We start from the raw sequence: 56,597 nt of genomic DNA on the forward strand, positions 1-56,597 counted from the left end.
TTATGTGAAAGTAGGACATTACCAGGCTCCAAATACAAGAAAGCCCGATTCGAAAGAGTCGGGCTTTTTTACGTCTGGAATAAAGTAAAAAGAAGGTTCGAGCTGAAAGGTATTAGGTTAAAGGAAGAGAATTGAACAGACCCAATCCCACGACATACTACTGCGCTGTCGCTGCAAAGTAGTATACTTACTCCAAATCCAAGTCAGTGTTAAGCCTAAAGCCTAAAGCCTAAAGCCTAAAGCCTAAAGCCTTCAGTTTTGAAGTATTACCATCAGCACTCTCTCTTTACTGATCTTAGTTATTCTCATTGCATCTTTAAACTAGTCCCTAAATTATCATCTTGTTGCAATTTCATTGTTGGTTTAATAACTGTCCTGTGTAAAACTATCTAGGATAATTTAGTAAATCAGGTGACATGAATGTCGAATATAAAAGCTTGGAAACTTCTCAGCCTGTTTTGTTTGTTTACAGCACTGATTGGTTGTCAATCTAAAGAAGAACAGCTACAACAAACAATTCAAGAGTCCATTAAAAAGGCCGATGTCGAGCTTACTCAGCTTGGTAAAGCACTTGATAATGGTAGTATACGTAATGCGATTATTCTTAAAGAATACAGTCGTATCCTTAAACAACAGCAGCCTGAACTCAGTAAGGTTGTTGATGTAGTTAGCCTTGATGCCACACGCCAAGGAGCCCTTTATAGTGGTTTAACCCAACGTCTTGATGATATTAAGGGTAATTACTTAATTCCTCCTTACGAAGACACTTTATACAATATTGATTTATTGCGTGAGGCGGCCAAGCCAACTTTATTTTCTGATGCCTTAACCGATCCTATTAATATGCTTGCGGATATGTCGAATGGCTCTTTGGCACGAGTTGGTGCTATAAGCCAAAAAGCTGAAGGCCAAGGGGTTGGTAACCAAATGGTAGGTAATCCTAACTATGGTAATTGGCAAACGAATAGTAGCGGTATTAGTTTTTGGCAATGGTACGGCATGTACCGTATTTTGGGTGATGTATTTGACCGAGTTGAATACGGAAGTTGGAGTAAACGCCGCAAGTATAGTTACTACAATGACTATGGTCGTACTCGTTACTCAAGCCCTAAACAAATAAAAACCCAAAGTGCATTAGAAACACGTACACGACAATCTTACCAACGCCAAGGCAAGCAGTTTACTAGTCCTTATGCGAGTAAAAAAACAGGTGCATCAGGTTTGAGTCGCAGCAGTTATACGCCGCCTAAAAGTCGCAGCAGTTACTCAAGAGCGAGTAGTTATAGCAATAATTCAGGATCGGTTCGTAATAGCAGTAGCAGAACCTCGCGCGGCGTAAGTCGTGGTAAGTAAAGAATAACGTTGGAGTTAGAATAATATGTATGAATTTAATGGAATAACTATGTGGTCTTTGCAAGCACTGTCTGTAGACTTTGCAATTATCATCTTACTGTTTGTTAGCCTAAAGTATATTAAAGGTTGGGTGTCTAATTTACATGCTAATGATGAAATTACCGAGCGAGATAACTTTGCATTCGGAATAAGCTTTGCCGCTGGCTTAGTTGCCCTTGCGATTGTATTAACGGGTGTAAGTAGTGGTGCTTTTGCTGCTACGTTACAAAAAGAAGCTCTGTTAATGCTTGGCTATGGTGCATTAGCAATTTTGCTTATAAAGCTGGGTCACTTTTTTCAAGATAAAGTGGCATTGCGTAAAGTAAGCTTACATAACGAAATAGTCAAAGGTAACGTTACTGCGTCAATTATTGATTTTGGCCATGTAGTTAGTGTTGCAGTGGTTATTCGCTCTGCACTATTGTGGGTTGCTACCGAAGGCTGGCATGGCATTCCTATTGTGATTGCCGCTTTTGTGATTGGTAGTGTGGTACTGCTTTTAGTAAGCCAATACCGAGTGCAGTTATTTAAACGCACCAATAAAATCGGTGATTGCCTACAACAAGCCATTGTTGATGGTAATTTAGCAGTAGGTGTTCGCTATGCCGGCTTTTTAATTGGTAGTGCATTAGCCATTACTGCTGCAACAGGTATTGCTCCCTATGCTGCCGATAATATTAACGCGAGTTTACTTTACTGGGCGCTAAGTGCCGTTGTTAGTTTGGTTGCTTTCATTTTACTGCACTTACTGACGATTAAAATCATTCTTGCTGGATGTGATATTTCAGATGAAGTGAATCGCCAAAAGAATGTGGGTGTTGCCGCTATTTCCGCAGCTGTGTCATTTGCTGTCGGGATCACTATGGCCACACTACTGGGTGCATAATCACGTGTCATCAACTCAAGCTTCCCCAAGTAAATTTAATTTACTTGGGCATGATATTTTACTGATCACTGTTATGGCCGTACTCGCAGGATGCGGCCTTATTTATGAATACTTACTTTCTCATTACGCTGGCCGAGTACTAGGCTCAGTTGAGAGTGCAATTTACGCCATGATAGGCACTATGATTGTAGCTATGGGGATGGGTGCATTTTTAGCGCGTTGGTTTAAAGATGCCTTTACCGCATTTGCCTGGCTAGAAAGCATTATTGCGCTCATAGGTATGGGCTGTATATTAGCCATTGCTAGTATTATTGCTGTAAGCTATTCACTCCCTCATTTATTCTCAAGTATTTTTAATATTCCCCCTGACGTTATTCTTAATGGTTACGTGTTTCAAAAGCTACAAGAATGGTCTCGCTTTTTACCTTATGTATTTGGCCTAATATTAGGGCTATTTATTGGTATGGAGATACCTTTGATTGCGCGTATTCGCCAGCATGTTTATGGGCGCTTCTTAGAAAATAACGCCGGCACTATATATGGGGCTGACTATATTGGCGCCGGTATTGGCGCGGCAATTTGGGTGAGTATTATGCTCGCGATGCCAATAATGCAAGCCGCTGCTTGGACAGCGCTATTTAACATTATTGCCGGCCTTGCCTTTTTATGGCGTTACCATAGCTATGTACGCTTTGCTAAGTTGCTATTGGTTTGCCATATATTACTGCTGGTGCTATTCGCTTTTATTTTGCAGTTTGGTAGTAGCTGGATGGATAACCTAAGTAACGTACTATACAAAGATAAAGTTATTTATTCCCAAGCAACGAAATACCAGCATGTGGTGTTAACCGAACGCTTAAGTAAAAATCAGCCACAGCCTATCACCGACCTATACTTAAATGGTCGTTTGCAGTTCTCAAGTATTGATGAGCAAATATATCACTCAATGCTTGTTTATCCTGCAATGCTCGCATCTAATCGTCATGACCGTATTTTGATTATTGGTGGCGGTGACGGATTGGCCATGCGTGATGTATTAAAGTGGCCGGTTGAGGAAGTGACTTTAATTGATTTAGATGGACAGCTACTCAATTTATTTGGTCATAAAGATAATCAATACACACCGCCTGATGATATTAAACAGCGATTAATGGCACTCAATAATGAATCGATGCATGACCCCCGAGCAAATATTATTGTGGGTGATGCATTTTTAGAAGTAGAAAGGCTACTGGATCAGTCAAAGCAGTTCGATACTATCCTAATTGACCTGCCAGACCCTAATCATCCCGATCTGAATAAGATGTATAGCGACTATTTTTATAACCATGTGCGTCAATTATTGGCACCTGATGGTGCTATGGCGGTACAGTCAACCTCGCCTTATCATGCGAAAAAGGCATTTTTAAGTATTGCTAAAACGGTGAAAGCCGCAGGTTTTGATTATGTAGAGCAATATCAGCAAAACATCCCTTCGTTTGGTCAGTGGGGGTGGACTATTGCTACTAAAATGGGTCAATCACCAAGTGCACGTATTAGCAATATAACTGATATGCCAGTGCCATCTCGGTGGATTAGTAAAAAATATTTATTAGCCAGTTTTGCATTTCCTAATAACTATTTTGAACAAGTTAACGATATTGAAGTCAATAGGTTAGGCTCTGGTCGCTTATATGATTATTACCGAGCTGCTTGGCAAATAGAAAGTGAATTGTATAAAAATTAATAAAATATGGTTGACATAATATGTCGGCCATGCGAATCTTAACTCAGACATAATATGTCAAACGACAAAAAGGCAGAGACATGGAATTAAATGAACTTTCAATAAAATTAGCGTCTTTTGAAACTGAGGGTGCTAACTTTGAGTCTTTCTTGATTGCCAATCCAGGTGAGCAAGATGTTTTACAAGTCATTGTTGATGGAAACGATGAGCTTCCAATTTTTGTTACCCAAACACAAGAGCAATTATTATGTATTAGCTACTTGTTTGGTGAAGACGAAGTAAAAAGCGAGTTACGCGACGAGTTAAACGAAACACTACTGCGTTTAAACGTGCCAATTCCGCTAAGTGCATTTGCCAAAATCGATAATAAATATGCGATTTTTGGTGCACTTTCGGTAAATTCATCATTAGATGACGTTACCCACGAACTAGTGACGTTAGCGGATAACGCAATTGATGCACTAGAAGCCGTGACCTTGTATTTAAACGATTAGGATACCCGCATAGGTAAGTGCTGATTGCTAATAGTATATGGCTCTCGCTTTACCTAATAGGATATAAACAAGTTTTTGGAGTTAAGATTATGAGTATTTTAAAAAAATTATTTACAGCGGTACGTGGTGGCGCGCGTGAAGCGGGCGAAGCAATTGTTGATGCGAATGGTATTCGTATTTTTGAACAAGAAATTGCCGATGCACAAAATGCACTGAATCGTGCTAAAAAAAGCCTGACAGAAGTAATGGCTAAAGAGATGCAAACCAAACGTAAAATTAGCGCAGTAGATGCATCAATTGCTGAGCACGAAGCGTATGCAGGTCAAGCCCTTGAAAAAGGGAATGAAGCATTAGCATTAGAAATTGCAGAAAAAATTGGTGACTTTGAAGCTGAGAAAGCCGAACACGAGCAAGTGTTAGCGGGCTTTACTAATCACATAGTGACGTTGAAGCAGCAAGTTAAAGATGCTGAAAAATCAATTAAAGAAAACCAGCGTCAGCTTACTATGGTTAAAACCACAGAAAGCGTTCAACAAGCGACAATGGCTGTAAATAGCACGCTTAATACTAATAATTCGTCAATGACGTCGGCGCGTCAATCGCTTGAGCGTATTAAGCAACGCCAACAAGACCGTACTGATCAATTAGGTGCTGCAAAGTCTTTAGAAGCAGATGTTAATGGCGATGATTTAAAAGCTAAAATGGCTGAAGCGGGTATTGGTGATACCAATCCAAAAAGTGCTGATATTCTAGCGCGCATTAAAGCGAAGCAAAATAGCTAACATTTAGAACCATATTAAAAAGGTAACCGAGTTTTGCTCCGTTACCTTTTTTGCTTACAGAGGCACCTTATATGTTTAATTTTTTCAAATCTAAAAAAAAGCCAGAACGTCAGCTTAATCACGCGAGTGACCTTAAAAAAGGTGACATGTTTACAGTGATTGACTCGTTTGCTTATCCTGCATGGCTCAAAGGCCAAACACTTCGCGTTATTGATGTGCAAACGTATCAGTACCAACATAGTAGTGATACTGAATTCGTACTTGAAACTAACACAGGCCAAGTGGTGTTTTTACAAATAGAACAAAACGATGGTGAGCAGTGGGCTAATTTCTCAATAAAGATTCAGCGTGATGATGTTGATGAAGTATTTGGTTTGGATGAGTTTTCACGTATTTTTGATGAAGAATCGTTAACGCATATTACAGTTAAAAATACGCCTGAGCGCTTTATGCAGTTTTTAGCTGGAAGTTATCAACAAAGCGAATCACCTTATGTATGTTATTTTCATAATAAAGATTTTCGTGGCCAAGCGCTACCTCGCTATGAGCAAGACGGTGGTGAACCCTGTGAAATGATTTGTTTAGCGTCACCCGATGAAGGGCATAGCGTTAATATCGAAATTTGGGAGGGAGGTGAAACAGAAGTATCACTGACATTAACTCGCCCAATTAGCGATATTGTTGACTTGTTTCCTGGAGATGCCCAGTGAGTGATGCTAAAGACAAGTGGTTGCGCCAAGAGCAAGCTGTGCGCGCCACGCAAATGGCCTTTGATTTGAGTAGTGAGGTACAAAAGTCGATAAAAAAACAAGCTATCGACCAAGAACTTACTCCCTCAGATATGATCCGCAAAATTTTAGGCCTTGATGTAAAGTCTAAAAAAACACGGCAGCGTTTATCGTTTAATTTAAATGATGATGAAATAGCGCAATTGGCTAGTCGGTTTGAAGTTGCAGTAGATGATAAAAGAGCGGTAAAGCAACAGGTAGCAGATCTACTCATTGAGCATACAAAAAAGACTAAGTAACCCTTTTGCCTTCTTTATATAAAATACTTACACTGAGGTTATTATTTCTAAAGAAGTGCAGCTGTGAATATTATATTGATTGCCTACTTACTTATGTTTGCGTTATTTGGCACAGCGGCAAGCTACTTTGTGCGTTTTATATATGCTTATTGGGTACAAAAGAACATGCCTTTGGAATACATTTTTAAGGCTGGTGTATGTATTTTCATGGTAGTGGTTATTTCGGTGTTAATACCACTATTAAATTAACACCGAAACGAACTGCTACTGGTAATTAACGGTTTTACATTGGTTATCAATACATAAAGAGTGAACTTCTAGCACTGGTGAACAGTCATCGAACTCAAGCGCAGTGTTATTTTTTTGTTCTTGCTGAGTGATTTTTTGTGCTAATTGCTCGGCATGCTTTTGAGAATTATTTAATGTTGAATACACAACATACTTACTCGGCCCCCCACAGACACGCGAGCCAACACCTAACACCTTACATTGATAACTGGCTGTGCAGCTTTTATTACTTGTAAGCTCATTAAGCTGAGTATTTAAAACAGATTCACTCGCGTTTTGAGCTGTGCTTGGTGTTAGTGCGCTACTGCAACCGCTAAGCAGCATAGTCATGACAACACTGGCAGCTGATAGTTTAATTACGGATGACAAACAACTCATAATCTAATCCTTAAAATACACTTACCGCAGAGCCTTCAAGTTTAACACATTTATTTTCAACGCACTGGGTACTAGGCGCAGTTAAATGTTGGCAAATACTCATCATGCCTTTTTGCGCATTATAAGTACTTTCCAATTGAGTAATTGTATCGCTTAGGGCTGAAACCTGTTTTTGGGGGGCGCTTTGTGTCGAGTACACAATATAATCGCTCGGTCCACCACAGGCACGGCTACCAACAGCATTCACTTTACACTGTGAACTCGTTGAACATTGCTTATCTGCTATGAGGCTGTTTAGCTTATCTTTTGCTGTTTTAATATCATCAAGCGACACTTCTTTTGCTGCATCAGCTGGTAATGGCTGTGCTATTTTATTTTGCTTATTCGCTTGTGGTAATTTTTGTTGCGGTATCGGCGTAGACGTATTTTCTACCGCATTGGTTTTAGTTTGCTCAGTTTTATTTGAGGTTGTTTCTAAGCACGCCGTTAAGCAAAGCGGTAGCAGTAGAGCGAGTAATGGAGTACGCATAATCGTTCCTGATAGTGATGAATTATTCATCACTATCATACACTGTGCATTCATTACAGCAATAAAAACTCTACTATCAACATATTAAAGAGGTGATAAGGAGAGTTTTTAAGTTAACCCGCCTTGCGTTAATTTAGCTGGATTGAGTAATGCCTCTAATTCTGATCGCGATAGGTCGGTTTCTTGCTCAGCGATATCAATAATTGGCTGTGCTTGCTGATAAGCTTGCTTAGCAATTTTTGCTGCTTTTTCGTAGCCAATAACAGGGTTTAGCGCAGTCACTAAAATCGGGTTTTTAGTTAATGCTTTATCAATCTGATTTTGATTAACTTTAAAGCTAGCAATGGCTTTATCTGCCAACGCTTGCGCGCTATTAGCGAGTATCTCGGCACTTTGCAAAATATTGTAAGCGATTACCGGCAGCATTACGTTAAGCTCAAAGTTGCCAGCTTGGCCTGCAACCGTAATGGTTGCGTCGTTACCAATGACTTGGGCGCTAACCATTGCAGCGGCTTCTGGGATCACCGGATTCACTTTACCAGGCATAATTGATGAGCCAGGCTGTAATGCTTCAAGTTCAATTTCTGAAAGTCCCGCAAGTGGGCCTGAGTTCATCCAACGTAAATCGTTGGCTATTTTCATTTGTGCAACTGCATAGACTTTTAGCTGTCCTGATAAAGCGACAATCGCATCTTGCGATCCAATATTATAAAAAAAGTTATCGCTAGGGGTAAATTGAATCCCTACCTTTTCAGTTAGCTGTGTGGCAAATAGAGCGGCAAATTGTGGGTCGGCATTAATACCTGTACCTACTGCTGTGCCACCTTGCGCTAGCTCACAGACACGTATTAGTGCATGCTCAATACTGCTAGCTGCATGCTTAACCTGCGATTGCCATGCGCTGAGTGTTTGCTCAAAAGTTATTGGCATTGCATCCATTAAATGAGTGCGCCCAGTTTTAACTATGTGACCGATGTCTGCTTTTTTTTGCTCTAAGGCGTCTGCTAAATTTGCTAGTGCTGGCAGTAATTTTTTATCAACGCTGATCGCACTACTCAAAGCAATCGCAGTGGGAATAACGTCATTAGAGCTTTGCCCCATATTCACATCGTCATTTGGGTGAATAGCTTGGTTAGCATGTTTTGAGGCTAAGCTCGCAATGACCTCATTAGCATTCATATTTGAGCTAGTACCTGAGCCAGTTTGAAAAATATCAACGGGGAAATGCTCATAATGCTTACCATCAATAATTTCTTGGCAGGCATGGTCGATTGCATTTGCTTTCGTTTTATCTAAATGACCTAGTTTGAAATTGGCTATTGCAGCGGCTTGCTTGATATACGCTAAGGCAATAATAAATTGCTGCGGCATTGTGAGGCTACTGATCGTAAAGTTATTAATGGCGCGTTGGGTCTGTGCTTTATAAAGTGCGTCAGCGGGCACGTTGAGTGTGCCCATGCTATCTGATTCTGTTCTAAAGTTACTCATTAGTACTCCTATAAAAGAGAATATATGACATTTAACTACGCTATATAAAAAGATATGGTGCTGTTATTACTATTTACAACGGTATAGCTAAAAAGTAGAGGGCGTCAAGGCAAGTTAACAAGTGGGATTAAAACTAAAAAGTCGACTTAAACTGATTTTAAGTCGACTTAAATAATGTATTTATATAAACAGCCGGTTACAAGGCTAAACAGAATTTTAATTGTAGCCAAGAATAAATATTTGGTCTGTTTCATGTTTGTTTTGTGCCTTTTGAGTATTTTTTACATGAGAAAGTAAGTCGATAACCGTTGCTCTACAATCTGTTTCATAACTCGTTTTATCTAGGCTTTTGTCTGTAACTGCCATTGCAGCATCTACTGCGGTATAAGGTGAAATATACATAATGTTATCCTTTTGTAGTTTAGTACTCATTAAGTGAGTAATTTAATAAAAGCATATAGCGTACCAGCTCGGTAAAGATAATTTAACGTATTGAAATTGATGTTATTTTATTATTTTGGCCAATTTACTCACGACAGAATAGCTGAAATTTGTTTTACTATTGTGCATTCATTTGCAATTTAGGTGCATCAGTATGACCAAACCGTTTTCACAAGCCTGCGAAAATAATAAAAATCATATACTTAAGGCTTTGCAGCCTGCATTGCAAAATGCAGCATCAGTACTTGAGATAGGCTCGGGGACGGGTCAGCATAGTGTTTTCTTTGCCAAAAAATTGCCACATTTACAATGGTATACCAGTGATCGAGAGGTTAATCATCAAGGAATAAAGTTATGGCATGATGAGGTGCAACTGGCAAACTTGCATCCGCCTTTATTACTTGATCTAAACTATTCTTGGCCAGTAAATAAAGTGGATGCGGTATATACTGCTAATACTTTTCACATAGTGAGCTGGGAGTTAATTACGCGTTTTTTTGCTGGAGTAAATCAGCACTTAAACCAGCAAGGGGTGGTGTGTGTATATGGCCCTTTCAAATATAAAGGGGAGTTTACCAGCCCCAGTAATGATGAATTTAATAGTTTATTGCAAAGTCGCGATCCGCTTAGTGGTATTCGTGATTTCGAAGCGGTTGAACAGCTTGCAGTGCAATATGGGCTTAAGTTACTCAGCGATACTGCGATGCCTGCAAATAATCAGTTACTCATTTTTAAACGGCAATAAAGTGCTACATTGTTGTTTGTAAATTTCGATATGTTGGCATTCGCGTTCTAAGTAATCTGCAATGGCATTATTAAAATCGGGGTGAACAATGTGATGGGCAGAGTAAGTGATTACCGGTTGAAAACCACGAGCGATTTTATGCTCTCCTTGTGCCCCAGCATTAAAGCACTGAATGTTATGCTTAATAGCATAATCAATCCCTTGGTAATAACACAGCTCAAAGTGAAGCGAATCTATCTCTTCACTAGCACCCCAATAGCGGCCGTAAAGGGTATTATCATCAATTAAGCTTAAGGTGGCGGCAATTACTTGCTGGTCTCTTTTGGCTAGCATAATGAGCAATTTGTCAGCCATTAAAGCGTGTAACAAGCTAAAAAAATCACTGTTTAAGTAGCCTAAATGACCCGATCGTTTTAAATAAGTGCGTTGATAAAACTCACAAAAAAGCTGCATTGTAGCGGTAGTGATTTTCTTGCCTTTGAGCCATTCAATACTGATATTTTGCTCTGTGATTTTAGCGCGCTCTTTTTTAACGGCTTTACGCTTTCGGGCATTAAAGGTTTTTAAAAAATCGTCAAAATCTTTAAAGTTATTATTAAACCATTGAAACTGCACGCCGATTCTTCGCATAGCACCGGTATCATAAAGATGGGTGGCTTGTGCTTTGTCGCAAAAGTTTACATGCCAGCCTGACCATGCCTGTTCTACGCAGTGGCTTTTAAGTTGCTCTGTTATGTACTTATACACTAGCTTTGGATTGCTATGCATAATACGTATTCTTTGTCCCTCAATCGGGCTAAAGGGAATACCACATAGCCATTTAGGGTAATAATCTAAGCCATTTTTTTCATAAGCTTCAGCCCATGCCCAGTCAAATACATATTCACCGTAGGAGTGCGCTTTTAAGTAGCCAGGGGCAAGCGCAATGAGTTTATCGCCTTCATAAACGGCTAAGTGATGAGGCTGCCAACCTGTTTTAGCACTTACACATTGGCTTTGCTCAAGTGCGTATAAAAAAGCATGTTGGGTGAATGGGTCGTTACCAAAAAATTGATGCCACTGTGTTGCATCAATTTGATTAATACTATTAAACCAACTGTGAGAAAAGTGGCTCATAATGCTTTGCCTACTACTGTTGTCTGTGTGTTACTTGTTAATTTTGATAATAATTCGACAGCCATATTCGGTTTTCTATTTTGGATAAAACCTTATGGTTCATCCTGCTCGATATATTGAGATAAGCATTGTGTGAGCTTATCGAGTTCGAGAGGTTTTGCAAGATGTTCGTTAAAACCAATTGCTAAGGCATTGGCTTTATCTTCAGGCATTACATCAGCGGTTAAGGCGATCACAGGTAATTGTTCAGCACTTTTAGTTTTCCGTATCAATGCGGTGGCCTGGTAACCGTCCATAACTGGCATTTGGCAATCCATTAACACTAAATCGAAGTCATTTATTTTAACTTGTTCTACTGCCAACTCTCCATTTTCAACCAATGTTGGGGTGATCCCCAAAGAGCTAAGCATTGCTTTTATCACTAATTGATTGACGCTGTTATCTTCTGCAACCAGTATTTTTAGTTTGCTTAAATCAACATGCTGTTGCGAGTGCTTCGCCGTTACTTGTTGTACAGCACAGGTATTTAACTCGACAGACAGAGTAAAAGTGGAGCCTTTACCTGGCTCACTTTGTACTTTGATATCTCCAGACATTAATAAGCTAAGTTCTTTTGCGATTGCCAAACCAAGCCCTGTACCACCAAACTTACGTGATGTTGAGCTATCAGCTTGGGTGAATGCATCAAATAATTTACTTTGCTCTGAAGCGGCAATACCGATACCCGAGTCCCTAATAGCCAAGGTAATTTGATGACGTTTATCGGCGATCTCCTTGCTGTATGCGCTAATACTTACTTCACCTTCGTAAGTAAACTTAATAGCGTTACTACACAGGTTTAATAAAATTTGCTCAATTCGCATAACATCACCTTCAAACCAAATGTCGGTTGGTAATTGGTTATCAACTTTCCAGTTAATACCTTTTTGTTCAGCGCTTTGCTCGAACATGCTACTGATCCGAGCAAGAAGAGCATTCAAATCAAAAGGAGCAACTTCTAAGGTTAGTTTTTGTGATTCAATTTTAGAGATATCGAGTACATCATTGATTAAACTTAATAATGAGTTAGATGCTAAATTAATTTTATTTAAATAATCAGAAAGAGTTTCAGGACGCTCTTCATTTTTAGCTAAGGTTGAAAAGCCGATCACAGCGTTAAGCGGGGTGCGAATTTCATGGCTCATATTTGCTAAAAACCGGCTTTTAGCTTGATTTGCCAAATCAGAATGCTGTTTAGCCTTAACGAGAGAGCGAGTACGCTCTGCTACCAAACGTGAAAGTGCAAGGTGTTGGTGATTAAACAACAGTAATATAAGTAAAATGAGTGAGCTTACAATGACCTGTAAAATAAGTAAAAAGAGTGTCATATTATTAGTTTGATGCGGTAAGAATTCATCTTTAATCGCTAAATCTACTAGCCATGTTTGTCCTGCAAAATTAATTTCGATAGTTGTAAGTTTATTGCTTTTGGTTGGTTTGTTTTCGACGTTTGAATAAAACGGATTAATAGCATTGGCTTCATAAATAGCGATATTAAACATTTTATTTTGTGCTTGGGTAAGCGATTGAGCAAGTATGTTTTTTACTAAAAATACGCCTGTTGCGTAGCCTTTAATTGATGCAATCTCATTATTTTGTTGATACACAGGAGAAAATAATAAATACGCGGGTTCAGGTCGCTGTGTTTGAACTAATTGAATTATTTTAGTACCGACAGGGCGATTTTTGATACGTGGATCGAGTAAAGTCTCACGACGATCTTTACGAGAGTTGAGATTAAAACCTATGGCGGATTGGTTTTCTGACAAAGGAGCAATATAAGTGATAATCACCAATGGATCGTTGTTTGATAATGGGGCGCCTTTAATGCTCGGAACAAAGTTGTGTGTATTATAAATTTCATCAAGCTGTTTGTTAAAGTCACTGACCTGAGCCTGGTTAATTTTGCGGTTCCATGAAAATGCTTTAATAAATGAATGCTCAGCCAATAGTTGAGCACTGTAAATATCAAACTCTTGCTTGCTTAAAGTCGGTGTTGATTGTATTTGGCTTGCAAGGCTTTGTACGGTTATTTGACTGAGGTTTAAATTGCTCAGTAAACTGTTTTCAATGATAGATGTTTCGCGTTTGGCAATTTGTATCGCATTTGAATAACTCTCTTGATTATATAGCTTTGTGGTAAAAGCTACAGAGATGAATAATACCGAGCAAACTGCGATGGTAGGTAGTGGGGTGAAGTAATGTCGTTTAAATTTAGGTTGTAATAACGCCAATATAAAAGGAGTTGCGATCAGCACACCAAGAGAATCACCAAGCCACCAAAAAGTAACATTTCTCCAATGATTATCAATACTGTAAGCAGGGTTAAACTGACTTAAAGCATAGACGCCAATATTGGCCGATATTAGGCTAACGACAATACCAACGATAAAAATAAAATAAATTATTGATTGGCGCTTCTTTAAAAACAGCGGATGACCTAGCCAGTATTTTAAAAAAGCTGCGCCAATCATCCCTTGTAGTACAGCACCAAAGCCGATTAGTAACACCTGCTCTAATGTATTGCCAATTAAAACTTGATCAGTAATAACGTTATCACCGGTACTTAAATTAAAGGCGACAGAGGCAATAAATAATGCCGGAATAAAACGCCACCACCAGATAAAACAGCCAACTAGGGCAATACCTGCAGGGAGCCAGATAGGGATTACTTGTGATTGGAAGGCAAAATTAGTTAATAACTTACCAGTTGCAAAATAAGCCACCGCAAACAATATGTAAAAAGCAGAAGAACTGGATGTTGAACGAAAAATCTTCACATGCATCCTTGTTTAATATTATTTTTATAGTTGAATCTCAGTATAGCGAATCAGTACTAAATAGTATTATTTTTTAAAGTGGTAACTGTTTTTTACTAAATGACTGCTTTAATACAACGGTTGATTCTATGTTGGCGATACAGCTTAAGCTTCCCAGTTGGTGCTTTACGAACTGCTCATAACTTTCTAAATCGTGAGAGATAATTTTTAATAAATAATCGTGGCTGCCTGAGATCACTGAACACTCAAGTACATGCGGTAGCTTTTCTACATGTTGTTCAAACTGTTGTGCGGCACTCACTGAATTTTGGCACAGTCGCACAAAAGCATAAACCAGTACATTCAGGTTGAGTGACTTAGGGTTAATAGCTGCGTGATAACCAATAATAACCTGTTCTTGCTCAAGTTTTTTAATGCGCCTTAGAGTAGGAGTATCCGAGAGATTAATGGTATTGGCTAATTCTGATACCGACATTCGGGCTTGCGACTGCAAGGCAACGAGTAGCTGCTGATCTTTATTATCTAACATGGCTATAGAATCTTATTAATTATTTGTCTAGTAATAGTGATTATTGCTAACAATAACTGCTTTTACTATTTTTTTTAGCGTTTTAACCTCTGGGATCTTTGCTAGCATTAAAAAATAATAATAACAGGATGTAGTCATGAGTTCTTACACTGCTAAATTTGATAATTGGATTAGGTCTGAGTTTGTTGCTCTAAACTCTCAGTTAGAAGAGTTGTATTGGCAACAAGATGATAAAGCAAATGTTGAAGGGGTTGGGGATAACTTAAAGCAAACCTTGAAAGAGCAAGGTAATGCGTTGATCAGCGATTTATTAGCTGAAGGTAATACCGACGAAGGATTTGATAGCGCATTTGATTTACTTGGTAATGTCGGTTTGTTTATGGCGGCTTGCCGTAGACATGAAATTACAGAGCCAAGCAGAGAGAATAGTTCACCGCTGATAGAAGCATCGGCGCTTGCCATGCATATTGGTGCTTCAATTGGAGTAACCCCTCGTTTTGCCACCGCGCATTTAACCACCCATAATAAAGCCATTAATGGCACCTATAAACGGTTTACAAATCTTGATGATGAAACTCTATTTTTAGATTACAACACCCAAGGTATTTTAGCGTATAAACGTGCGAGTGATGCTTTACTAAAAATACTGCCATTAGGTATTTCACACCCAGTCACGGCTGAACTACTTGAGGTGGTTAAAACGGCACTTATTGATGTAATAGCGTCGAATAATGCCTTGTATACTCAACTTGATACCGAGCGTTTTTTTAATTGTGTACGCCCATACTACAAGCCTTACCGGGTAGGTAAAGAGGTTTACCGTGGTGCAAATGCGGGAGATTTTGCCGGCATTAATGTTATTGATATGCTGTTAGGGCTTTGCAATGCCAATGAGCCGAGTTACTCACAAATGCTGGTGGATAAATTTTTATATATGATGCCAGAGGACCAACAAATATTGCGAGAAGCCATGCGTATGCAAAGCTTTATGGATGACTTCTTAAAAGCCGAGCAATATAAACACACAGAGTGGTTTCAAAAGCACGGCAAATTATTTATACAAGTGTGTAAGTTACATGGTGACACCGCTATCGGTCATCATAATCAGTTGGTTGAGAAGTTTATTGCCCAACCGTCACAGCAAATGCAACAACAGCATATAAGCAAAGTAACTGCCAGTGGACCACCTTTACCGGTACTGCTAGATTCCTTAGCTAAATTAAGGGATAGACGTGCAGCAGCTAAGCGAGACGATATTAATACGCGTTTTGATGACTTAAATACGCTAAAACAGTGGATTAACTAATATGGCTAAAAATGATTTTTGTATGCCAAGGGGCTGCTATTTATTAAGCCACTCTGTTGGTCGTCCTCTAAAAAGCACTTTAGAAAATGCTACTGAGCAGTTTTTTACTCCTTGGCAGGAAAGTGCCAAAGAGCCATGGCAGCAATGGCTACCAGCTATAGAAAATTTTACGGGTGCATTAGGGCGGCTATTTAATGCGCCAAGTGAGCAGTTTTGTCCTCAGGTTAACTTATCTAGTGGTTTAACTAAATTGCTTATGTCGCACCCCGTATTTAATAAACCACAGTGCACGGTATTAATGGCGCAGGCCGACTTTCCAAGTATGGGGTTTGTAATGCAAAAAGCACTCCCTGCATGTGCAACAATACGTTTCATCCCCGAGCATGAAGATCTAAGTGATAGGCAGGTATGGCAGCGATATTTAACCCCAGAGATTGATGGTGTGTTTGTTAGTCATGTTTATTCTAATACGGGTGTACAAGCTCCTTTAAACGATATTGTGGCGCTTAGTAAAGTCACGAATACACTCTCAATAATTGATGTGGCGCAATCGGCAGGGGTTATCCCTGTCGATCTAACGGCGTTAAATGCCGATTTTATGATTGGCTCAAGTGTGAAGTGGTTATGCGGGGGGCCAGGTGCGGCCTATTTATGGGTAAATCCAAAGCAAATAACGCAATGTGAACCAAAAGATGTTGGTTGGTTTTCACATCAAAATCCATTCGAGTTTGATATTACGCATTTTCAATATAACGCTAAAACGCTTAGGTTTTGGGGTGGTACGCCTTCTATACTCCCTTATGTTATTGCCGCTGATAGCATTGAATATATTGCCCAGTTTGGTGTGGATAAAGTAAGAGCGCATAATTTGGCGTTGTTAACGTTACTTCAGCAGCAGCTGGCTGCTTTTTTAGTATCGCCAAAGGATAAAGATCAGTGTAGTGGTACCGCTATTTTAGATTTTGCAAAGCACCAACAAAATGTATTAGCGGAATTGGAGGCAGCAAATATAAGTGTGGATGTGCGCAAACTCGGTATTCGTATTTCACCGCACATATACAATACAGCGTCAGAGATACAAGCGTTTATTGCTACGGTGAAAAAGGTAATTAAGGCTGCTGATTAAGCTGTTGTTTTTTTTGAGTGAGTGCCGCTATTTGTTGTTGTGCTTGTTTTATTTGCGGTTCAAATCTTTGTTTAAGTACCGCAGTTTCTGTAGCAATTGCATCTGCAATCGAATCAGCGCCTAAACGATTTGCTTTATCTTGGGTCATGTAACCGACTTGCTGTTTTTTTTGTGCGTATTCTTGTTGGTATTGCTTTATTTTAAGCTCAAGCTTCACAATATCGCGCTCTATTTGTTGCACCTCAAGGTAGTCATCAACTGAGGTATCGATAACTAGGGCGTTTTCAGATTGCAATGCATTGGTTTGCATAATGTTGACGTTTTTAAGCGTGATCACTTTAGCGTCTTTAGCGCAAGGAGTTTGACTGAAAGTCGGCACTCCTTTAATGGTGCATTTAAAAACCGTCACTTCATTTGCCATGCTGACAGTGCAGGCACCTAAAAAACACAGTAGTAATATTAGCTTTGCCATGGTTAAACCTAAGCTGGTTTAAAGTACCATTTATAATGCACTAAGTTGTAACACCATACAATTTGTTTAATTTAATAGCCTAAGTCAAGTATGCCTTCCAAAACGAACAATTCCATAGGTTGTTAAAATTTAGGCACAAAAAAACCACAATTAAGTGGCTTATATTCAGTAATGGTGGAGAGGGAGGGATAGACTTACTTACATCCATGTAACCAATCGCTACGCGACGCTTGCAGCGGCCGAAACTGTTCCCGGCACTTTATCGAACCCTGTCGAGAGTTCTCACCCTCCCAATTAGCAGCAAAGCTTATTTTTGGGCACAAAAAAACCACAATTAAGTGGCTTATATTCAGTAATGGTGGAGAGGGAGGGATTCGAACCCTCGATAGAGCTACAAACTCTATACTCCCTTAGCAGGGGAGCTCCTTCGGCCACTCGGACACCTCTCCGACGCATTATTCTGCGTATTATTAATCGGGATAAAACCAATTAATAAAAATAAGTGGTGGAGAGATAGGGATTTGAACCCTAGAGGGGCTATAAACCCCTGCCGGTTTTCAAGACCGGTGCATTCGACCACTCTGCCATCTCTCCACGTCGTGATGCAGGATAATACTTAGGAGAGTAGTCTGTGTAAATAGCAAAAAGATCGTTTGCTTAAAAAGTGAGCGTAAATGCGGTTTTTTTTATAAATAATGAAGATTTAAGGTGATTTTTAGCTATGAGGTGGCTGGCAGCAAACAGGAGGAGCTAAAGAAGAGTCTTCATTAGAGGTTGGGTGTTTGCTGCAACAATACAAAATCATGGTTGGGTGATTATTTGTATTGAATTGCACCGCCAAGTGCTAATTTTTTTCCGTAACGGTTAAGTTTAGCTAGCATTTTTGCTTTGCGATTAGTTGGCTTAACGGCAACGTGAGTTGTGGCTGTTTGGTTAAGTGTATTAATTGGGTTCATTTTATTCGCTCCATGGTTGTGTCTGTTGAAAACATGTGCATTTTGCACGCAGGGTGGTTAAAAATAAAGCGATAAAAATTACTGGTGAAGTATTAGTTTTTTTAATCCGAAATCGTTTTATTAATTTGTCGTTCAACTACTGGTTTATTATTTTTTGTATAATTATTCATCTTGGCTCATTGCTATGTCGCTTTTATATGGGGTCTTTTCGGTTTTTTTGAGTTTAAACTGTTTATAAAAAGAGTTTTTTGAATATTTATTCAGATTAAATTATTTTGTATTGGTTGGGCTTAACTTTACTTTGTTCAAAGATTTAACATGTTATTTATAGGTGGTTAATTATTTATCAGATAAGAGCAGTAAATAAACGATCAAAATAGTGTTGCGAGGTTTTTAAATTATAAAAAAAGTGCCTAGGTTACTAGGCACTTTGGAGTTAGTTGCGTTTTAAAACGCTTCTAACTGGGGAACGTACCATCTCATGAATATAAATCTAAAAAGATGGGTTTAATTATGTTTGCAATTTGGGCTTACAATCATCAGCTTGGGTGGCATTTTAACTATTCTAGAGCGAAGCGAAGATTATACTTTGGTTTGTATTTTACTATGAAGCCACAAAACAATGCTGCACAGCAAGAGTAGATCCGCTCAACAGTCTATTATTTGAGTTAAATGGTTTTAAATAGGGTATAAAAGGCAAAATGCGGCATAGCTTAAAAGCAAATGCCGCAAAGGGAGATTAATGCGGGGTATTATTCTATTAGTGCTGTTTAATAGTAAATAGCTCATAGCCTTTTAATGCAGGAACTTGAGCGGTTAGTTGCGTTTCTTGTTGTGCTATTTCAACAAAATCATCACATAATGAATTTGCACGCTTTTCAAGTGTTTTGGCATGCAGCTCTACTTTTTCTTCTATTTGTGCGCCCATATTTTCCATGCGCTCTTCAAATGCTTGCATGTCACCGCCTGAACTCATTAACTCAGAGCCCAATGCCACTAAAATGCTGCCCATTGATTCCATTACTGCTGATTCTACTGCTGTTTCTATTTGCTTTTCAAACTGCTGTTCAAAGTTTTCACCAAATTGAGTAAAGCTTTGTTGACCCATTACAAAAGTACCTTGCTGATAAAAGGTGCTTTCAACCTCTTGATGAATATCGTCCATTAAGGCTGAAATATTATCGAGGCCGTTAATATTAAACGCATTTGCAACTTCTTCTAATGTTACACCTGCAATTTTAACCCCTTCAAGGGCAATATTGGCCACTTCAGGTAATTGCACGCGTAAATTGTCTGTGTAGTCGGTCATTGCTTGGCGCTGTGCACTATTTAATGCTACTTGCTCGCCATTGATAGACAGCTCACCTTCAGCGGTAAATAGCATGTGCTGATTATTGGCTTTAAAAATTTCTAATTCATTAGGTTTGATGCGCACATCGTTCTTAAATTCAACGTTACATTCATCGTTACTAAATGAAATTGAAGAGTCGCTAGTATTGTGAGCCATTGCTACTGGAGCGCACATTATCGCGCTAACTAATAATAATTTTTTCATGTTTATTCTCTGCTTTTTGCTGATGATAATTAACTTATAACAAGTTTGATGCCAATTATTTTTAATGTTTTAAAACAATGGCTTGAGATTTTTTGAATGCTTTAAAGCCGAAAGTGTACTCATTGAAAATACTAAAATATGGTCAAAATAACCAACAATTAAATGCTAATAAATAAAATTTATCGATACGATAAAAAACTCTCACTTTCCACAATTCAAATTTAACGCTATTTATTCACAATACTGACACAGAGACTATTTAGGATAGCTATGTGGCTTTATTTTGACGTAAATTTGTACAGATAATTTATGTTGAACATTTTAATTTCACCAATTATCGCGATATAGAAATCCGTAATTGGTCTCAAACACTTTATGGAGTGGGTTGTGGGTAAGACATTTAGTTACGATGCGCTAGATGATGATTTTGTTGAAGACGAATACGAAATGGTCGGGCGTAATCAACACGACAAGAAAAAGCAAAAGGTGAAAAGAAAGTTAGAGGATTACCTTGAGCAAAAACGCTTGCGTAAAAATCTAGGTGAAGATGACTTAAACGATTATATTGATTAAGCTCTCGCTAGTACAAATAAGCGTTACAGTTTGTAATAAAGAGGCTTTGTGCCTCTTTATAGTTTTTTGGGGTTAAGCCTTAGCTGCAAGCAGAGCTTTTTCAATTACTTTTTCTAGTTTTTCAGGTTTAGTAATAGGTGCAAAGCGCTTAATAGGTGTACCATCTGCCGCTACTAAAAACTTAGTGAAGTTCCACTTAATTTTTCGGGTTAAAAACCCCGGTAGTACAGACTTTAAATAGCGGAAAACAGAATCTGTATGCTGGCCATTTACATTCACTTTTTCTGCGATTAAAAAACTAACCCCGTAATTTATTAAACAACCTTGCGCTATTTGCTCAGCGTCGCCGGGCTCTTGTTGACCAAATTGGTTACATGGAAAGCCTATAATGATCAAACCTTGGCTTGCATACTTTTCATGTAATGCTTGCAATGACTGATATTGATAAGTTAATCCACATTCACTTGCGGTATTTACGATTAATACAACTTTACCTTCAAACTCTTTAAAGTCGATTGGCTGGCCTTGTAGGCTGGTAGTCTTTAGTTGATGGAATGGGTGCATATAAATACGCTTATTATTTGTTTATTTTGCATAGTCTAACCCTTGTGTGATGATCTACAAAGTCTAAGTCACTTTTACAGCGCTTACTGCTAATTTAAAATTAAAAATAGCCCCATACCGGCCAAGGTAGTTAAGTAAATATTATGCGTTTTGTAAGCAACAACAATAGCGACTATGGCAGCACTGAGATAAGGGTTTTGCCAGTTTAGATTAATACCTTCGTCATTTATAAATACAATTGGCACCCAAATCGCCGTTAGTACCGCAGGTGCACTAAAGCTCAAAAACTGTTGCATTTTAGGCCCTACTTTAAATGGCAAGGCGCGGTGTAAGAATAAATAGCGAGTAAAAAAAGTAATACATGCCATTAGTAAAATAGTGGTCATCATTTTTTGGCACCCTTATTTTGCACTAATCTGGTAACAGCGTAACCTGCGCTCATTGCTAGAAGCGCAGAGCATACTAACCATAATTCAAAGCCTGTGCTTTTTAATAAAGTGGCACTGCTCCCTGCAACAATGACTGTAACTAGAGTAGCTAAGTTTTTAATCCCTGGAATTACTAAGGCAATAAAAGTTGCTGCAATAGCAAAATCGAGTCCTAAATTAGTGAGATCTGGAAGCATAGTACCGGCTACAATGCCAATTAGAGTCCAAATATTCCAAGCAATGTAAAAGCTAAAACCTGCGCTCAATGCATAAATTAAACGGGTTTTAGTACGATAGGCGCGAGGGTGGTGCGAAAAGGCAAACAGTTCATCAGTTAACACAAAGCTGACAGGAAGGCGCCAACGCATGGGTTGCTCAATCACTTTGTGACGAACCGCCAAGCCATATAAAAAATGGCGAGAGCTAATAATAAACGTGGTAAAAAGAATGGTTAGTAGAGGGGTATTACCAGCAATGAGCTCAATTGCAACCAGCTGCGCCGAGCCTGCAAATACCAGTAGCGACATGGCTTGAGTTTCAAAAGGGGTAAAGCCATTTTGTATTGCTAACGAGCCACATAAAATGCCCCAAGGAATAACCGCTAAACACAGTGGTAGCATATCTAAAAAGCCTTTTAATACTGGTTTTTTAATTGATTGCATGTGTTTTACTCTGCGCACTGGTAGAAAGACTCATCGGGATACCTTAATATTGAGAAGCTAAAATAGTTAGCGTTTTAGATGATACTTTTTTTTAGGGAAGGTGCAATGTTTAAGGTAAAAGTGTGGGATGGTTTTGTAAGAAGCTTTCATTGGTTATTAGTATTGAGTATTGCTGCGCTTTATTTTAGTGCAGAAGAAGGCATGATCGAACTTCATTTTGTAGTTGGCTTTTTTACTTTAGCGCTTATTTCAACACGGATTATATGGGGTCTTATAGGCAGTAAAACGGCAAGAATATCGGCATTACTGCATTCTCCTAAATCGGCGCTTGCTTCTTTTAGCGGCAAAAAAATAAATGATGTGGGCCATTCTGCACCAGGTAGTTATATGGTGTTATTATTTTTTATCCTGATTATTACGCAACTGGTTAGTGGTTTAACGAGCAGTGATGGCATTTTAACTGATGGCCCGTTAGCGCAGTATGTATCGAGTGATACGATTGATTTTGCCAATTGGTTGCACCATATTAATTTTGATATTTTATTTTATGCGATTATTTTGCATGTTGTGGCTATTATTGCTTACAAAGTCAAAGGCAAGCCTTTGGTCAAAGCAATGATCACCGGTAATAAAGCACTAGCAACAAAAAGCTCAGAGCCAGAGACAAAGGCACCATGGGTTGCATGGGTTATATTTTTGCTACTACTGGTTTTATTAATGAGTACCTGGGGAAGTGAGCATTTAAGTTATTTGCTTAGTTAAAAAAAGTGGCGCTAATACAGCGCCATTTTTGTTCTTAATACACCGTATATATTAGTCTTTGAATTGCTTATGACAATCTTTACAGCCTTTAGCCCATGCACCAAACGCTTTACCAATAACAGCTTTGTCACCGGTTTGAGCTGCTACAGCAAGTTCATCAGCATATTGTTGAAATGCTGTCGCTTTTTTCATAAAAGTATCGTTTTCAGACCATACTGCAGGAAGTGCTGATGTATCACCCTTATCAGTACCTGCGTAAAAAGCTTCCCAAGGCATTTTAGACAATGCCGCTGCGTTATTTGCACGCTGCTTAAATTGCTCTGCATCAAAAGGAATTTTACCCTTGAGCATGGCACCCATATCGCCTATTTGAACTGAAATCATAGAAAATGCAGCTTGGCGATATTCAATCGCATCGCTTGGCTCTTTGAATGCAGAATTTGCAGATACGCTAAATGCGCATGTAGATAGTAACGCCCCGATAAATACTAGCTTCAATTTCACTTTACTCTACTCCTTTAAGGGTTCTTTAATTATCTTTGTATCTTAGCTCAGGCTTTAGTTCAAGATAAAGAGCTGGTTTTAGTCATTTATATCAATATCAGCAAATATCATTCCTCGTCGCATGCTACGTGTCGCTAAGAATACCTCGCCAAGTAATGACATAAATGCACATATTAGCAATGCCATGGCACCAACAAAACAACTACCGATAGTAACACCTAAATTAATCGATTGTATGTGCGATAAAAACAACAGCATAACTACGGCACATACTAATAATGCGCTTAAGACACTTAAACTAAATGCAATATGAATGCAGCGGGAGCGCTTAAGAAGAGCTCTTAATTCTGTAGTTAGAGACAAGTTAAACTCTTCATCAGTACTAACTTTTAATTTTCGCTCTAACTGCCTGGCTCTGTCAGTAATACGCGCTAAGCGATTAGATAATACCCCGAGTGTTGCCGCAATACCTGTAATTAAAAAAACAGGGGCAACGGCTGTTTGAATGACTTTAGCCATAGTTAAAATATTAATTACATCGTTGTTCATATATCTCTCAATTTAAATTATTCATTTACAATGCTTTACAAAGTAAATGTTGTTCTTTTTCTTTTAAATCAGTGTCTTGCGATGGGCTTTAAGGCGGTTGTTATTTTAATGTAGCAATACTGTTGCGCGCACGAAGGGTGGCGTTTTATATTCGCCTATATAGTAAAAAAATTAAATATAGTAAATACAATAATACATAACCTATCCTAGGGGAAACAATGTCTAAAAATATAATTAAAAGAACAGCAATAGCTACAGCTGTATCAGGTGCATTTGTGGCAACATTTGCCAACGCAGTAGCTTTGCCTAACGCGACAATTAATTACACCCAAGCAGAAAAAGTAAAAGAGATAGTTGCTGATAAAAAAGCGCCATCTGCACATATGATTGTTTTAAAAGCAAAAACCTCAGTTGATGCTGTTGCTGCTGGGACTTATCATGTGTCTTCAAATCGAGAAATAACGGCGCAAATTGAGCAGCTTCAAGATATGATGACTGTTGAGTTAAATAGTCTAGATTTTAATGCAAAAATAATTGGTAAAACTAAGATTTTAGCGCCAACGTTAATTGTTCAAGCAACGCCTGAGGCGTTAGCTGAAATTGAAAAAGATGATCGCGTTGCTAAAGTTTTACCAATGTTCGATCGCGAATTGCATGTTGCAGCAAGCTCTGAATATATCAACGCTAAACCACTTATTACTGACGGTATAGCAAGTGGTAAAGGCCAACGTGTTGCAGTGCTTGATACGGGAATCGACTACACGCATGCGGCATTTGGTGGTGCAGGCACAGTTGAGGCTTATGAAGCAGCTCAAGCTGATCCAACATCAGTTGCATGGCCACAAGGTATTGTTCAAGGTGGTTATGATTTTATACGTGATGATGCTGACCCTATTGAAAATGATGCCGCTAATTCACCTTCTACAGGTGATCCCACCAATCATGGTACATCTTCTGCAAACTCAGTAAATGGTATTGCACCTGATGTTGAACTTTACGCTTACTCAGTATGTGGTGGTGGTTGTCCTGGCGATGCACAAGCTGCTGCTCTAGAAGCTGCAATGGATCCTAACGGTGATGGCGATATTTCAGATCGTGTTGATGTAATGAATATGTCTCTTGGTGGTGAGTTTGGTGACACTTACACCGGTGGTGGTACACAATACTTAGTTCAACGTGCAGTTGAGTTAGGTGTGAATATGGTTATTTCTGCTGGTAATGATGGCGATAATCCTTTCCGTGTTGGTGGTCCAAGTACTACACCTAACGCACTATCTGTTGGCGCTATGACTCACCCAACAACTGAAGTAGGTGTTGCATCAGGTACTGTTGCTGGCGTTGAAGGTAATATCCAGGCATCAGGTTTTGGTCCTCAAGAAGATTTTGCTATTTCAGGTGCCGATATTGAGTTAGTTTATCCTGAAACAAACGCAGATGGTTGTGCTGAATTTGCTGCAGATGTTGACTTTACAGGTAAAGCAGTATTAATTGACCGAGGTTCATGTAACTTTACGGATAAAGTTTTACATGCTCAGGCTAAAGGTGCTGAGTTTGTAATGATTGCAAATAATGAAGATGATGGTACCCCTGCATCTATGGGGGGCTTTGATGCCGCGGTTACAATTAAAAATATAGGTATTAACTTTGCTGCAGGCTCTGCTTTAAAGACGCAATTAGCTGCAGGCGGTCCTGCTACATTTGATATTAGTGTTGAAATAAAAACAACTGCAGGTGCTGTTGCAACATTCTCATCTCGTGGTCCTTCTATGGATGGTTTATTAAAACCAGAAATTACAGCGCCAGGAACAAGTATAATGGTTGCAGCTGCAGGAACTCAGGATAAGCTAGCTCCTGTAAATGGTACATCTTTCTCAGGCCCAATTACAGCCGGTGCTGTTGCAATGATTCGTGAAGCACACCCTGAGCGTAATGCGTTTGAGATTAAAGCAACAATTATGAATGCAGCAAACTTAAACGTAACTAATGAACCTCTAGCGATCAATCCTGATTCAGAGCTTGCGCCAATTAGTATGATAGGTGCAGGTTTAGTCGATGTAACTAAAGCGGCTAATTTGCCAGTTGCAGCTTGGGTAAATAATAGCGAGTTTGATACTAAACAAGCCGCACTATCTTATGGCTTAGTAAGCCTAGCGGAAACAGGTTCAATTACTAAAACGGTAACAGTTAAAAACTTCTCTGCAGATGCAAAAACGTATAACCTGCGTACTGAAGCTCGTTACCAAAGTGATATTGATACGGACGCAGTTAGCTGGGATTTCCCTGCATCTATAACAGTTCCGGCCGGTCAAGTGACTACTTTTGACATTACGATGACGGTTGATCCAAGTAAATTACCTGCATGGGAACTAGAAAACCCATTCAGTGCAGATGATATTGCAGCAAGAAGCGCGGCATTAACATCAGTAGAGTTTGATGGTGCGTTAGTATTTGACGATGCATCTACAGATGGCGATCACGATTTACATGTTGTTTATCATGCAATGCCAAAAGCCGTGACTCAGTTGAGCTTCTCACCTGAAACTATTAAAAATGAAATGGCGTTAGTTGTTGAAAATACAGGTCAAGTTGAAGTTTTCCCGCAAGCTGAAAGCATTGTGGCAATGGGTGAAGAAAAATCAGTTGAAGACGCTGAATTTAATATCCTAGCTACTACATTCTCAGCAATTAATGATGATTCTTGTGGTTCAGGTATCTTTATTACTTCATCGATCCAGTTACGAGATCCGTTAACTCATACTTTCCAAGCGGGCTATAGGATTGAAATTGATACAGATAATGATGGCTTTGCAGATCAGTTTTTACAAAACCTAAATGATCGCGGTCGTAGAACTGCATTCCCTGGCCGTAGCCGTACATTAATTGGTACAACTGATGGTGCTGGCAATGATGCATGGCAATGGGGTACACCGTTAATACATGAGGCAGGTGGAAATACTATTACCTTTACCGGCTGTTCAGAGTTCATGAATATCGATGCGTCGCTTCTTGGTGAACCAATGAACTTCAAAGTATCTGTAGGTCACCCTAGTTATCAGTCAGGCATTTTCACTGAAACTGATAGCGTAACTGGAACCGCGGTATTTGGTATTCAACCTCAGGTTACAATTTCGCCTTATGGGGCAACTGAAACGGATGAAAAAAATAGCGTAACAGGTTCTGCAGTATTTGATGTTCAGCTTGGTACTGAAATGGCAACTGATGAAGTGGTTACTTCAATCAAGCCAGGAGAAAAAGCGGTAGTATCAGCAAATGGTCCTTTTGTACTATCATCAGGTACTAACATTATTAAAGTGATGGCAGCTGAAGACCTAGAATTACCGGACGTTGAAGCACCAATGTTGATTGGTGGTGAGTTTAGTGTTTCTGAAGATGCAGCTGATGGAACCGTGGTAGGTGCGTTTACTATTGAAGAATCAGATTTAGACTTGGCAGTTTCAGAGTACTACGTTCAATCTAATACAAACCTTGGTTTTGCAGTTGATGCAGAAGGCCAAATTGTGGTTGCAGATACAACTTTATTAGCGGGTGATACATCTGCAGAAATGGAAGTTGTTGCGATTGATGTTCGTGGTAATGTATCTGCACCTGCAATGGTAACAATATCCGTTACTAAAGTAGCACCTCCTGTTGTTACTCCTGAGCCTGCTAAGAAAAGCTCTTCAGGTTCATTAGCTTGGCTAACATTGCTAGTAGCGCCATTTGCATTTATGCGTCGTCGTAAGCAAAAGTAATGTACTAACTTAAATGTTTATAAAAGGGAGCTTCGGCTCCCTTTTTACATAGCTTCACAAACTAAATCTCCGTGCTATTAAATATTAGGTATATTTAATAAAAATAAAAACTACAGAGATTCCAATCAATGAAACACACCCCATTTGTTCTTACTTTTATATCCTTAGCTATTTTAGGGGGATGTAATAAAGCCCCTGATGTTGAGCAATCAGCAAAGGTTGAAAATGTAGCTGCTCAAACCGAAGTCATGCCGCCGATTGCGAAGAAAGTGCCATATGAAATGACAATCCATGGCGACACTCGCATCGATGATTATTATTGGATGCGTGATGATGAGCGTAAAGCTCCTGAGGTAATTAGTTACCTAGAGGCTGAAAATGCTTACACAGATGAAATGCTTGCGCATACTAAAACACTGCAAAGTAGTTTATTTGAAGAGCTTAAAGGGCGAATTCAAAAAGATGATGACTCTGTTCCAGTAAAAGACGGAGAGTACTATTACTCGTCGCAAACTCGCGGCGATAACGAGTATGCTACTTATTTACGCAGTAGTGATTTTGCAGGCACCGATCAGGAAGTTATTTTAGACGTCAATGAACTAGCTAAAGGCCATGACTATTTTGCAGTTAGTGGTCTGAGTGTCAGCCCAAATGATAACTTAATGGCGTATGGTGAAGATACGGTGAGCCGCCGTGTTTACAATATAAAAATTAAAGATTTAAGCACTGGTAAATTATTAGAAGACACGCTTGAAGGCACCAGTGGTTATGTTGTGTGGGCGAACGATAATAAAACTGTTTATTACATTAAAAAAGATGCGCAAACCTTACTCGGTTACCAAGTTTATCGTCATACGCTTGGTACACCACAAAGCGATGATGAGCTTGTATACGAAGAAAAAGATACGAGCTATTACACTGGTATGAGCAAGAGCAAAGACGGCTCAGAAATTTATATTTGGCATAGCAGTACTGATGCATCGGGTTTGTCAGTACTTAGTGCAAACGATATAAATGCTAAGCCAAAGCGCTTAATTGAGCGTGAAGCCAACCTTGAGTACAGCATTTCCAAATTAGGTAATACTTATTACATTGTGACTAATTTAAATGCGGTTAACTTTCAGCTAATGAAGGCCGATATTGATAAAGCCGGTGATAAATCGAATTGGCAAAGTGTGATCCCTGCGCGCGAGGATATTAAACTTGAAGGCGTAGAGTTATTTAATGACTACTTAGTATACCAACAACGCGAAATGGGCCAATCAACACTGATTGCACGTAATTTAACATCGGGCAAAGAGTTACCACTAAGCTTTAACGACAGTGCATATACAATTAATGCGTACGGTAACAACGAATTAGAAAGCGATACGCTGCGCGTTTACTACACCAGTATGACCACTCCGGGTTCATCTTATGATGTTAATTTGGCGACTGGCGAAAAAACATTATTGAAGCAACAAACGGTATTAGGTGACTTTAACGCGGATAACTATGCGTCTGAGCGTATTTTTGTCACAGCACGCGATGGCGTAAAAGTACCGGTGAGTTTGGTGTATCGAAAAGAGCTATTTAAAAAAGATGGCACTAACCCATTATTGCAATACGGCTATGGTTCGTATGGTGCAACAATGGATCCTAGTTTTTCTTCTGCACGATTAACGTTGCTTGACCGTGGTTTTGTATTTGCAATTGCCCACGTACGTGGTTCGCAAATGTTAGGGCGCCCGTGGTACGAAGCGGGTAAATTACTCACTAAAAAGAATACGTTTAACGACTTTGTAGATGTTACTAAGTCATTGGTAGCCCAAGGTTATGGCGATAAAGAGCAAATTTTTGCCCAAGGTGGCAGTGCTGGTGGTTTATTAATGGGCGCAGTGGCAAACCAAGCGCCTGAGCTATATAAAGGTATGGTGGCTGCGGTTCCATTTGTTGATGTGGTTACTACTATGCTTGATGAGACTATTCCGCTTACAACTAACGAGTATGGTGAGTGGGGTAACCCTAACGAGAAAGAATATTACGATTATATGTTGTCGTACTCACCGTACGATCAAGTTAGTAAACAAGACTACCCTAATATGTTAGTAACAACAGGTTTGCACGACTCACAGGTTCAATATTTTGAGCCAGCAAAGTGGGTTGCAAAGCTGCGTGACTACAAAACAGATGATAATAAACTACTATTTAAAATAGACATGGAAGCTGGCCATGGAGGTGCGTCTGGTCGTTTTAAACGCTTGGAGGACACGGCACTTAACTATGCATTTATGCTTGATTTAGCTGGTAAAAATAAGTAATAAAATAAAAGCGTAGCTTTTTAAGTGACCCCCAGTAGTTGTATATTGTAATTACTGGGGGTTTTTTATATTTGAATTGCCGCCAATTAAAGCTGCTTGGTATTAGCGCAAAATAGTAATAGTATATTGAGTTAAATTACGGTGTTTTACGAAAAGGGAAAATGTAATGGAACAAAATCAAGAGATTAAAGTCGTCAATAAAGATGACCGCACCTGGGCAATGCTATGTCATTTAAGTGCATTAGCGGGGTTTATTGTGCCATTCGGCTCGGTGCTAGGTCCCCTTATTATCTGGCTAATTAAAAAAGATGAAATGCCTCTAGTTGATATACACGGTAAAAAAGCGCTTAACTTTCAAATTACTATGGCTATAGCTTACTTTGTGTGTTTTTTACTAATTTTTGCAGCTGTTGGTTTACTACTGTTACCTATGGTCGCTATTTTTTCATTTGTGATGGTGGTTATCGCAAGCGTGAAAGCCAACGATGGTAAAGAGTTTAATTACCCCCTTAGCTTAAATTTAATAAAATAAGCGTTTTGATTTAAGTTAAAAAGTCGTTCAAACCCAGCTTAATTGCTGGGTTTAGTTTTTAGTCATAAGGGAAAAATGCTCTATATAACATTATTTTTTACAGCATTTATATCGGCTACGTTATTACCCAGCTCGTCTGAAGTATTGATGGGTGGGATGATAATGCAAGGTAATACTAACTTATGGCTAATTTGGTTTGCAGCAACCTTAGGCAATGTATTAGGCAGTTGTGTTAATTATTGGCTTGGAACACAAGCATTACGCTTTAAAGATAAAAAATGGTTTCCAGTTTCTGAAAAAGGGCTCAAAAAAGCGCAAAAGCAGTTTAATAAATATGGGATATATAGCTTACTGTTTGCGTGGTTACCTATTGTTGGCGATCCACTAACTGTTATTGGCGGCGTGTTTAAAGTGCGCTTTAGTATGTTTTTAGTGCTAGTAACACTCGGCAAAGGGCTACGTTATTTAGCTGTAATAGCCCTTGCCGTTGGATTATTTGTGCCAGTCCAGAGTTAGCGACACAGAGTCTGCAAAGCGCAGCGCATGAGGTTTATCCACTCGGGCTTTGGCGTAATTTACACTTGGGTGCGAGTGGCAAACAGCAAGAATTTCAGCAACTAATTTTTCTAACAATAAAAAGTGACCCTGTTCAACTAAGGTAATTACTTCTTTAGTAATTACCTTGTAGTTAAGTGCTTGTTCTACTTCATCAGTTTCACAAGCTTGATCAGCCGGATAATGAATTTCTAAATTAATGACTACATCTTGTTTTTTTTCACGTTCATCTGGATTAAAGCCAATAAACGTGCGTAGCCGTAAGTTAGTTACATTAATTATTGCGTTTGCCATAGATTATCCTTTGATCAGCTGTAAAAACTCATTACGTGTTTTCGGATCGGCTCTAAAGTTACCAAGCATAACCGAGGTACGCATACTTGAATTTTGTTTTTCTACGCCACGCATCATCATACACATGTGTTTTGCTTCAACAATTACACCTACACCTTTTGCACCGGTTACTTCCTCGACCGCTTTAGCAATCTGATGGGTAAGTTGCTCTTGAATTTGAAAACGCCGAGAGAACATATCCACAATACGTGCAAACTTAGACAAACCTAATACTTTGCCATCAGGAATATAAGCGATATGACAGCGGCCAATAAATGGTAATAAATGATGCTCACACATAGAGTAAAGCTCTATGTCTTGTATTAATACCATATCGTCAGCATCTGAGGTAAATACTGCATTATTAGTGATTTCGTTAAGCGTTTGGCGGTAACCTTGAGTTAGGTACTCCATCGCTTTTGCAGCGCGTTTTGGAGTATCGAGCAACCCTTCACGTTCTGCATCTTCACCGACTGCGGTTATAATTTTTTGATAGCTTTCTTTTAATTCGTTATGCATAAGTTTCTCGTTTATTTAGATGGCTTACTTAAGATGGCGACCACCATCAACAGGTAAAGCACGGCCTGTGATGTAATGGCTGTTCAGTAGTAGGTCGATACTATTGATAATTTCTTGGCATCCAGGTTCGATACCCATTAATGATTTTTTTAAAGTTTTAGCGCGATACTGCTCATCATCATGTTGATTAAAAATAATTAATGATGGTGCGACTGAATTCACTTTAATATTCGGTGCATATTTAGCACTAAATGATTTGGTTAAATTATCCAAGGCGGCTTTGCTGGCCGCATAGGCTAAGTGTTTTGGGCTGCCAGTTTCCACTACGTAATCAGTTAGATGAATAATGTCAGCGGGCTTAGCGTGAGACGCCTGATAATTTAATAGTAAATCTGCACAGCGTAAGTTTACCAAGTACGGTGTTTTTGCATGAATGCGCATCATATTGTCAAACAGCTGCTCAAACTGAGGGTTGTTAGCTTCACAGTCCCAGCTTGATGCATTATGAATTATCGCGCTTAGTGAGTCAGTCTGTGCTTTAAGTAATGTAATAAAAGTATTAATACCCTCATCAGAACTAAAGTCAGCATAAAGACAGATCGCCCCTTGTTGTTCTAGCAAATCTACCGCTTTATGGCGGGTACGATAAGTAATAATGACCGCTTGCCCTTGGGCTATAAAATGCTGTGCAAGCGCAAGTCCAATACGTTGTCCTGCGCCAGTAATCAAAATAGGGGGGGTCATAAAATATAAAACTCTCTGTTGGCAAGCGTTAAGGTTAACCGTTAAAATTTAAGCCACTTATTTTCACGCCATTTTTACGTAAAATATAAGCGGCTCGATCAGTTAAATCACACTTATAATATTGATTTAAAAAGCATCGTATATTGTTGGAATAGGCTGGCGCTTATGTTGCGTGCGTTGGTAAATTGCAATCAGTGTTTGCTCCACATGCTCAGAGACTGGTTTACCTTCTAAAAAGTCATCAATTTCTTCATAGCTTAAGCCTAGTGCTTCCTCGTCAGTTAAACCTGGTCTATCACTTTCTAAATCGGCAGTAGGTGCTTTTTCAACTAACAAAGCAGGTGCACCTAATGCTGTTGCCAATGCTCTAACCTGACGTTTAGATAGACCAAACAAAGGTGCTAAATCGCAGGCGCCATCGCCAAACTTAGTATAAAAACCAGTAATGTTTTCGGCGCTATGGTCGGTACCTACAACGAGCCCTTGGCAAAACCCAGCAATTTCATATTGTGCAATCATGCGTTGGCGTGCTTTCACATTGCCTTTAATAAAGTCTATTTTTTCTTGTGTTGGCAATGGCTGATTATTGCCAGCTAAAGTTGCCATCGTTTGCTCGTGCAGTGCGTCGGTTGCAGGCTGAATATTGACTGTCATACGGGTGCTGGGTTTAATAAAATCAACCGCCATTTGTGCTTCGCTTTCATCTGCTTGCACTCCATACGGTAAGCGCACAGCAATAAATTGATACTGTGTATCTTGGTGTTCTTGATTAAGCTCATTAATAGCAAGTTGGCATAATCGGCCACAGGTTGATGAGTCTACACCGCCACTAATACCTAGTACCAGTGAAGTTGAGTATGCGGCTTTTAAACGTGCTTTAATAAAATTTACTCGGCGTTTAATTTCAGCGTTAACATCAATACTAGGCTGAACTTTCATTTCAGCCATAATTTCGGCGCGCATGGCCCGCTCCTTAAAGTTAAAAAGTTTTAATGCTCAAAAAAGAATAGCTATTATGTGATTTCAAATTACACAATTAAAGCCCTATATACTCTTTTATTTGTTTAAGTTGAGCTTTTAGTTCGTTAATTTCAGCAAGTAGATCATTGAGCTCTTGATTTTTTAACTCGTCAGTAATGGTCTGTGTTGCTATTGGCTCATCGTTTTCTGCAGAAGGTGCTGTAAATAAGTGAATATAACGGCTATCACGCTTACCAGATTCGCGAGGTAGTTTTTTTACATGGCTGTTTTCAATCAATTGTTCAAGCGATATTTCAACGTCGTCAATACTGGTAAAGTCAGCTAATCGAGCGCAACGGGTTTTTAATTCACCGGGTGTTTGAGCTCCCCGCAATAATAATAAACATATAATGGCGCGTTGTTGTGCGTTAAATTGTAAGTGGCTAAATTGTGTATTACAAAAGCGATGGTCGTATTTAGATACACGCCCACTGAGACCTTCATCTTCTGTTACCAAGCGTAAGTCGATTAATTCTGCAATGGTAGCCTGAACTTGCTGTTGGCTTAATTCGAGCACAGGAGCGCGATTTGATTTTTGATTACAGGCATTCGTTAAGGCATTTAATGATAGTGGGTAATGTTCAGGCGTTGTTGTTTGCTTTTCCAATAAACAGCCAATAACTCTTTGTTGTTCAACTGATAACTGCATAATATCCCTTACTTCATCGATTCTATTTTAAGCTTACACTGTTATTTAGCGCTAAGCCATTGTTGCAATTTAGCATGCATAGCAGGGCCATCGAGAGGTTTACTTAAATAGTCGTTCATACCGGCATTTAAACATTTGTCTTTATCTCCGCGCATTGCATTAGCCGTTAGTGCAATAATGGGGATGGTTTGATTCTCTAGACCCGCGAGGCCCTCTCTAATAGCCATGGTAGCTTGGTATCCATCCATAATAGGCATTTGGCAATCCATTAGAATAAGTTGATAAGTGTTTGCGTTTGCTTGGTTTAATTTCGTTAGTGCATCCTCGCCATCCTCTGCAATATCAAAAGTGAGCTCGGCTTGTTTTAATAATGCACAGGCAACTACTTGATTTACTTTGTTATCCTCTACTAACAACACATGGCCTTTCGCTTTTTTAGGTGTATTAATCGCTGGAGGGAGCGCTAACTCTTTGGGCTGTGCTGCCAATGTTACTTTTACCAGCGTGTCATACAAACCAATAGCGGTGAGTGGTTTAAAAATTAAGGCTGCTTCATTGTTTCCATAAAATAAATTGCTTTTTGAATAGCTCATTGGAGCCATAATCAGAATATGACTGTTCACTAAAAAATGTTTCAACTTTTCAGCCAAGGGGTGTGCTACAGGCTCCAAAAAGCTTGTATCAATAATTGCCACATCCGGCGGTGTTTGTTGATTATTAGTTATATAAGTTTCAACTTCTTTATAATCACACACTGCACTGACATCTGCGCCCCATAGCGTTAATTGCTTTTCGATGATGGTGGCATTCATCTCGCTATTATCAACAATGAGTATTCGCTTTGCTTGTATATGTTGGCAATCTAAATCAAATGCTTGGTCTATCACTGAGGTAATGTTGACTGAAAAAGTAAAGGTGCTGCCTTCATTAGGTAGGCTATATACACTTACTTCGCCTCCCATGAGTTCGCACAGCTGCTTAACTATTGCCAAGCCTAAACCGGTGCCGCCATATTGGCGGGTTGTTGATGCATCAGCTTGAGTAAAAGAATCAAATAACTGTTTTTGCTTCTCTAAACTAATACCAATGCCGGTATCAATAATCGCACATTCTAAAGTCGTATCATCGAGAGTTTTTTCTATAGTAGCGGTTACCAGTACTTGTCCGTTTTGAGTAAATTTAACGGCATTGGCAATCAAATTATTTAAAATTTGTCGCAATCTATTTGGATCACACACAATCTCACTGGTGCTTACATGCGTAGTATCTAAAATCAATTGGGTGTTATTGCTTTCGGCCTTGAGCGCAAACGACTCCACAATTTCGCCGAGTAATTGTGGTAGATTAAATTGAATGCTTTCTATGTCTAACTTACCAGCTTCTATTTTAGAAAAGTCTAAAATATCATTAATAATCCCTAATAAAGATTCTGCTGACGACTGGGCAAGTTTAATATGATGACGTTGTTGCTGATCAAGAGAGGTCGCCTGAATGATATTAAGCATACCTAACACCCCATTCATCGGGGTGCGAATTTCATGACTCATGCTGGCTAAAAACTCACTTTTAGCGATCACCGCTTGTTCAGCGGCTTCTTTTGCCATTACTAGTTCTGCTTCCGTTTCTATGCGCTGTTCACTAGAGTAAAGGCTTCCTATTAGTGCGCCGATTGCAATTAAAAAACCTTCTTCGTTTTGCGTCCATGCTCTAACCCTTGCTTGTTCTGCGCATACAACACCAATTGATCCGCTGCCTGCGGGGATCATTACACAGAGCATTGCTTTTATAGATGAAGGTTCTAGGTAGCTTTTTGCTAAGGGTGCGAGGCAAGCTTGTTGTTGAGCATTCTGGGCGCTAAAAACGGCTTTCTTTTCTAGGGTGGTAAAAAAATCAGGAATGTCTTGCTGGCGCCAAGGGGTATTATTATCACTGTTATTTTGGCTATAACTTGCAATAGGACTCAGTTGAGTTTTGTGCTTATCAAACAAGCGAATGCTTACTGTATTCACTTTAAGTGCACGACACACCGCACGAGTAATTAGCTCTTTAGATTCGCTAAATTTACCATTTAATATGTGGTCGCTAATTGTTAGCGACGCTAAAGTTTCGTTAAAGCGGGCTATTTTTTGATCTTCTATTGCTACCTTTTTACGGGAATCAATATTTTGTAATGAGCCGAATATTCTTATGCAGCGTCCATTTTTATGCTCTGCTTCACCATGTATGAGTGCCCAAATTACTTCGCCTTTGGCATTAATAACTTCAAGTTCAGCCTCGTAACTTTCACTGTATTTAACCGCTTTAGTGATCAGTTCAGCTGCCTTATCTCTGCTTTTTCCCTCTTTAAAGTAATATAAATCGGATGACCATTTAGGTTGCTCATCTAAAGGGTATTCAAATATCTTTTTGGTCATGTCTGACCAAAATACCTGTTTTTTTTCTAAATCAAATGACCATGCACCTACTTGAGCTAGGTTACTCATTACCTCGAGCATTTTTTCGTTTTCGTGTTCTCTATTGAGCATTTTTAAAAACAATAAAAACGCAAAAATAAGCAAACTTAAAATAACACTAATAACAATACGTAATGGCCAGACAGACGACGATGCTGGCTGCCAACCTGTTTTTGGCACTACATAGAGCTGCCAAGCACCGCCTTGGAAATTTAGATTAAACTCAAGCGGATTTTGGCTTGTAATTTCTGGGTCACCAAAGAAAAACTCACCTTGCTTACCTAACCCGTTACGTCCTTGAATGGCAACGGTGTATTTTTTTTGTAATTCGAAAATCCCTGCGTTGTTATAGACTTTTTCTAGATCGAGCACCACAGAAAGCAGCCCCCAAAAAGATTGGTCTTCAGGTAAATAAACCGGCACTCGTGCAATCAAAGCTTCATTGCCTTGAACTAACGTGAGCGGTCCAGCCATTACAATGGTATTAGTATCGCGTGCTTTAATAGCATCATCGCGTTGCGCTTTATTTTCTAAAAAATTGAGTCCAATGGCTTTTTCATTCCCTTTAAGCGGGTAGGTCATTGTGATGACCATATTAGGTGCAGCACCAATATTGCGTAGTTCGTTAGAGGTGTTAAACAGTGGGGCGGCAATTTGCCCAAAACGTGTTTGGCTTAAATTTGGCTCAGCAGCAACGGCTACAGCCAAGCCACGTATTAACTGAATATTTGATACCAAAGTAGCTTCAAGCTGGGCTCTGTAGGCACTGACTTGAGAAAGGACTTGTAAACGGTAAGCATCTTTTGCCCGATTATAATTAAGCCGCTCAAGCACTAAGCTAGTTATTACAAGTAAACTGATTGCAAATAAAAAGGTAAGCTTAAAATTATAAATGGATGTGCGTTTACTTTTGCGTTGTTGCCACATAGGGTGTAATTAAATTGTTAATATAGAAAGCTTAACTATAGCTAACTAACACTAGAAACAAAAATGGCGCAGTTAAATATGCGCCATTTTCTTTTTAACTATATACACGTTTAGATATTATGAGTCACTAACTTCGCGTGCCCAATGCTTCTGTTTCGCAACATGTAACTTGCGGTAGCCATCCAGTAATGCGGCGTGCTTTTTAAAGCCTTCAAGCGATAAACCTGGGAAAGTTAAGCCGTTAAAGCGTGTCCGACCTTCTGCAATCTCAATTGCAAGGGTGACATTATTAGCGCCAAACATAAGCCCTAAGGCGTCTTGGTAACTTGCATATTCACGTTCGTCATCGTATTTAATTTCTAAAATAGCTTTTAAACAACGGAAATGACGCATCGCGTCTTCATTAACTTGGCCGGTATGTAAAATCCAGTCAACCCAATCAATCGCTTCTTCGCTACCTGCGGCTAAGCATAAGTGTGCTTTCAGTTCACCAATACGTAGAGTATGCCAAGGCGTATCGGCATCGGTTGCTAAGCCAATGAATTCAGCAGCGCGAATAATATCGCTGTGACCAGCTTCTTCGAGGTTATCGTAAATTTCCATCAGTTGCTCAGTATCATACTGATCAAGTGATAAGAAAGTTTCGCGGAATTTAGCCCCTTCGTTGTTATTACGCCAAATAAGCTCATCTACCGGATAAATATCAGACATACCAGGCACTAAAATACGACATGCATACACATTTAAGTGGGTGTAATCCATGATGTAGATATCATGGCCCATGCTGTGAATTAAATCAGTACAGAAGTTATATTCTTGCTCAGTTGAACCACTAAAGTCCCAATGTACAAATTCAAAGTCTGCTTCAGAACGGAAAAAGTCATGAGAAATTAAACCGCTTGAATCAATAAAGTGCAGTTCAATGTTTTCAGGTGTGGCTACTTCGTCGTTGTCAAAAGTGGCAGGCTGAAATACGTCTAGTTGATCTAGACGACGACCTTGCAGTAATTCGGTAACGGTTCGCTCTAGCGCCACTTCAAATGAAGGATGAGCACCAAAAGAGGCAAACACAGAGCCATCCACTGGGTTGATTAGCGTAACACTCATTACAGGGTATTTACCGCCAAGTGAGGCATCTGCAATACGTAAATGGAAGCCATGGCTACGCAATTCTTCACAGGCTTCATGAATTTTAGGGTATTGTTTTACCACATCTTCAGGCACGATCGGTAAGCTAATACCTTCAGCAATAATGCGATTTTTAATGGCGCGTTCAAATACCTCAGATAACCCCTGTACACGGGCTTCAAATTTAGTATTACCAGCACTCATACCGTTGGATACAAAAATATTACCAATCACGTTCACCGGAATATAAATATCTTTACCGTCGCGCTGGCGGGTATAAGGCACAGTACAAATACCACGCTCAAAATTACCAGAATTAAAGTCATAAAGGTGTGAGGCAGTTAATTCACGCTCAGGGTCGAAGTAATCCCATAAGCTTTCATCCATAATCCCTTGTGGTACTTCATCTTCTGCTACTTTAAACCACTTTTCGTTCGGGTAATGAGTAAAGTCACCATTGGCAAATTCTTCACCTAAGTAAAAATCAGCAAAAAAGTAGTTACAGCTTAAACGCTCAAAATATTCACCTAGCGCAGAAGCGATAGAGGCTTTATCAGTAGCACCTTTACCGTTAGTAAACATCACACCACAGTCGCTATCTTTTATATGAACTGAATAACAGTTTGCTACAGGGTTAAGCCATAGCGCTTCTTCAATATTAATATTTAGCGCTTTTAGCTTGTTTTGCATGGTAGAGATAGACGATTCTAAATCGCGGTCTTTACCTTTAATAAATGTTTTTTCAGTCATTTTGATCTCAACTAGGTCTGCACAATACATGAACTGTGTATTATCGTGGATTTTGATGTTTATTTCACCCTTTACCCGCTTTTCGTAGCGTTTTTAATAGAACGATTATGAATATATGCTAATAATAGTTTATTGAAATAGTTGAAGGGTATATTTATGTTTAAAGTAATCAAACGGTTGCTATTAATTGTTGTGGTTTTAGCGCTTGGGGGGACTGCTATTGTATACGGCGTGTTGACCTTAAGTTTACCTACCCTTGATGGTAAAGGCCGAAGCGATGCGGTAACGCAGCCAGTTAAAGTTGCTCGAGATACGCTTGGCCAAGCTGTTATTACTGCAGCAACTCGCCACGATGCTGCCTATGGCTTAGGTTATGCTCACGGGCAAGATCGCTTTTTTCAAATGGATTTACTTAGACGTAATGCCGCAGGTGAGCTCAGTGAGCTATTTGGTAAAGCCGCGCTCGCTCTTGATAAAAAAATGCGCTTTCATCAATTACGTAAACGCAGCCAAGCGATTTTAAAAACTCTCCCCCAAGCCGATAAGCAACTACTAAAAAGCTATGCACAAGGGGTAAACGAAGGACTTGCGCAAGTAGGGTACCCAAGTTTTGAATACCTACTTACAGGGGCTGAGCAACAACCATGGCAAAGCGAAGATAGTCTGTTAGTTATTTTTAGCATGTATTTAGATTTACAAACTGCGACCTTTGAGCGCGACCAAGCTTTAATTCAAATACAACAGCAATATGGCGCAAAAATGGTTGAATTTTTAACCCAACCAAGCCAATACCAAGCAGCATTAGATGGCAGTGTTTTAGCACCTTATACCCAAACTATACCCCAGTTACCAACGCAGCCATTAGCGGCGATTAAAAGCATTACTGCTAATTTAGAAGTAGGCAGTAATAACTGGGCAGTGACCGCAGATTTAACTAATACTCAAGCTGCGATGCTTTCAGATGATATGCACTTATCAATGGCGGTGCCGGTTATTTGGTATCGAGCGCAGCTTAATTACACTCATAACAATCAAGCTTATCAAGTAACCGGTGTTTCGTTACCAGGAGCGCCAGCCATTGTGGTTGGCAGTAATAATAAAATTGCATGGGGATTTACTAATGGCTATATAGATACAGCCGACTGGGTTGCACTAACGGATAGCAGTAAAACATGGCAAGTAAATGAAGTGATTACCTTGGATAATGGCAACGATGAAATCTATCCCTTAACGCTAAGTGAGTATGGCCCTGTTAAATACATTAACAATCAGCCTTATGCCTTAAGTTGGGCTGCGCATCAGCCGTATGCCGTTGATATGCAATTGTTACAGCTTGAGCAGGCTGAAACAGTGGATGATGCCCTTAATATTGCAAGTAACGTGGGTATTCCGGTACAAAACTTAATGGTGGTAGATAGTCAAGGCAGTGCAGCTTGGAAACACATGGGCGGTATTCCTGCACGAACAGTACCCAGTGAGTTAGCCATTAATGAAAGTGAATATGTAGCAACTTGGCAGCAAAATGAAGTTATTCGCCCGTTTGTTAAAAACCCTGAGAGTGGGCGTCTATGGACAGGGAATTCGCGAGTGGTCTCTGCTGAGGATAATGCACGTTTTGGTAATGGCGGCTATGCCCTAGGTGCTCGTGCGATGCAAATTCGCGATCGGTTATTTGAAAAACAGCAGTTTAACGAAGGCGACTTTTACCAATTACAGTTAGACAATCAAGCGCGTTTTTTAACTCCTTGGCATAGCTTATTACTTGAGCAGTTAAAACAGCAGCCAGAACACAATGCAGATTATATCAATGCACTGGATAACTGGCAGCAATGCGCCTGCTCAACCTCCGTTGGTTATACTTTAGTTAAAACGTATCGTGATGAACTAATAAATATTTTATTTAGTAGTATTGAAGCTAGCCTCAATCAGCAGGATGGTACATTAAGTTATGTAAAACGCGATTTAGAGCCCGCTGTTTGGCAATTAATAAAAGCGCAGCCAGCAAGTTGGGTTAACCCGCAATTTACGAATTGGGAGCAGCAATTACAGGCAGCTTTTGAGCAAACTCTCGCGCAGTTAACAGCAAAGTTTGGTAATAACATTCAAAACTGGCAATGGGGTAAAGTAAACGAATTAGCGATTGAACACCCATTTGCTAAACAAATACCTCTATTGAGTAAGCTACTAAATATGCCTACCGCTCCAGGGTTTGGTGATAGCTATATGCCTGCCGTACAAAAAACCAGTTTTGGCGCATCGCAGCGATTTATTGCCCAACCTGGACATTTAGAAAGTGCCATTTTAACAGTGCCAGGAGGGCAATCAGGGCACCCGCTTTCTGAGTTTTATCGAGCCGGTTTTGATGAATATGTAGAAGGAAAGCACACCCCATTGTTACCGCAAACATTCATGCATCAAATTGAAATAGTGCCTATCAACGACTAGCTTTGGATGCAGAGTGAGCTAAATAAGTTGCTATCACGTTTTATAACCATGATTATTAATTATAGGGTTACAACAATGAAAAAATTACTACCGGCATTAATAACGACTTTACTACTGAGCAACTACGCGGCGGCGGATGACAACCCAGTTACAGCTAAGCAACTGAGCGAGCATGTGTACGTTCTATACGGACAAGGTGGCAACATTGCAGCCAGCGTAGGGGATGATGGCATATATATCATTGATGATCAGTTTGCCAAACTCTCAGATGATATTAAAAAAACCATTAGCGACTTAAAGCCAGGCAGTGCAGAGTTTGTAATTAACACTCATCATCATGGCGATCACACCGGTGGTAACGAAAACTTTGCTAAAGCCGGAGCCCATGTTATTGCCCACAATAATGTACATAAACGCCTAAAAGAAAAACATGGCGAAGGGTCGGATTACCTACCACGAATTAGTTTTGGTGATGATTTAACACTGCACTTTAATAATGAGCAAGCGTATGTTGTGCATTATCAACATGCCCACACCGATGGCGATGCGGTGATTTTTTTCAATAATGATAATATTGTGCACATGGGCGATATTTACTTTAACTTTGGCAGCCTACCGTTTGTTGATGTAGACAGTGGGGGGAGCGTTGATGGTGTTTTAGCGGCGGTTGATGATGTGATTAATCAGATTGATGATAAAACCCAAGTTATTCCTGGTCATGGCCCGCTAAGTGACCGTTCAGGACTGATCACGTATCGTAAGCTGGTGCAAAAAGCGAAAGATGTTATGCTAAAAGCAATGCAAAATGACGCCAGTTTAGAGCAGGTACTTAAAGCAGATCCATTGTCAGAACTTGGCCTTGAATATGCTAATTGGTTACCTAAAGAGCGGGTAACCACACTTTTTTATCGCAGTTTAAAGTAGCGCAAAGCGCGAATAAAAACGCATAAACCTAATAAAGCTGAGCATGTGTTCAGCTTTTTTGATTCTTACATGCCCCAAGGAGTTGCGTATGTCGGCAGAAAAAACCCATCTTGAAATTTGTAACTTAACCCGAGAACAATACCCACAAATTAAAACCTTGATGGACGAAGCTTACCCCGACCTAGGCGGAGCATGGCCAAGCCATACTATTTTTAGACTCATCGATCAGTTCCCTGAAGGGCAAATCGGTATTGTGGATGACGGCGTGCTGGTGGGTTTAGCGCTGAGTGTACAGGTAGATTATGCGCGTTTTTCAAACCCGCATACCTATGAAGATATTGCCGATGGCCACGACCGTGTATTTAGCGACACCACAGGGGATGCTTTATACGGTTTGGATGTTGCTATTAGTGAGCAATACCGTGGCATGCGTTTAGGACGCCGTTTATATGATGCGCGAAAAGAATTGTGCCGTCAGTATAATTTACGCGCTATTTTAGCGGGTGGCCGTATTCCGCGTTATTACAATCACAGCAGCGAAATGACCCCGATGGAATACATTGCTAAGGTCGATCAAAAAGAGCTGTATGACCCCATACTCAGTTTTCAATTAGCCAATGACTTTCAGGTTAAACGATTATTAAAAAAATACTTACCTGAAGATCAGGAGTCGGTCGGTTATGCCACATTACTTGAGTGGAATAACATTATGTATGAGCCAACCGACACCGTTATTGAGTCAACTAAATCAATCGTGCGCGTAGGAGCTGTGCAATGGCAAATGCGCTGTGTTGAATCGGTTGAAGAAATGCTTAAGCAAGTTGAATACTTTGTTGATACGGTATCTGATTACAAAAGCGATTTTATTTTATTCCCTGAGTTTTTTAATGCGCCATTGATGGGATTAACTGAACAAAGTAACCAAACCGAGGCAATTCGGTATTTAGCCGAATACACTGAGACCTTTAAAAACGCCATGTCGCGTATGGCGATAGAATACAACGCCAACATTATTACCGGCTCAATGCCGCTTGCCGAAGACGATAAAATATATAACGTTAGTTATTTATGCCATCGCAGCGGTAAAATAGACGAGCAACGTAAAATTCATATTACCCCGCATGAACAAAATGATTGGGTGATCCAAGGCGGTGATAAAATTGCTGTATTTGATACAGATGCAGGCCGTGTAGGTATTCAAATTTGTTACGATGTCGAATTTCCTGAGTTGTCACGTATTTTGGCCACCCAAGGTTTGGATATTTTATTTGTGCCATTTTGGACTGACACTAAAAACAGTTACTTGCGTGTACGCCATTGTGCCCAAGCACGTGCCATTGAAAACGAATGTTATGTGGTTATTGCAGGCTCTGTGGGTAACTTACCTGAAGTAGAAAGCTTAGATGTGCAGTTTTCGCAGTCGGCGGTACTAACCCCATCGGACTTTTCATTTCCGCACGATGCCACACTAAATGAAGCCACCACCAATACAGAAATGTTATTATTTAGCGACTTAGATATGGATAAGTTAAAAATTCTTCACAGTGAAGGGACAGTGCGTAACTTAAAAGACCGCCGTCACGATTTGTATGAAGTGATATTGAAAAAGAGAGATATTTAATGGCGTGGATGTATTTAATTATTGCTGGGTTACTTGAGATTGGCTGGCCTATAGGGTTAAAAATTTCTCAAACCCCTGAAACTCGTTGGCAGGGCATCGCGATTGCCATTGCGTTTATGGTCGCGAGCGGCTTTATGTTGTGGTTGGCGCAAAAGCAAATATCTATGGGCACGTCGTACGCAGTATGGACGGGTATTGGTGCTGCTGGTACGTTTTTAGTGGGTATATTATTTTACGGTGATGCCGCCACGTTTGGTCGTATTGCTGGTGTGTTAATGATTATTTGTGGTGTCATCACCTTAAAAATTAGTCATTAATTGTTAGATTAAACAAGCGCAGGTTGATACCTGCGCTTTTTTAGCTGCTCGGCAGCATTACCAATATCGCAGCCACTGCAATCAATAATAGCCCAGCGCTATCTTGGCGTTTTAGCGGTTGTTTTAACCATAAAACAGCAATCAATATCGTAAAAAATACTTCTATCTGGCCGAGCGTTTTTACATAGGCAACATGTTGCAAGCTCATTGCGCTAAACCAACCTATTGATCCCAAGCAACTAAATATACTCACCGTACAAGTCATGCCCTTATGCTGAAACATAGTTTTAAATGTATCGCGTTCCTTTAAGGCAATATAAATACACAGCATCAGTGTTTGTAAACTAATAACAAGCAATAAAACCCATGCAGGCGCATACGGAAAAGCTATACCTGAGCTTAAACTGGCTTCTCTGATCCATGACGATGACAACGCAAACGAAGTGCCGCAGGCAAGTCCTGTTAATGCTGTTTTTAAGCTAAAGTGTTTCACATTGGCGATACCACTTAATAGCAATACCGCAATTGCACCAATAAACACGCCAAACCAACCAAGTAATGACAGCGTTGAGCCAAAAAACAGCAACCCGAGTATGGCCGCCATAAGCGCTTCACTTTTAGCTAGGCCGGCGCCTACAGCAAAATTATTCATTTTAAATAATTTAACCATGAGTCCCGTGGCAATAATTTGCACTATGCTGGCACCAATAATGTAGCTAATAAATAAAGGGTTGAATGAAGGGAAGGGAGCATCTTGGTAATAATAAAGCGCATATAAATACAGCCCAGCAATAGGGCTTGCCACAATAAAGCGGGCTAATGTGACGCCAGCAATGCTCACATGAGCGCTTAATTTGCTTTGCAGAGCGTTACGCCATGACTGCATAAATGCAGCAAAAATAGTCAGTAAAATCCAAATCATCTTAAATAACATACAAAAAAGTGGAGAGCTAATTTAGCAGTACTCTGGCATTAAAGCGACCATCAAAAAGGCATAATGAATATTCATCACCTGCGACAATTTGCCACAGTGACGCACTGCTTAAATCGGCTATAGTGTGAGGGATGTTACTGCTAGCCGCCAGAGCTCAGGTTATTTATATTTGGCGGCTTTTTTCTATTTGCTGTGTTATTTTGAGTTATAAATAATAACTTGAGAATGATAATGACGACTTTATTGGTTTGCGCCTTAATTGCAGTGATCATGCCTTATGTTGCAAGGATCCCAGCTATTATAGAAATGAATAAGCTCGGTGGTTACGATAATAAACATCCGCGGCAACAACAAACACAACTTACAGGACTCGGAGCACGGGCGCTGGCTGCTCATCAAAACTGTTTTGAATCGTTAGCGGTTTTTGCCGTTGCTTTGGCTGCTGTATTAGGCACAAACAATGTTAATGCCGTAACCGAAACTTTAGCGATGACGCATATTGTAGCGCGTATTTTATTTTGTACTTTTTATTATTTAAACCTCGATATTATTCGCTCGATCACTTGGCTGGTGGGAATAGGCACCGCTATTGGCATGATCGCCGTCAGTTTATAACGAGAATAAGCAAAAACCACAAAGCAAGCAGCCTAAAAGGGTGCTTGCTTTATAGTCTTAAACACTTATTCCCATTAATGCAATATGTTAACTCGCTCTATTAAATCACTTTTTGTAACTGTACTGTTGAGTGCAAAATCAAGTTGTATTAGTACGTTCTGTTGTCCCATTGATGAAGGCGTATATTGCCATTGCATCAGTGCTCTTTTTGCTTCTTTGTTAAAGACTGCTTCTGGTTCAGCTTTTACAACAGTAATGTTAGCTGTTTTGCCTGCTGGGGTTATGTCGTATTTTAATACCACTGAACCGCTAATGCCTTGTTCCGCCGCTTGTTTTGGGTAAAGCGGTTCGATTCGCATTACGGGAGCGATAGATGTTTCTTTTTTAGCTGATGCTTCAGGTTGCTTTGCTACAGCTAAGCCACTGAGCAAGCTTGCTGCTATAAGTAACACGCTTCCTTTTGCTAGGCGCGAATGTGCGCCGTTATGTTTGATATTAGTAAGTCGTTGTAACATGGTTTTTTTATCTCCGTAGTGTGAATAAGCCATCAGACCCGCTGGCGCATTGGCAGCGCAGTTTACTAAGGCTTTGCTGTATAAAATTTGTTGCTGTGTGGTTTTATTACTTAGTACCCGTTCATCACAAGTTAGCTCCTGCAAACGTCTACAGCTTGCGTATGCCATCCAAGCTAAAGGGTTAAACCACATTAAAATTGTAGCCAGTAATAGCAGCGCATTTGTTAGGTTATCTTTGCGTTTTATATGCACATTTTCGTGCTCTAAAATAAGCGCCAATGTGGCTTTATCAAACAGAGTATTGTAGTTGTGTGGTAAAACTAGCTTGCTATTTAGTACCCCAATTACCATAGGTGTTGCCACTTGATGACTAGTAAAGGTTTTTACCCCTGAGCTTATTTCTGCTTGTAAATTTGTTACTTCACAAAGCTGTAGGTTGCTTACAAATCGGCGGTGAATAATCCAAGTGGCGAATAAAAGCAGTGCCGTAATAACTACATAAAATAGCGCCCAGTTAATACTAATAGTGCTTATTAATGGTTGATTTGGAGTAATGATATAATGACTAATTGGACTGTTTTGTAATGGCCTAATTGCATTGGGTAAATTAGCGACAAGCAGCGAGGCTGGTATTAACCACACTAATTTATAAATAAGCTGCGAACCAATTGCTTTTAAGCCAAAGCGCTCAAGTAAAACAAATCCTGCAAACAACAGACTCAATAATAGCTGTTGCTCTATTAGCCAATTAAAGCTTGTTTGAATAACCATGAGAATCCCTTACTTTTGGTTTTTTTCCCAGTCATCTATGACTTTTTTAAGCTCGTTTATATCTTGTTGAGAGAGTTTTTCTGATTTTGCAAAACCACTTACCAACGGAGCTATACGGCCACTAAAAAAGCGCTCAATAAAGTTTTGGCTTTCTTTTAGGGTGTAATCAGCACGCTCTATACAGGGGGTGTAAATATATTGGCGGCCTTCTTTTTCGAAGCTAAGCGCTCCTTTTTTAACTAATCGACCTAGTAAGGTTTTAATGGTTTTTTCGTGCCATTGTTTATCATCACTCAAGCGCTCAATAATTTGGCTGGCATTAGCGGGGTAGCTAATCCATAGCGCATCGAGTACTTCAAATTCTGCTTTTGATAATTCGATCATTTTATTGCCTACAAGTGTAATCTTTAATTTAAGACTACACTTGTAATCTATTTTTGCAAGTTTATTTTATATTTTTTTATCGCATTAAAGTGAGGGGGGGTAGCGTGAGCTTGTTAGCCTAAAATGTCGCTTTTATTAATTTTTATAAACTGGTTTTCAGGTAAATTTAAATGGTCTAACAGTAATTCACTTATTTGTACGCGGTATAAATCAATCACTTTGTAACCATAGTAATGCGCCATTTTACGAATTTGTCGATTAAGTCCTTGTTTTAAAATAATACTAAACTGATTGTCAGTGATTTTAGTCACCTCACACGGCAAAGTCATTTGCTTGTCGACAGGGACGCCTGCAGCCATTTCTTCGCAAAAATCCGCATCTAAAGGTTTATTGACGGTTACTAAATAGCGCTTAGGCTGATGATAGTCAGGGTGGATCAACTGGTTACAAAAATCCCCATCATTGGTTAAAATAAGTAATCCGCGTGAGTCTTTATCAAGGCGACCAATAGGGTATACCCGTGTTAGTTGTGGCAAGTGATGAATAAGGCTGCTTGGGTCGTGCTGATTGAGTTTACAATCAATTCCTACTGGTTTGTGATAAGCAAAGTAGACTAAATCGGCAGGGCCTTTAATGGCTTGGCCATTAACAATGACACTGTCGTTTTCGTCCACATGATCAATATGATTTGCGGGGCGATTATTAACCATAACCACACCTTCGTCAATCAAACGCGAGGCCTGCTTGCGTGAGCAAACACCGGCATGCGCTATGTACTTTGCGAGTCGAATTTTTGTATCCATGATAGCGCGTAATTAAAAAAATCTGATCGCGATTATAGCAAAGCTGCGTATTGATTACTTGGACAGTTAATTTAACAGTAGGTAGGTTAATATGGGTATTCAATTTTCAGAACTAAAAAAGCATCAGCCATTACAAAAAGTGGTGGTTCATTCACTGGAAATGGCCTTGTATCAAGTGTCTGTTGTCATTAATAATGTTGAATACTATGTACAAGAAAGCGATGGTGAATTTGTAAAGGCAGTCAGCCCATTACATATTCAAAAACGCTTTGAAGACATTGCCTACGCGCAAATGATGCTCAGGCATACCAGCGCTTATGATGAAATGTGTGGTCAACCGGAAAAAATTTCTAGCAATATGCTTGAAGTTCCCTTTGGACAAAATAACCTGTTTTAACATCAGGTATTTGCTAAAATAGGTCTATTTGGAATAGCCAATGTATCTATTGCAGGCAGAAAATACTGAGCAATTAAACCAAGCACTGCGTGTTAATATACTTGAGTTTAATGCTCAACACTTCGACGCAGAGCGCCAAGCTCTCGGCTTTAAATATCTCGATAAACAGCATGAATTAGTTGCCGGTATAAGTGGTCATGTATTTGGCAATTGGCTGCTAATAAGTTGGTTGTGGTGTGCTGAATCGGCACGAGGTAATGGCTTGGCTGATTCGTTATTAACATCACTTGAAAATGCAGCAATTGAAATGGGTGCCGTTCAGGCTCAGCTTGACACCTTAGACTTTCAAGCCAAGCCTTTCTATGAAAAGCGTGGTTATCAGGTTAAATATCAATTAAATAATTATCCGCTCAGCGGTACGCGCTACTTTATGGAAAAGCCGCTGGTAGCGGCTAAATAATGCTGATTTGAATATTACTCTTTTGTGGTTAAAGGCGTGCCATCAAAGCTAATGCCTAAAAACGGTGTTGCCTCGGGCGCTAACATAAACGTACGAATATTCATGTGATCATCGGCACTTGGGTTGTCTAGTACATCTTCGCGGTAAAATTTACCAAAACAATCTAAGGTATTTTGTTTACTAAGACCGTTGAGCTTAGCAAATGCAAAAATTTTGCACGAACGGTTATTTTCACTCGCAGAGCTTAATAACCCATGGTTACTGAAGCTGCATGCTGTAAAAGTATAGTGCTCATCAATAACGGCCATAGTATCAGCAAAGCTAATACTTTTTGGCTCATCTGCGAGCGTTGTTAAATAATCTGTGAGCGTCATACGCTGTCCTTGTTATTATAATATGTCGTTAATTAACTAACTCTAACTTATATTATTAGTAAAACAAGCATAGGTTATATTAAATGGGTTAACGCATGAATGTTGGTTATTTCAATATCAGCCAACCCTTTGTAGGCATAAGTTTGTGCTTGATTATTCAGCCATACAGACTGACAGCCAGCGTTGTTAGCACCTTGCACATCGCTATCAAGGCTATCACCTATGTGCAAAATATCGCTGTTTTTGATACGTAAATGTGTTGCGGCTTGATCAAATAATGTTGTGTGTGGTTTAGCTTTACCATGCAAGCCTGCTTGTAACACCAGTTCAAACTTATCTTTTAAATTAAATCGATCAACCTCGACATTACCGTTAGTAATGGCAATCAATTTGTAGTGTTGACTTAGTTTATCAAGCAATATTAGTACGTCTTCGCTCACCGTAATATTGCTTCGCTCATCAGCAAATGCTTGATACGCCTTATGTACATGATGCTCTATTTCATCACCTTTAAAACCTAATTCAGACAACACTAAGCGCAAGGTATGCTTACGCCATTGTGTGACGTCATCAATAAGTTCTGGCTGCTGTAGTGCCGCGAGTTCACGGCATTGCTGCCAAAACTGTGGTCCTTGTTTTTTGTAGCCTGGTAGCGCATTTAAATAATCAATTTGCGCCTGAACGGCTGCGGTTATGATAGGGCGGTTATCGTACAAGGTGTCGTCTAAGTCAAAACTCAGCACAGAAAAAGGAGAAATTGCGCGATTAAATCGGATCATAGTTGCTGCTCTAATCGGTTCTTTTTTTAGCACGTGGGTGGGTGTTATCGTACACCTTAGCTAAGTGCTGAAAATCTAAATGAGTATAGACTTGGGTTGCAGATAAACTACTGTGGCCTAATAATTCTTGCACTGCTCGTAAATCCCCAGACGACTCTAAAATATGCGACGCAAATGAGTGGCGTAATTTATGCGGATGAACTTGCGAGCTAATACCTTGCTTTATCCCCCATTCTTGCATACGCAAACGAACTTGGCGTACAGAAATACGGCTTTTTTTGCTACTCAAAAATACTGCATGTTCATCTGAGCCCATAAATAGTGGGCGAACTGCTAGCCAATTGTTTAACGCCTCAAGTGCTTTAGAGCCAACCGGTATTAGGCGTTCTTTTGCGCCTTTGCCTCGCACTAATATTTCACCGCTACGAGTGTTTATATCTTGCATGTTAGCGCCAACTAACTCACTAATGCGTAAGCCTGATGAATACATCAGTTCCATCATCGCTTTATCACGAATGGCAAGTGGATCATCATCGGGTATTTCGAGTAAACGAGCCATTTGGTCAACATCAAGGTTTTTAGGTAAAGGCCGCGCAAATTTAGGACCTTTTATGCCCTGTGCCGGATTGTGGTAATGCGCTTGCTCAGTAATATTTTTTGCTTTTAAAAATTTATACAAACTACGTATACAGCTTAATTTTAAGCTGATTGTTCTGCCACTTAATTGTTTTGCCCGCAGTGCCATACTGTAACGACGAATATGCTCACTTTGTACCGCAAACCAATTGTCGCACAGTTTATTAAAATACAAGGCGGCAAAACCTAATTGGCTGACATACTGATTAACGGTGTGCGCTGAATATTGACGTTCAAATTTTAAGTAATCACTAAATAATGTAATGGGTGTACGCCAGCTATCGCTTAAGTCGCTTATATTTGGCGCGTTATCGCTCATGCCAGTTCCAGTAACCGTATTTGCAATGAGCGCACAAAATCTAATACAAATAAGTTATCTTGTGAGGGCTCAAAGTGGTTTTCATCGTGGCTGCCAAAAGCCAAAATTGCGTAGGGGTTACTCGGCTCACCAATTAAATAAAGTGCGGTCGATTGGGTATCATTATTGAAGAGTAAGTCGCGTTCTTGCTGATTTACACGGCCTAAATAATGATTACTATCTGACAATCTATGCTTTACTAACTCTTCAAAGGCATTATCGTATCTAACGAGTTTGCATTCATTAATAGTCGGGCTCATACAAATAATATTGCGTAAGTTACTGGCCAGTGTATTAAAGTCGTAATTACTCCACAGCTGTCGGTGACATTGGCTAAATAAACGATAAACCAGTTCATTCTGGGTCGCATTTTTGCTCATGCTGTCTATTTGATTTTTTAGCTGTGTATTGTGCTCGCGTAATTGGCGCTGCTGAATATGCACTAATGAAGTAGCACCCTGTACTTGTTGTTGTAACTCAAGTTGCGCTAACAGCTTAGGTTGCTCAATTAAAAAATCAGGATGCTGTTGTAAGTAATCTATTACTTGCTGTTTAGTTAATTCACTCATAGTGCAACTTGCCCATCAAATACATGTTCAGCGGGACCTGTCATACGCACTGGATGGCCCTCGCCACTCCAGCGCACTTGTAAGCTACCGCCGGGTAAATCAACTTGTACTGTACTGGTGAGCTTATTTTGGATAAAACCAATCACCATGGCAGCACACGCGCCGGTACCGCAAGCAAGTGTTTCGCTTACACCACGCTCCCATACTCTGAGTTTAATGTGCTCTTGAGAGATAACCTGCATAAAGCCAATGTTCGCGCGTTGTGGAAAACGCTCATGGTTTTCAAGCAACGGGCCTAGGGTATCCACTTGGGCTGTTTCTATATCGTCTACTTCCATTACGCAATGAGGGTTACCCATAGATACGGCACCACTAAAAACGGTATGCTCTTCTGCGCGAATAATATAAGTCAGCTCACGTTTGGTTGCTTTGAGTGGAACTTTATTTGGCTCAAAATTAGGGTGACCCATATTAACGGTTACTTGACCGTCTTTTTCAATATACAGGGTGAGATTACCAGACTTAGTCGACACGCTGATTTTATGTTTATTGGTTAAGCCTTTCATGCGTACAAAGCGGGCAAAGCAGCGCGCACCGTTACCACATTGTTCTACTTCGTGGCCGTCAGCGTTAAAAATACGATAGTGAAAATCGAGATCGGGTGAGTAAGGGGCTTCAACCATCAGTAGTTGATCAAACCCAATGCCGAAATAGCGATCGGCCAGCTTTTTGATTTGATCACGAGATAAAAAAACGTTTTGTGTAATGTTATCAATCACAACAAAGTCGTTACCTAAGCCGTGCATTTTGGAAAAATTAACTAACATAGCGCTCTAATTCGGTTTTGCTCTGTGCTAATCATGCCACAGAGCAGCTAGTTGGCAAAAACGTTTATGGTAAAACTTTCTCACCTTGGTATAAGCTTTCGATAGTTTCGCGTTCGCGAATAAGGTGATGTTGCTCACCATCGACCATTATTTCGGCAACTCGTGGACGTGAGTTATAATTTGAGCTCATGGTAAAACCATAGGCTCCAGCGCTTCGCTGTACTAACAAATCACCTTGTTTGAGTGCCAGTGGTCGGTCTTTACCTAAAAAGTCACCGGTTTCACACACCGGGCCAACCACGTCATAGTTGTGGGTAGGTGTTTCGTCATCACGCACTGATACAGGAATAATTTTTTGCCATGCTTGATACAGTGATGGGCGTAACATGTCGTTCATACCCGCATCTACAATCGCAAAATACTTGTCTTGGTTTTGTTTAATAAACTCAACTTGTGTTACTAAAATCCCCGCGTTTGCGGCAATGGCTCGCCCGGGCTCAAAAATCAGTTCTAGGTGACGGTAATTTGCAAGGCGCTGCGTTACTTGTGCTGCATATTCACTTGGGTGCGGAGGTTGTTCGTCGTCGTAGGTTACTCCAAGGCCTCCACCTATATCTAAATGGCTTAGCTCAATACCTGCATTTTTTAATTCATCAATTAATGCCAGTAGTTTATCAAGCGCCTCTAAAAACGGTTTGGTTTGTGTAAGCTGTGAGCCAATGTGGCAATCTACGCCAACAATCGTTAAGCCAGGTAATGATACCGCATGTTGATACACACTTAATGCAGACTCGATTCCAATACCAAACTTATTTTCTTTAAGTCCAGTAGAAATATACGGATGTGTTTTGGCATCAATATCGGGATTAACACGAATAGAAATTGGCGCGTCTAAATTAAGCTCGCAGGCCACTTCTGAAATGCGCTCAAGCTCTGAAATTGACTCAACGTTAAAGCATTTAATACCTAATTCTAACGCATAAGCAATTTCGTCAGCCGTTTTAGCAACCCCAGAAAATACCACTTTGTTAGCAGCGCCTCCGGCTTTTATCACCCGTGCTAATTCGCCTTTTGAGACAATATCAAAACCCGCACCAAGTCGTGCCAATATGTTTAACACCGCAATATTTGAATTTGCTTTAACGGCATAACACACTAGGCTTTTGTGATCTTGAGTCGCATTAGCAAACGCTAAATAATGGCGTTCAAACGTGGCTCTGGAATACACATAACACGGCGTACCATAGTGCTGTGCAATGGTTGCTACGCTGACATCTTCAGCAAATAGTTGGTTGTTTTTATAATTAAAAAAATCCATTTACTGCTCCTGTTGTTGCTCGGCGGGTGTTTGTTTGTTAGGAATGTCAGTTGGCTGGTTTTGTTCAGCAGGCTGCTCGGGTAAGTACAGCGGGCCGCTTTGGCCACAGCCAGCTAATGCACACAACAATACGGTGCTGATTAATAGTTGTTTTAATTGTAAGGTATATGTCGCTTTCATTAGATTAATACGGTTGCTGGCTTTATAATCGCAGAGTAACAGAATATCTAAAAAATGCAGCTATTCGCGGATGATTTTATTCCTGTTACACTAGCTCTATAAACATGCACCCATTATTTAGGCGCCTCGCCTGCAAAGGAAATTAACGATGACTGATCACGAATATCACCAGTTAGCAGAAGCTCTTATGTTCACTATTGAAGAACAAGTTGATGATTGTGAAGCAGATTTAGATTATGAATCGGCTCAAGGTATTTTAGAAATTATTTTTCCAGATCGCAGTAAGATTGTGATTAATAAGCAAGCACCTTTGCACCAAGTATGGGTAGCAACAAAATTTAATGGTCACCATTTTGAAATGCGTGATGGGCAATGGATTGATAACCGCTCGGGTGCAGAATTTTGGAGCTTCATTAACGAAGCGTCTACACGCCAAGCGGGTCAAGAAATTAAATGGCAATCAACACTATGAGTTTAGGGTTTGTAGAATACCCAGCGCAAAGCGCCCATAAAGCCACGGTGATTTGGCTGCATGGCTTAGGTGATTCAGGTGATGGTTTTGCACCTGTTGCCCCGCAGCTCGACTTACCTACTGAGTTAGGAGTGCGTTTTATTTTTCCGCACGCGCCTATGCAGGCTGTTACTATTAACGGTGGTATGCAAATGCGCTCATGGTACGACATTAAATCTATGGATTTAGATAAACGTGCCGATGAGCAAGGGGTTAGAGAATCAGCTGCAAAAGTTGAGCAACTCATTACACAAGAAATTGCTAACGGCATACCTGCCAGTAAAATTATTTTAGCGGGCTTTTCGCAAGGTGGCGTTGTATCGCTTCATTTAGCACCGCGTTTAGAACAAAAGCTGGCTGGTGTAATGGCGCTGTCAACCTACATGTGTGTGCCACATAAATTGGCAGATGAAGCAAAACAAACACAGTTAAATATATTTATGGCTCATGGTAGCCAAGATGACGTTGTACCGCATAGCGCGGGTAGAAGTGCGTTCGAAGTATTATCAACGCATAACATGGATGTAAGTTGGCAAGAATACCCAATGGGGCATCAGGTTTGTACACAAGAGTTACAAGCTGTGCGCCAATGGTTAATTTCTCGCTTAAGTTAGTTTAGGAGCCGCTGAGGGTCAAAATGAGTCAGAAAATAGTAATAACAGCAAATGTAAAACGTGAACCACAGGTAAGCGAACCCAACGTGAGCTATGAGTGGCATTGGCGTCGGATTGTGAGTATTTCTATGTTGGTGATTATGATCTCTGCAGCGGTTATTTACGGCCTGTCTAGCGCCGTGAATGCTGATCAAGGGACGTCGCATCCTAATGAGCAGCTTGATTTTACTGAGCAACAAACAGCAATTGTGTCGCTAAGCGATGATAATGCAGCACCAGTAGAGAGTGAAAAAGCCATAGATGCAGATGAGGAGCAGGTAAGCAGTGTTGCGATTGCAGACCCTAAAACCTTTTCCTCAGTTGAGCAAAAACCAGCTTCTATTACTGAACAGGTACCATCGGAGCCTGAAGTTCAACAAAGTATTATTAAGCAAGAAGTAGAGCCAACGATCACTGCTGAGCCTGAAGAAGCAACCATTGCAGCAA

60 protein-coding genes and 2 tRNA genes (1 of these 62 running past the window's edge) are annotated in these 56,597 nt (G+C 39.9%); 27 read left to right on the forward strand and 35 right to left on the reverse strand.

Features of this window, described 5'->3' with window-relative positions:
• Positions 1–420 precede the first annotated feature (420 nt).
• The 8 genes from MTF66_RS33705 (at position 421) to MTF66_RS33740 (ending at position 6,556) form a co-directional block, all read left to right on the forward strand.
• Positions 421–1,353 (forward strand): hypothetical protein, encoded by a 933-nt coding sequence (locus MTF66_RS33705; RefSeq protein ID WP_008113289.1) that lies wholly within the window; start codon positions 421–423, stop codon positions 1,351–1,353.
• A 25-nt stretch (positions 1,354–1,378) separates the two neighbouring features.
• Positions 1,379–2,278: a DUF350 domain-containing protein gene (locus tag MTF66_RS33710; protein ID WP_248529975.1), complete on the forward strand. Its 900-nt coding sequence runs from the start codon at positions 1,379–1,381 to the stop codon at positions 2,276–2,278.
• 4 nt (positions 2,279–2,282) lie between these two features.
• Entirely contained in the window at positions 2,283–4,004 is a 1,722-nt protein-coding gene (locus MTF66_RS33715; RefSeq protein ID WP_138622405.1) for a polyamine aminopropyltransferase, read from the forward strand.
• A gap of 80 nt (positions 4,005–4,084) precedes the next feature.
• Complete coding sequence (locus tag MTF66_RS33720; protein WP_008113284.1) at positions 4,085–4,498, forward strand: YjfI family protein; 414 nt, start codon at positions 4,085–4,087, stop codon at positions 4,496–4,498.
• Positions 4,499–4,587: 89 nt separating this feature from the next.
• Positions 4,588–5,280 carry a PspA/IM30 family protein gene (locus MTF66_RS33725; RefSeq protein WP_036980772.1) on the forward strand — a complete coding sequence of 231 codons (693 nt, stop codon included), beginning with the start codon at positions 4,588–4,590 and terminating at the stop codon, positions 5,278–5,280.
• Positions 5,281–5,351: 71 nt separating this feature from the next.
• Positions 5,352–5,990 (forward strand): DUF4178 domain-containing protein, encoded by a 639-nt coding sequence (locus tag MTF66_RS33730; protein WP_010392538.1) that lies wholly within the window; start codon positions 5,352–5,354, stop codon positions 5,988–5,990.
• Positions 5,987–6,307: a hypothetical protein gene (locus tag MTF66_RS33735; RefSeq protein WP_010392540.1), complete on the forward strand. Its 321-nt coding sequence runs from the start codon at positions 5,987–5,989 to the stop codon at positions 6,305–6,307. The genes MTF66_RS33730 and MTF66_RS33735 overlap by 4 nt, the downstream gene beginning before the upstream one ends.
• 63 nt (positions 6,308–6,370) lie before the next feature.
• Positions 6,371–6,556: a hypothetical protein gene (locus MTF66_RS33740; protein ID WP_021033113.1), complete on the forward strand. Its 186-nt coding sequence runs from the start codon at positions 6,371–6,373 to the stop codon at positions 6,554–6,556.
• Positions 6,557–6,571: 15 nt separating this feature from the next.
• Here the strand turns inward: MTF66_RS33740 and MTF66_RS33745 are convergent, their stop codons facing one another.
• From MTF66_RS33745 to MTF66_RS33760, 4 genes are all read right to left on the reverse strand, one after another.
• Entirely contained in the window at positions 6,572–6,973 is a 402-nt protein-coding gene (locus MTF66_RS33745) for a hypothetical protein (protein ID WP_010392543.1), read from the reverse strand.
• 10 nt (positions 6,974–6,983) lie between these two features.
• Positions 6,984–7,502, reverse strand: a complete 519-nt coding sequence (locus MTF66_RS33750; RefSeq protein ID WP_010392545.1) for a hypothetical protein — start codon at positions 7,500–7,502, stop codon at positions 6,984–6,986.
• Positions 7,503–7,610: 108 nt separating this feature from the next.
• Complete coding sequence (locus MTF66_RS33755) at positions 7,611–8,990, reverse strand: lyase family protein (RefSeq protein ID WP_138622407.1); 1,380 nt, start codon at positions 8,988–8,990, stop codon at positions 7,611–7,613.
• Between the two features lie 216 nt (positions 8,991–9,206).
• Entirely contained in the window at positions 9,207–9,392 is a 186-nt protein-coding gene (locus MTF66_RS33760; protein ID WP_008113269.1) for a hypothetical protein, read from the reverse strand.
• A 193-nt stretch (positions 9,393–9,585) separates the two neighbouring features.
• Here MTF66_RS33760 and MTF66_RS33765 point away from each other — a divergent pair, with 193 nt between their 5' ends.
• Entirely contained in the window at positions 9,586–10,176 is a 591-nt protein-coding gene (locus MTF66_RS33765) for a DUF938 domain-containing protein (protein ID WP_010392551.1), read from the forward strand.
• Here MTF66_RS33765 and MTF66_RS33770 read toward each other — a convergent pair.
• From MTF66_RS33770 to MTF66_RS33780, 3 genes are all read right to left on the reverse strand, one after another.
• On the reverse strand, positions 10,153–11,292 hold the full coding sequence (locus tag MTF66_RS33770) for a GNAT family N-acetyltransferase (RefSeq protein ID WP_138622409.1): 1,140 nt from the start codon (positions 11,290–11,292) through the stop codon (positions 10,153–10,155). The genes MTF66_RS33765 and MTF66_RS33770 overlap by 24 nt on opposite strands.
• 92 nt (positions 11,293–11,384) lie before the next feature.
• On the reverse strand, positions 11,385–14,111 hold the full coding sequence (locus MTF66_RS33775; RefSeq protein ID WP_248529976.1) for an ATP-binding protein: 2,727 nt from the start codon (positions 14,109–14,111) through the stop codon (positions 11,385–11,387).
• 73 nt (positions 14,112–14,184) lie between these two features.
• Positions 14,185–14,640, reverse strand: a complete 456-nt coding sequence (locus tag MTF66_RS33780) for an Lrp/AsnC family transcriptional regulator (protein ID WP_008468510.1) — start codon at positions 14,638–14,640, stop codon at positions 14,185–14,187.
• Between the two features lie 136 nt (positions 14,641–14,776).
• On the opposite strand from MTF66_RS33780, the gene MTF66_RS33785 reads away from it, so the two are divergent.
• Together MTF66_RS33785 and MTF66_RS33790 are read left to right on the forward strand one after the other, a co-directional pair.
• Complete coding sequence (locus MTF66_RS33785; RefSeq protein ID WP_248529977.1) at positions 14,777–15,946, forward strand: monodechloroaminopyrrolnitrin synthase PrnB family protein; 1,170 nt, start codon at positions 14,777–14,779, stop codon at positions 15,944–15,946.
• Between the two features lies 1 nt (position 15,947).
• A complete protein-coding gene (locus tag MTF66_RS33790) occupies positions 15,948–17,072 on the forward strand; it encodes an aminotransferase class V-fold PLP-dependent enzyme (RefSeq protein WP_138622415.1) in 1,125 nt (374 codons plus the stop codon).
• Here MTF66_RS33790 and MTF66_RS33795 read toward each other — a convergent pair.
• From MTF66_RS33795 to MTF66_RS33815, 5 genes are all read right to left on the reverse strand, one after another.
• The gene (locus MTF66_RS33795; RefSeq protein WP_138622417.1) at positions 17,056–17,544 is read right to left on the reverse strand and encodes an RNA-binding protein; all 489 of its coding nucleotides are present in this window, start codon (positions 17,542–17,544) and stop codon (positions 17,056–17,058) included. The genes MTF66_RS33790 and MTF66_RS33795 overlap by 17 nt on opposite strands.
• A gap of 356 nt (positions 17,545–17,900) precedes the next feature.
• Positions 17,901–17,993 (reverse strand) — tRNA-Ser (locus tag MTF66_RS33800).
• 54 nt (positions 17,994–18,047) lie between these two features.
• A tRNA-Ser gene (locus MTF66_RS33805) sits at positions 18,048–18,138 on the reverse strand.
• Positions 18,139–18,359: 221 nt separating this feature from the next.
• Positions 18,360–18,500: a hypothetical protein gene (locus tag MTF66_RS33810; RefSeq protein ID WP_010392563.1), complete on the reverse strand. Its 141-nt coding sequence runs from the start codon at positions 18,498–18,500 to the stop codon at positions 18,360–18,362.
• A gap of 760 nt (positions 18,501–19,260) precedes the next feature.
• Entirely contained in the window at positions 19,261–20,055 is a 795-nt protein-coding gene (locus MTF66_RS33815; RefSeq protein ID WP_138622419.1) for a YggN family protein, read from the reverse strand.
• Positions 20,056–20,442: 387 nt separating this feature from the next.
• Here MTF66_RS33815 and MTF66_RS33820 point away from each other — a divergent pair, with 387 nt between their 5' ends.
• A complete protein-coding gene (locus MTF66_RS33820) occupies positions 20,443–20,628 on the forward strand; it encodes a PA3496 family putative envelope integrity protein (protein ID WP_008108975.1) in 186 nt (61 codons plus the stop codon).
• A 72-nt stretch (positions 20,629–20,700) separates the two neighbouring features.
• Here MTF66_RS33820 and MTF66_RS33825 read toward each other — a convergent pair whose 3' ends face one another.
• The 3 genes from MTF66_RS33825 to MTF66_RS33835 all read right to left on the reverse strand — a co-directional run bounded on the left by MTF66_RS33825 (position 20,701) and on the right by MTF66_RS33835 (position 22,282).
• Positions 20,701–21,192: a glutathione peroxidase gene (locus MTF66_RS33825; RefSeq protein ID WP_010392568.1), complete on the reverse strand. Its 492-nt coding sequence runs from the start codon at positions 21,190–21,192 to the stop codon at positions 20,701–20,703.
• An 89-nt stretch (positions 21,193–21,281) separates the two neighbouring features.
• On the reverse strand, positions 21,282–21,581 hold the full coding sequence (locus tag MTF66_RS33830; protein ID WP_008108977.1) for an AzlD domain-containing protein: 300 nt from the start codon (positions 21,579–21,581) through the stop codon (positions 21,282–21,284).
• Positions 21,578–22,282, reverse strand: a complete 705-nt coding sequence (locus MTF66_RS33835; RefSeq protein ID WP_138622421.1) for an AzlC family ABC transporter permease — start codon at positions 22,280–22,282, stop codon at positions 21,578–21,580. The genes MTF66_RS33830 and MTF66_RS33835 overlap by 4 nt, the downstream gene beginning before the upstream one ends.
• Before the next feature lie 105 nt (positions 22,283–22,387).
• Between MTF66_RS33835 and MTF66_RS33840 the strand changes: the two genes are divergently transcribed.
• Positions 22,388–23,044 carry a cytochrome b/b6 domain-containing protein gene (locus MTF66_RS33840; RefSeq protein ID WP_138622423.1) on the forward strand — a complete coding sequence of 219 codons (657 nt, stop codon included), beginning with the start codon at positions 22,388–22,390 and terminating at the stop codon, positions 23,042–23,044.
• Between the two features lie 51 nt (positions 23,045–23,095).
• Here MTF66_RS33840 and MTF66_RS33845 read toward each other — a convergent pair whose 3' ends face one another.
• Together MTF66_RS33845 and MTF66_RS33850 are read right to left on the reverse strand one after the other, a co-directional pair.
• Complete coding sequence (locus tag MTF66_RS33845) at positions 23,096–23,548, reverse strand: cytochrome c (RefSeq protein WP_138622425.1); 453 nt, start codon at positions 23,546–23,548, stop codon at positions 23,096–23,098.
• A 78-nt stretch (positions 23,549–23,626) separates the two neighbouring features.
• On the reverse strand, positions 23,627–24,097 hold the full coding sequence (locus tag MTF66_RS33850; RefSeq protein WP_008108981.1) for a DUF2721 domain-containing protein: 471 nt from the start codon (positions 24,095–24,097) through the stop codon (positions 23,627–23,629).
• Positions 24,098–24,315: 218 nt separating this feature from the next.
• On the opposite strand from MTF66_RS33850, the gene MTF66_RS33855 reads away from it, so the two are divergent.
• The 4 genes from MTF66_RS33855 (at position 24,316) to MTF66_RS33870 (ending at position 31,197) form a co-directional block, all read left to right on the forward strand.
• Entirely contained in the window at positions 24,316–27,849 is a 3,534-nt protein-coding gene (locus MTF66_RS33855; protein ID WP_138622427.1) for a S8 family serine peptidase, read from the forward strand.
• 128 nt (positions 27,850–27,977) lie between these two features.
• On the forward strand, positions 27,978–30,149 hold the full coding sequence (locus MTF66_RS33860) for a S9 family peptidase (RefSeq protein ID WP_248529978.1): 2,172 nt from the start codon (positions 27,978–27,980) through the stop codon (positions 30,147–30,149).
• A 166-nt stretch (positions 30,150–30,315) separates the two neighbouring features.
• Positions 30,316–30,681, forward strand: coding sequence for a DUF4870 domain-containing protein (locus MTF66_RS33865; protein WP_138622429.1), 366 nt, complete (start codon positions 30,316–30,318; stop codon positions 30,679–30,681).
• 75 nt (positions 30,682–30,756) lie between these two features.
• Entirely contained in the window at positions 30,757–31,197 is a 441-nt protein-coding gene (locus MTF66_RS33870) for a YqaA family protein (RefSeq protein ID WP_054202893.1), read from the forward strand.
• Here MTF66_RS33870 and folX read toward each other — a convergent pair.
• The 7 genes from folX to ycaO all read right to left on the reverse strand — a co-directional run bounded on the left by folX (position 31,174) and on the right by ycaO (position 39,759).
• Positions 31,174–31,530 (reverse strand): dihydroneopterin triphosphate 2'-epimerase, encoded by a 357-nt coding sequence (folX, locus tag MTF66_RS33875; RefSeq protein WP_054202892.1) that lies wholly within the window; start codon positions 31,528–31,530, stop codon positions 31,174–31,176. The genes MTF66_RS33870 and folX overlap by 24 nt on opposite strands.
• Positions 31,531–31,533: 3 nt before the next feature.
• Positions 31,534–32,088, reverse strand: a complete 555-nt coding sequence (gene folE, locus MTF66_RS33880; protein WP_008108996.1) for a GTP cyclohydrolase I FolE — start codon at positions 32,086–32,088, stop codon at positions 31,534–31,536.
• 24 nt (positions 32,089–32,112) lie between these two features.
• Positions 32,113–32,832, reverse strand: coding sequence for a dihydromonapterin reductase (folM, locus tag MTF66_RS33885; RefSeq protein ID WP_008468539.1), 720 nt, complete (start codon positions 32,830–32,832; stop codon positions 32,113–32,115).
• 126 nt (positions 32,833–32,958) lie between these two features.
• Positions 32,959–33,795 carry an ammonia-dependent NAD(+) synthetase gene (gene nadE / locus MTF66_RS33890; protein ID WP_054202890.1) on the reverse strand — a complete coding sequence of 279 codons (837 nt, stop codon included), beginning with the start codon at positions 33,793–33,795 and terminating at the stop codon, positions 32,959–32,961.
• 73 nt (positions 33,796–33,868) lie between these two features.
• Positions 33,869–34,501: a YceH family protein gene (locus MTF66_RS33895; RefSeq protein ID WP_055013085.1), complete on the reverse strand. Its 633-nt coding sequence runs from the start codon at positions 34,499–34,501 to the stop codon at positions 33,869–33,871.
• A 41-nt stretch (positions 34,502–34,542) separates the two neighbouring features.
• Positions 34,543–37,881, reverse strand: coding sequence for an ATP-binding protein (locus MTF66_RS33900; protein WP_248529979.1), 3,339 nt, complete (start codon positions 37,879–37,881; stop codon positions 34,543–34,545).
• A 117-nt stretch (positions 37,882–37,998) separates the two neighbouring features.
• Positions 37,999–39,759: a 30S ribosomal protein S12 methylthiotransferase accessory factor YcaO gene (gene ycaO / locus MTF66_RS33905; protein ID WP_138622433.1), complete on the reverse strand. Its 1,761-nt coding sequence runs from the start codon at positions 39,757–39,759 to the stop codon at positions 37,999–38,001.
• A 156-nt stretch (positions 39,760–39,915) separates the two neighbouring features.
• Between ycaO and MTF66_RS33910 the strand changes: the two genes are divergently transcribed.
• The 4 genes from MTF66_RS33910 to MTF66_RS33925 all read left to right on the forward strand — a co-directional run bounded on the left by MTF66_RS33910 (position 39,916) and on the right by MTF66_RS33925 (position 45,066).
• Positions 39,916–42,204 carry a penicillin acylase family protein gene (locus tag MTF66_RS33910; RefSeq protein ID WP_138622435.1) on the forward strand — a complete coding sequence of 763 codons (2,289 nt, stop codon included), beginning with the start codon at positions 39,916–39,918 and terminating at the stop codon, positions 42,202–42,204.
• 75 nt (positions 42,205–42,279) lie between these two features.
• The gene (locus MTF66_RS33915; protein ID WP_138622437.1) at positions 42,280–43,128 is read left to right on the forward strand and encodes an MBL fold metallo-hydrolase; all 849 of its coding nucleotides are present in this window, start codon (positions 42,280–42,282) and stop codon (positions 43,126–43,128) included.
• Positions 43,129–43,216: 88 nt separating this feature from the next.
• On the forward strand, positions 43,217–44,749 hold the full coding sequence (locus tag MTF66_RS33920) for a bifunctional GNAT family N-acetyltransferase/carbon-nitrogen hydrolase family protein (RefSeq protein WP_010392609.1): 1,533 nt from the start codon (positions 43,217–43,219) through the stop codon (positions 44,747–44,749).
• Positions 44,749–45,066 (forward strand): multidrug efflux SMR transporter, encoded by a 318-nt coding sequence (locus MTF66_RS33925; RefSeq protein WP_010392612.1) that lies wholly within the window; start codon positions 44,749–44,751, stop codon positions 45,064–45,066. The genes MTF66_RS33920 and MTF66_RS33925 overlap by 1 nt, the downstream gene beginning before the upstream one ends.
• A gap of 40 nt (positions 45,067–45,106) precedes the next feature.
• Here MTF66_RS33925 and MTF66_RS33930 read toward each other — a convergent pair whose 3' ends face one another.
• Entirely contained in the window at positions 45,107–45,988 is an 882-nt protein-coding gene (locus MTF66_RS33930; RefSeq protein ID WP_248529980.1) for a DMT family transporter, read from the reverse strand.
• A 243-nt stretch (positions 45,989–46,231) separates the two neighbouring features.
• Here MTF66_RS33930 and MTF66_RS33935 point away from each other — a divergent pair, with 243 nt between their 5' ends.
• Positions 46,232–46,615: an MAPEG family protein gene (locus tag MTF66_RS33935; RefSeq protein WP_076919941.1), complete on the forward strand. Its 384-nt coding sequence runs from the start codon at positions 46,232–46,234 to the stop codon at positions 46,613–46,615.
• Between the two features lie 74 nt (positions 46,616–46,689).
• On the opposite strand, the gene MTF66_RS33940 is transcribed toward MTF66_RS33935, so the two are convergent.
• The 3 genes from MTF66_RS33940 to MTF66_RS33950 form a co-directional block, all read right to left on the reverse strand.
• Positions 46,690–47,901, reverse strand: coding sequence for a TonB family protein (locus MTF66_RS33940; RefSeq protein WP_138622441.1), 1,212 nt, complete (start codon positions 47,899–47,901; stop codon positions 46,690–46,692).
• A gap of 9 nt (positions 47,902–47,910) precedes the next feature.
• Positions 47,911–48,285, reverse strand: a complete 375-nt coding sequence (locus tag MTF66_RS33945) for a BlaI/MecI/CopY family transcriptional regulator (RefSeq protein ID WP_008109021.1) — start codon at positions 48,283–48,285, stop codon at positions 47,911–47,913.
• A 113-nt stretch (positions 48,286–48,398) separates the two neighbouring features.
• A complete protein-coding gene (locus MTF66_RS33950) occupies positions 48,399–49,088 on the reverse strand; it encodes a pseudouridine synthase (protein ID WP_138622443.1) in 690 nt (229 codons plus the stop codon).
• 91 nt (positions 49,089–49,179) lie between these two features.
• Between MTF66_RS33950 and MTF66_RS33955 the strand changes: the two genes are divergently transcribed.
• Both MTF66_RS33955 and MTF66_RS33960 read left to right on the forward strand, forming a co-directional pair.
• A complete protein-coding gene (locus MTF66_RS33955; RefSeq protein ID WP_008109023.1) occupies positions 49,180–49,485 on the forward strand; it encodes a DUF6482 family protein in 306 nt (101 codons plus the stop codon).
• Between the two features lie 40 nt (positions 49,486–49,525).
• Complete coding sequence (locus MTF66_RS33960) at positions 49,526–49,945, forward strand: N-acetyltransferase (protein ID WP_138622445.1); 420 nt, start codon at positions 49,526–49,528, stop codon at positions 49,943–49,945.
• A gap of 14 nt (positions 49,946–49,959) precedes the next feature.
• Here MTF66_RS33960 and MTF66_RS33965 read toward each other — a convergent pair whose 3' ends face one another.
• From MTF66_RS33965 to MTF66_RS33995, 7 genes are all read right to left on the reverse strand, one after another.
• Positions 49,960–50,319: a HopJ type III effector protein gene (locus MTF66_RS33965; protein WP_248529981.1), complete on the reverse strand. Its 360-nt coding sequence runs from the start codon at positions 50,317–50,319 to the stop codon at positions 49,960–49,962.
• Positions 50,320–50,393: 74 nt separating this feature from the next.
• On the reverse strand, positions 50,394–51,098 hold the full coding sequence (locus MTF66_RS33970; RefSeq protein WP_076919936.1) for an HAD-IA family hydrolase: 705 nt from the start codon (positions 51,096–51,098) through the stop codon (positions 50,394–50,396).
• A gap of 10 nt (positions 51,099–51,108) precedes the next feature.
• A complete protein-coding gene (locus MTF66_RS33975) occupies positions 51,109–52,053 on the reverse strand; it encodes a tyrosine recombinase XerC (RefSeq protein ID WP_075170870.1) in 945 nt (314 codons plus the stop codon).
• A complete protein-coding gene (locus MTF66_RS33980) occupies positions 52,050–52,661 on the reverse strand; it encodes a DUF484 family protein (RefSeq protein ID WP_010392634.1) in 612 nt (203 codons plus the stop codon). The genes MTF66_RS33975 and MTF66_RS33980 overlap by 4 nt, the downstream gene beginning before the upstream one ends.
• Positions 52,658–53,488 carry a diaminopimelate epimerase gene (gene dapF / locus MTF66_RS33985; protein ID WP_138622449.1) on the reverse strand — a complete coding sequence of 277 codons (831 nt, stop codon included), beginning with the start codon at positions 53,486–53,488 and terminating at the stop codon, positions 52,658–52,660. The genes MTF66_RS33980 and dapF overlap by 4 nt, the downstream gene beginning before the upstream one ends.
• A 64-nt stretch (positions 53,489–53,552) precedes the next feature.
• Positions 53,553–54,806, reverse strand: a complete 1,254-nt coding sequence (gene lysA, locus MTF66_RS33990) for a diaminopimelate decarboxylase (protein ID WP_138622451.1) — start codon at positions 54,804–54,806, stop codon at positions 53,553–53,555.
• Complete coding sequence (locus tag MTF66_RS33995; RefSeq protein WP_010392638.1) at positions 54,807–54,986, reverse strand: lipoprotein; 180 nt, start codon at positions 54,984–54,986, stop codon at positions 54,807–54,809.
• Positions 54,987–55,134: 148 nt separating this feature from the next.
• On the opposite strand from MTF66_RS33995, the gene cyaY reads away from it, so the two are divergent.
• The 3 genes in view from cyaY to MTF66_RS34010 are tightly spaced (at most 23 nt apart) and all read left to right on the forward strand, a layout consistent with a single transcriptional unit that may run on beyond the window.
• Positions 55,135–55,458, forward strand: coding sequence for an iron donor protein CyaY (gene cyaY, locus MTF66_RS34000; protein ID WP_008109036.1), 324 nt, complete (start codon positions 55,135–55,137; stop codon positions 55,456–55,458).
• Entirely contained in the window at positions 55,455–56,111 is a 657-nt protein-coding gene (locus tag MTF66_RS34005; RefSeq protein ID WP_138622473.1) for an alpha/beta hydrolase, read from the forward strand. Before cyaY ends, MTF66_RS34005 begins: the two co-directional genes overlap by 4 nt.
• Positions 56,112–56,134: 23 nt before the next feature.
• Positions 56,135–56,597: the 5' portion of a DUF2914 domain-containing protein gene (locus MTF66_RS34010; RefSeq protein ID WP_138622453.1), read on the forward strand. The gene runs 443 nt beyond the window's last position; only the first 463 of its 906 coding nucleotides appear in the window; it begins with the start codon at positions 56,135–56,137; its stop codon lies off the right edge, out of view.

The organism is Pseudoalteromonas sp. 2CM39R, from assembly GCF_023161845.1.

What these genes read in the sequence shown, in the direction of transcription:
- MTF66_RS33815 (WP_138622419.1), bottom strand. Translation starts at nt 20,055, where the DNA reads ATGAAAAAATTATTATTAGTTAGCGCGATAATGTGCGCTCCAGTAGCA.
- MTF66_RS33940 (WP_138622441.1), bottom strand. Translation starts at nt 47,901, where the DNA reads ATGGTTATTCAAACAAGCTTTAATTGGCTAATAGAGCAACAGCTATTA.
- MTF66_RS33750 (WP_010392545.1), bottom strand. Translation starts at nt 7,502, where the DNA reads ATGCGTACTCCATTACTCGCTCTACTGCTACCGCTTTGCTTAACGGCG.
- MTF66_RS33760 (WP_008113269.1), bottom strand. Translation starts at nt 9,392, where the DNA reads ATGTATATTTCACCTTATACCGCAGTAGATGCTGCAATGGCAGTTACA.
- ycaO (WP_138622433.1), bottom strand. Translation starts at nt 39,759, where the DNA reads ATGACTGAAAAAACATTTATTAAAGGTAAAGACCGCGATTTAGAATCG.
- MTF66_RS33950 (WP_138622443.1), bottom strand. Translation starts at nt 49,088, where the DNA reads ATGGATACAAAAATTCGACTCGCAAAGTACATAGCGCATGCCGGTGTT.
- MTF66_RS33780 (WP_008468510.1), bottom strand. Translation starts at nt 14,640, where the DNA reads ATGTTAGATAATAAAGATCAGCAGCTACTCGTTGCCTTGCAGTCGCAA.
- MTF66_RS33860 (WP_248529978.1), top strand. Translation starts at nt 27,978, where the DNA reads ATGAAACACACCCCATTTGTTCTTACTTTTATATCCTTAGCTATTTTA.
- MTF66_RS33785 (WP_248529977.1), top strand. Translation starts at nt 14,777, where the DNA reads ATGAGTTCTTACACTGCTAAATTTGATAATTGGATTAGGTCTGAGTTT.
- cyaY (WP_008109036.1), top strand. Translation starts at nt 55,135, where the DNA reads ATGACTGATCACGAATATCACCAGTTAGCAGAAGCTCTTATGTTCACT.
- MTF66_RS33770 (WP_138622409.1), bottom strand. Translation starts at nt 11,292, where the DNA reads ATGAGCCACTTTTCTCACAGTTGGTTTAATAGTATTAATCAAATTGAT.
- MTF66_RS33790 (WP_138622415.1), top strand. Translation starts at nt 15,948, where the DNA reads ATGGCTAAAAATGATTTTTGTATGCCAAGGGGCTGCTATTTATTAAGC.
- MTF66_RS33945 (WP_008109021.1), bottom strand. Translation starts at nt 48,285, where the DNA reads ATGATCGAATTATCAAAAGCAGAATTTGAAGTACTCGATGCGCTATGG.
- MTF66_RS33720 (WP_008113284.1), top strand. Translation starts at nt 4,085, where the DNA reads ATGGAATTAAATGAACTTTCAATAAAATTAGCGTCTTTTGAAACTGAG.
- MTF66_RS33705 (WP_008113289.1), top strand. Translation starts at nt 421, where the DNA reads ATGTCGAATATAAAAGCTTGGAAACTTCTCAGCCTGTTTTGTTTGTTT.
- MTF66_RS33975 (WP_075170870.1), bottom strand. Translation starts at nt 52,053, where the DNA reads ATGAGCGATAACGCGCCAAATATAAGCGACTTAAGCGATAGCTGGCGT.
- MTF66_RS33865 (WP_138622429.1), top strand. Translation starts at nt 30,316, where the DNA reads ATGGAACAAAATCAAGAGATTAAAGTCGTCAATAAAGATGACCGCACC.
- MTF66_RS33970 (WP_076919936.1), bottom strand. Translation starts at nt 51,098, where the DNA reads ATGATCCGATTTAATCGCGCAATTTCTCCTTTTTCTGTGCTGAGTTTT.
- nadE (WP_054202890.1), bottom strand. Translation starts at nt 33,795, where the DNA reads ATGCGCGCCGAAATTATGGCTGAAATGAAAGTTCAGCCTAGTATTGAT.
- MTF66_RS33930 (WP_248529980.1), bottom strand. Translation starts at nt 45,988, where the DNA reads ATGATTTGGATTTTACTGACTATTTTTGCTGCATTTATGCAGTCATGG.
- MTF66_RS33830 (WP_008108977.1), bottom strand. Translation starts at nt 21,581, where the DNA reads ATGATGACCACTATTTTACTAATGGCATGTATTACTTTTTTTACTCGC.
- MTF66_RS33920 (WP_010392609.1), top strand. Translation starts at nt 43,217, where the DNA reads ATGTCGGCAGAAAAAACCCATCTTGAAATTTGTAACTTAACCCGAGAA.
- MTF66_RS33765 (WP_010392551.1), top strand. Translation starts at nt 9,586, where the DNA reads ATGACCAAACCGTTTTCACAAGCCTGCGAAAATAATAAAAATCATATA.
- MTF66_RS34005 (WP_138622473.1), top strand. Translation starts at nt 55,455, where the DNA reads ATGAGTTTAGGGTTTGTAGAATACCCAGCGCAAAGCGCCCATAAAGCC.
- MTF66_RS33870 (WP_054202893.1), top strand. Translation starts at nt 30,757, where the DNA reads ATGCTCTATATAACATTATTTTTTACAGCATTTATATCGGCTACGTTA.
- MTF66_RS33710 (WP_248529975.1), top strand. Translation starts at nt 1,379, where the DNA reads ATGTATGAATTTAATGGAATAACTATGTGGTCTTTGCAAGCACTGTCT.
- folE (WP_008108996.1), bottom strand. Translation starts at nt 32,088, where the DNA reads ATGCATAACGAATTAAAAGAAAGCTATCAAAAAATTATAACCGCAGTC.
- MTF66_RS33955 (WP_008109023.1), top strand. Translation starts at nt 49,180, where the DNA reads ATGGGTATTCAATTTTCAGAACTAAAAAAGCATCAGCCATTACAAAAA.
- MTF66_RS33980 (WP_010392634.1), bottom strand. Translation starts at nt 52,661, where the DNA reads ATGAGTGAATTAACTAAACAGCAAGTAATAGATTACTTACAACAGCAT.
- MTF66_RS33900 (WP_248529979.1), bottom strand. Translation starts at nt 37,881, where the DNA reads ATGTGGCAACAACGCAAAAGTAAACGCACATCCATTTATAATTTTAAG.
- MTF66_RS33960 (WP_138622445.1), top strand. Translation starts at nt 49,526, where the DNA reads ATGTATCTATTGCAGGCAGAAAATACTGAGCAATTAAACCAAGCACTG.
- MTF66_RS33915 (WP_138622437.1), top strand. Translation starts at nt 42,280, where the DNA reads ATGAAAAAATTACTACCGGCATTAATAACGACTTTACTACTGAGCAAC.
- folM (WP_008468539.1), bottom strand. Translation starts at nt 32,832, where the DNA reads ATGACCCCCCCTATTTTGATTACTGGCGCAGGACAACGTATTGGACTT.
- folX (WP_054202892.1), bottom strand. Translation starts at nt 31,530, where the DNA reads ATGGCAAACGCAATAATTAATGTAACTAACTTACGGCTACGCACGTTT.
- MTF66_RS33850 (WP_008108981.1), bottom strand. Translation starts at nt 24,097, where the DNA reads ATGAACAACGATGTAATTAATATTTTAACTATGGCTAAAGTCATTCAA.
- MTF66_RS33910 (WP_138622435.1), top strand. Translation starts at nt 39,916, where the DNA reads ATGTTTAAAGTAATCAAACGGTTGCTATTAATTGTTGTGGTTTTAGCG.
- MTF66_RS33825 (WP_010392568.1), bottom strand. Translation starts at nt 21,192, where the DNA reads ATGCACCCATTCCATCAACTAAAGACTACCAGCCTACAAGGCCAGCCA.
- MTF66_RS33855 (WP_138622427.1), top strand. Translation starts at nt 24,316, where the DNA reads ATGTCTAAAAATATAATTAAAAGAACAGCAATAGCTACAGCTGTATCA.
- MTF66_RS33895 (WP_055013085.1), bottom strand. Translation starts at nt 34,501, where the DNA reads ATGCAGTTATCAGTTGAACAACAAAGAGTTATTGGCTGTTTATTGGAA.
- MTF66_RS33810 (WP_010392563.1), bottom strand. Translation starts at nt 18,500, where the DNA reads ATGAACCCAATTAATACACTTAACCAAACAGCCACAACTCACGTTGCC.
- MTF66_RS33965 (WP_248529981.1), bottom strand. Translation starts at nt 50,319, where the DNA reads ATGACGCTCACAGATTATTTAACAACGCTCGCAGATGAGCCAAAAAGT.
- lysA (WP_138622451.1), bottom strand. Translation starts at nt 54,806, where the DNA reads ATGGATTTTTTTAATTATAAAAACAACCAACTATTTGCTGAAGATGTC.
- MTF66_RS33840 (WP_138622423.1), top strand. Translation starts at nt 22,388, where the DNA reads ATGTTTAAGGTAAAAGTGTGGGATGGTTTTGTAAGAAGCTTTCATTGG.
- MTF66_RS33725 (WP_036980772.1), top strand. Translation starts at nt 4,588, where the DNA reads ATGAGTATTTTAAAAAAATTATTTACAGCGGTACGTGGTGGCGCGCGT.
- MTF66_RS33935 (WP_076919941.1), top strand. Translation starts at nt 46,232, where the DNA reads ATGACGACTTTATTGGTTTGCGCCTTAATTGCAGTGATCATGCCTTAT.
- MTF66_RS33745 (WP_010392543.1), bottom strand. Translation starts at nt 6,973, where the DNA reads ATGAGTTGTTTGTCATCCGTAATTAAACTATCAGCTGCCAGTGTTGTC.
- MTF66_RS33835 (WP_138622421.1), bottom strand. Translation starts at nt 22,282, where the DNA reads ATGCAATCAATTAAAAAACCAGTATTAAAAGGCTTTTTAGATATGCTA.
- MTF66_RS33795 (WP_138622417.1), bottom strand. Translation starts at nt 17,544, where the DNA reads ATGGCAAAGCTAATATTACTACTGTGTTTTTTAGGTGCCTGCACTGTC.
- MTF66_RS33730 (WP_010392538.1), top strand. Translation starts at nt 5,352, where the DNA reads ATGTTTAATTTTTTCAAATCTAAAAAAAAGCCAGAACGTCAGCTTAAT.
- MTF66_RS33925 (WP_010392612.1), top strand. Translation starts at nt 44,749, where the DNA reads ATGGCGTGGATGTATTTAATTATTGCTGGGTTACTTGAGATTGGCTGG.
- dapF (WP_138622449.1), bottom strand. Translation starts at nt 53,488, where the DNA reads ATGTTAGTTAATTTTTCCAAAATGCACGGCTTAGGTAACGACTTTGTT.
- MTF66_RS33755 (WP_138622407.1), bottom strand. Translation starts at nt 8,990, where the DNA reads ATGAGTAACTTTAGAACAGAATCAGATAGCATGGGCACACTCAACGTG.
- MTF66_RS33995 (WP_010392638.1), bottom strand. Translation starts at nt 54,986, where the DNA reads ATGAAAGCGACATATACCTTACAATTAAAACAACTATTAATCAGCACC.